We start from the raw sequence: 57,671 nt of genomic DNA on the forward strand, positions 1-57,671 counted from the left end.
AGTTTGTGTTTGTTTTTTTTTTGTGTTTTTGTTATGGTTCTGGCGGGCCGGCGGGGGGCCCCCCTCTTTTGGGGGGGGGGCGGGCGGGGGGGGGGGGGGGGGGGCCCCCCCCCCCCCCCCCGCGACGCCTTGATGCCACGTCGATGCGTGTTACGTCGTTCTGCGTTACGTCGATCGGCGTCACGTCGGTGGGCGCTACTTCGCCCACGGATCCCGCACGACGATGTCCGCCAGCGCCGAAGCGCAGCCGGAGAGCATCCGTTCGCCCTTCTCCCGGCTCGCCACCCTGGCGTCGCCCGCGACGCCGCGCTCGGTGATCCGGTCGAACGACACGGCCATGTACACCGGGTCGCTGGACTCCGCGGGCAGGGTGATCCGTGGTCCGTGCGCCTCCGTCAGGAACTCGCTGCGGATCAGGTCGGGATGGGCGGCCATCATCATGGACGTCTCCCCCTCGCAGGCGTGCATGAGACCGTCCTGGGTCTCCAGGGTCTCCCGCACCACCTCCCGTCCGGCGCCGAAGTAGCTGGCGAACGCGATCGGCGTCGACAGCTCCGCGGTCAGCTCGGTGGTCAGGGCGTTGAGGGCGGTCATGTTCCCGCCGTGCCCGTTGACGATCAGGATGCGTGAGAAACCCACCCGGATCACGGAGCGGCAGATGTCACGCAGCAGCGCGTGCAGGGTCGGCAGGCTGAGCGTGAGGGTGCCGCCGAAGGCCATGTGGTGCTCCGACAGACCCGTCGCGATCGAGGGGGTCACCACCACGCCGGTGCGCTCCGCGGCCAGCACCGCCGCCCGCCGGCACACCTCCGTCGCGAGGAAGTCGTCGACGCCGGTCGGCAGATGGGGGCCGTGCTGTTCCGTGGCCCCGATGGGCACCAGCACCACCGCGTCCCGTGCGGCCAGGGCCCGCAGCTCGGCGGCGGTCAGACGGTTCCACTGGACTTCGCTCATCTAGGACTCCTCCTGGACGTGTCCGACGCGGTGTGCGGGGCGCCGGTCGGTGGCGGGTGCGGGCTGTCAGAGGTGGTCGGCGTCGACCACGGCCTGGGCGAAGACGGTGGGCGCCTCCTGCGGCAGGTTGTGCCCGATGTTCGCGATGGTGCGGTGGTCGTAGGGACCGGTGAAGTGGGAGCGGTACGCGGAGCCGTCACCGGCCGGGGTGAAGGGGTCCAGGGCCGCGTCGAGGGTGATCGTGGGCACGCCGATGGTGGGCTGGGCCGCGAGCTGCTTCTCGTAGCGGTCGTAGCGGGGCTCACCCTCGATGAGGCCGATGCGCCAGCGGTAGTTGTAGAGCACGATGGCCGCGTAGTCGGGGTTCTTGAAGGCCTCGGCGGTGCGGTTGTAGACCGCGTCGGAGAAGTTCCAGTTGGGGGAGACGAGCGTCCACACGTAGCGGCACAGCGCGATGCGGTCCGCCTCGTTCTCCATCGCCTTCTTGCCCCGGTCGCTGGCGAAGTACCACTGGTACCACCAGTTGTGCTCGACGGCCGGGAGCGCGGGCTCCAGCTGCGCCTTGACGTTGGTGATGAGGTAACCGCTGGTGGAGACCAGGGACTTGACCCGCTCGGGCCAGAGCGCGGCGATGATGTCGGCGGTGCGGGAGCCCCAGTCGAAGCCGGCCAGCGTCGCCTTCTGGATCTTCAGGGCGTCCATGAAGGCGATGATGTCCAGCGCGATGGCGGACTGCTCGGCGGTGCGCGGGGTGTGGCGGGACAGGAAGCGGGTGCTGCCGTGGCCGCGCAGATAGGGGACGAGGACGCGGTAGCCCTGGTCGGCGAGGAGCGGGGCGACGTCGACGAAGCTGTGGATGTCGTAGGGCCAGCCGTGCAGGAGGAGGACGACCGGGCCGTGGGCGGGTCCCGCCTCGGCGTAACCGATGTCCAGGAGGCCCGCCCTGACGTGCTTGAGCGTGCTGAACTCGGTGTGGGTGCCGGGCGTGACGGTGGGCACGGTGGGTGCCGTCGAGCCGGCCGGAGTGGCCGAGGCGGTCGCGGCGGACGCGTTGGTCTGCAGGCCGGACAGCGAGACCGCGGCCGCGCCGGTGCCCAGGCCGACGGCCTTGCTGAAGGTACGCCTGTTGATCATGTGAAGCCCTCTCGTGCGTTTCCGGTGACCGGCGCGCGCCCGGGATTCCTCCCGTTCACAGCGGCGCCCCGGGATCACCGCGACTCTTGGCGCGATTGACCCTCGCGCATTATTCGTCACCAGTCAAGCAGGTGACGAAGTGCTGCGCTCGATGAAGCGGACGTGCGGTGGACCGAGGATCCGCGACCGCTCCTCCTCCGGAGCGGGCCGGCGGCACATACTCTCGTCTGTCGTCAAACCGGACACATCAGTCATCTGACGGTCGGACGCCGCCACCGACACCAGGTGTGCGGCGCACCGCATGTGCCGTTCGACGTCGCAGGTGAGCACACCGACGGCCGGACAGGAGCCGGGACCGTCCGGGTTCCTCAAAGAGGGCGCTCAGTCAATTGACTGAGCGCCCCGTCGGGAAGCACCGCGCCTAGGTGTTCTGTTCGCCTTCCAGCCTCGCCAGCGCGTCGCGCAGTGCGGCGCGTGAGGTGATGCCGAGCTTGGGGAACACCCGGTACAGGTGTGAGCTGACGGTGCGCGGCGACAGGTGCATCCGCTCGCCGATCTCCTTGTTGGTCAGCCCGATGGCCGCGAGGTCCGCGATCCGCCGCTCCTGCCAGGTCAGTTCGGCGAGATGCACGGACGGGCCGCGCGTGGCCAGACCCGACACCCGTAGTTCGGCCCGGGCCCGTTCGGCCCAGGTGGGTGCGCCGAGCCGTTCGAACGTCTCCGCGGCGAGGGTGAGGGGGAGACGGGCCGCTTTGCCGCCTTCGCTGTGGCGGAGGTGGGTGCCGTGGGCGAGGTGGATGCGGGCGAGTTCGAAGGGGAAGTGGGGGGCGGCGGGGTGGGTTTCGGCTTGGTGGTAGAGGGTTTGGGCTTCGGTGGGGTCGGTGGTGGTCATGGCGAGGGCGCCGTAGGTGGTGAGGGCGAGGCGGGGGGAGATGTCGGGGAGGTGGGCGTGGTGGGCGGCGAGGGCGTGGGTGCGGGCTTGTTCGGCGCGGCCGGTGTGGAGTGCTGCTTCGACGAGGTCGAGGAGGGTGCGGGGGGCTTGGTGGGCGTAGGGTTCGAAGGTGCCGGGGGGTGTGATGCCGATGGCGTGGAGGTAGGCGGCTTCGTAGTCGCCTTCGGCGAGGGCGGCGGTGGTGCCGACGGCGTCGGCGATCTGGGTGAGGAATCCGACGCCCCGGGGGCGGGCCCAGGCCTCGACCACGGCTTGTAGTTCGCGGGCGCGTTCGACGTCGCCCCGCATCGCGGCCAGCAACGCGACGTACGCACGCGTGTGATGAGCGAGCAACAAGTAGCCATGGGACGTCGTCAGTTCCAGGCAGCGCTGTCCGGTGCGCTCGGCCTCGTCCCACTCACCCACCGCGATCTGGTCGAGCATGATCAGATGCTGTGTGGTCATGCTGTTGCGCGCGAAGCCCGTCTCGGCCTCGCGGTCCACCGCGCGTTGCAGATGCGGCCGGTACTGGCTGAGGGTGTCCACGTGATAGGCGGCCACGCCCAGCCGGGTGACATCCCACGGATCCATCTCCGCAAGGCCGTCGAACTCGGCCTCCACTCGTGCTCCCACCCCGGCACCGTGCAGGACCACGTCGCCCCACGCGTCGCGGTAGGCCAGCGAGCGCGTGGGGACGACATCGCCCAGCGAGTCGAGCAGCGTGCGGGTCTGCGCCCACTGGGCCGGATCGGCGGCGTACTGGTCGATGGCCAGCAGGAGGTTGACGAGCCGGGTGAGCACCTCGGAGGCCCGGCCCGGCTCACGGTCGCGCAGCGTCTCGATCGCCGACGTCACCTGGCGATGCGAATGACGTACGTCCCCCTCCTCCCACAGCGCCATGTACGCCGAGGTGACCACGGAGGCCGGAGCCTCGTCCGCGCCCTCCGTCCGGTCGGAGCGGACGAGCTGTTTCGCCTGGTCGAAGAGGCCCGCGTGCCCGGCGAGGAACGCCGCGTCGCCGAGTCTGCGGGAGCGGTTCTCACGCTCCGCGCTCAACTCCGCGGCCCGGGTCAGCCAGGCCACGGCCGCCACCGCGCTGCCGCGCCGGGTCGCGGACTCGGCCGCCGCCTCCAGCACGGCCGCCACCTCCTCGTCCGGGTCGACCGTCGAGGCCGACAGATGCGTGGCCCGCCGCTCCAGGTTGTCGCGATGCACGAGGGCGAGCTCCGCATGGGCCGCGCGCCGCTGGTTGGGCGTGGCCGCCCGCACCACGCTGGAGCGGACCAGCGGGTGCCGGAAGACGAAGTCGCCGCTGACCGGGTCGGTCCTCAGCAGTCCGGCCGACACCGCCTCGTCGGCGTCGCGCATGCGGTACCGCCCCGGACCGGCCGCGGGCGCGCTCCCGGACGCCGCCCCGACGCCGTCGAGAGCGCCGCGCAGCAGCTCCTCCCGTACCCTGCCGTCCAGTTCGTCGATACGTGTGCCATAGACGTGTTGCAGCCGCCGGGGCAGCGGCAGCGCGGCGTCCTGGAGTCCCAGGGCCTCGGCGGACGCCAGTTGGGCATGCCCGAAGCGCAGATGGGCCGGCAGTTCGAGCAGCGCCAGCGGGTTGCCCTGGGCCTGCTCCAGCACCAGTCGGCGCACCGACGCGTCGAGACCCGGATGGCGCAGGTCCAGCAGCTGCCGTGCGGCGGTGTCGGAGAGTGCCTGGACCGGGAGCCGGGGCAGGGCCGCGGTGTCGAAGCCCGACGCGATGTCGGAGCGCAGCCCCACCACGAGCTTGGCCGCGACCCCGGTCAGCCGGCGCCCCGCGAAGCCGATCACCGCGACACTGGAGGCGTCCAGCCACTGTCCGTCGTCGAGCACCAGCAGCAGCGGCTGTGCCGAGGAGGCCAGGGACAGCAGGTCCAGGACGGCGACACCGAGCGACATGACCGACGGAGGTTTCCCCTCGCTCCGCCCGAAGACGGTGTCGAACACGGTGCGATGCACCAGATCCAGCCCGTCGACCGAGGGCAGCAGCGGGTGGAGCAGCTGGTGCAGGCCGGCGAACGGCAGCCCGGACTCCGCCTCGACGCCGGTGGCCCGGATCACCCGGTGTCCCGCCTCCGCCGCCAGCCGCGCGACCTGGTCGAGCAGGGCGCTCTTGCCCACCCCCGTCTCCCCGTTGAGGACCAGAGCCTGCCCCTCGGCGGCTGCCACGAGCGCGGACAGCTGCTCCCGTTCGTCGTCCCGGCCGATCATCGTGACGAGTGATTCCACGGCGCCCCGCTCCCTTTCCCCACCGGACCAGCCATGTGCGTGCGACTCCGAGCCTATGTGTGCGCGGCAAAACCTTCTCGGCGAGCGACACCGGCCTGGACGTGTGCGGGTGGGACTGCATGGGAGGCCGGAGCGTGCACTCCCAGTGGATCACATGTGACGAGGTCCTTGAGGGCGGGTCCGGCTGTCTCCCCTGGTCACGGCCGATGCCCATGACGAGGTGCGGCGACGCCGGTCGACGACCAGCTCGGTTCCCGAAGAAGGGCGCTCACCCGGATCACCCGGCCGAGTGCCCTGTGTTTTGGGACGATCGCCCTCGTCGCCCTCGTCGCCCTCGTCGCCCTCGTCGCCCTCGTCGCCGCCGTCGCGCCGGTCGCCTTCGCCGCCCCCGCTACCTGAGGCCGGCCATCAGCGCACGCATGTCGCTGATCATGGCGGCCTCGTAGGCGGACACCTCAGGAAGCCCGGGCTCCTTCGCGGCGCTGGCGGAGTCGAGATCACCCATGTAGTAGCTGGTGACGGACAGGCTCAGGGTCATGACCGCGGCCCCGTCGACCACCCTGAGCTCCGCGTGCCCGGTGTCCTTGGCGATCAGGAACGCCTCGTCACCGAGATCGTGCACCGGCCGTACCAGGTCCGACGCTACGACGCCCAGGTCCGTCAACCGACGGTCGGCGTCGAACTCGTCGCGGGGATCGGTCTTCTTGTGGAGGGCCACGGAGATACCGATGGTGGTGTTCCGCACCCAGTGCCCACCTGATGCTCCGGCCGACTCCTCCCCGGCATCCCTGAGGTAGGCGACGGAGCAGTGGACCTGGTCGAGAGCCGGGTGCTTCAACACGTCGTCATCGGTCACGTCGGGCACGCTCTTCAGCGCGAGCGCCTTCTGGAGCGAGGCCAACCGGGCCGATTTGCACGGCTCCTGGTCCAGCCGATACCCCCGCAGGTCCGTGCCCTGATCGCCCAGGCCGGCCATGAGAACCGTCACCGCCCAGAGCGCGCACGCCGTCGCCGCTCCGCCCAGCGCCCACAGCCACCGCTCCCGGCGCAGGAGGCGCACGGGAGACCGCCGCACGAGGTCGTCCATGACCTCGCGGGACTCCAGCGGGTCGAACTCCTCCGCCATCTCCGGATCGGATATCACTCTGCGCCTCCTCACAGCATGCACACGTGTGAGAGGCGATGATCGCACAGCCCGTGGTCATGGTTCGACGGTCACGAAACACCGCAGGACGATTCGACGGTCCCCCTCGTCACACCTGTCGTTCTTCGGGCGGTCGCCGCAGCGGCCCCGGTCGGGTCACCGCCGGCCCCGACCGCCCTCTGGTCGTTCGCGTTCCCGTCCAGAGGGATGGCAGCATGCACGAGAGCGCTCCTGGTGACAGATGGGACCGTGCGTACCAAAGCAGGGGGAACCGATGAACGCGCACGGCAGGTTCTCGTCCCTCGCCGCGGTCGAGAACGGACGGCCCGCACCGGCGCTCACCCCCTTCGCGCCCGGGCCAGGGCCCGGCGACCCCGGCTTTGTCGGCCGGGCCGCTGAACTGGGCGTGCTGCGGGACTTCCTGGTCGAGGCGACGGACCGGGGTGCTGCGCTGGTGGTGCCCGGGCAGGCCGGCGCGGGCAAGTCGGCGCTGCTGGAAGCCGCGGTCCGGGCGGCGAGGGCCGAGGGCATGCGAGTCCTCCGGTGCACCGGCATCCGCGGCAGCACCCCGCCCGACCTGTCCGGCCTGCTCGAGATCATCTGGCCGGTGCTGACGAACCCGGCGGACGCGGTGAACCCGGTAGTCCTGGCGCACCCGGCGCACCCGGCGCGCCCGGCGGACGCGATCGACTCAACCGGCCCGACCGGCCCGACCGGTCCGAGCGGTCCGACCGGCTCGAACGCCCCGACCGGTCCGAGCGGTCCGACCGGCTCGAACGCCCCGACCGGTCCGACCGGTCCGACCGGCCCAAACGGTCCGACCGCCCCGAGCGACTCAACCGCCCCAACCGGCCCGAGCGACTCAACCGCCCCGACCGGCCCGCATCGGTCACCAACCGCCGACGACTCGCGCGCTGCCATGGATCTCGACGCGGCGGATCTCGACGCGCTGTTCAGCGTGCTGGTCGACGGTGCCCCGGCGCCGGGCGGCGGACACTCCTGGACGGCCTTCACCGTTCTCGAGGTGCTGGCGGTGGTCAGCCGCGCCGGACAGCCCCTCCTGGTGGCCGTGGACGACTGGGACGCGTTGGACGAACCCAGCAGGCACGTCCTCACCTTCGTCGCCCGACGGGTCCAGGGCCTGCCGCTGGGCCTGCTGATGACCACACGCCCGCGAAACACCCTGCCCGACCCCACGACCGGTCTTCCCGCACCTCCCCACCCCACGACCGGCCTTTCCACCCTGCCGCTCGGCCCGCTGTCTCCTGCCGAGTCCACTCTGCTGCTGGCCTCGCGACGCCCTCATCTCGGTGCGGAGACCGCGCGTGAACTCCTGGCGATCGCGGCCGGCAACCCCCTGGCACTGCTGGAACTGCCCGTCCTCTCCGAGGACGCACGACCCCGCATGCCCGCCTCCTCCGACCGGCTGGCCGCAGCCATGGCGCCGGGTGCCGCGGCCCTGCCCGCCGGGACCAGGGACCTGCTGCTGGTCGCGGCACTGCACCCGGAGGCGGATCTGCCGCTGCTCCTGTCGGCCGCGTCCCGGCTCGGCGGGGTGGAACTGGAGGTCGCGGCACTGGACCCCGCGGAGCGCGCGGGCCTCGTGACGTTCGACGGCCCGCGGGCGCGCTTCGGTCACCCGGCGATGGCGGGGGCGGTCGTCCACGGCACCGACCCGCGCCGGTGCCGGGCCGCGCACGCGGCTCTGGCGGCCGTTCTGCCACCCGGCTCGGTACGGATGCTGTGGCACCGGTCCCAGGCGGTGGACGGACACGACCCGAAGCTGGCCGTCCGCCTGGAGGCGATCCAAGGTGACGCGCTGGAGCAGTGCGAGCCGGCGATGGCCGTACGGTTGCTGCGGCGCGCCGCCGACCTCCACCTGAGCCCCGCCGACCGGGGCCGATGCGCGCTGCGGGCCGCCCAGCTCGCCCAGCTCCTCGGGCTGGAACGCATGACCCGCACCATGGGGCACCGCGCCCTGCGCCACCCGCTGGGACCCTTGGGCACCCTGTGCGCCCAGGCCCTGACCTTCGTCGAGCACGCCGATCCCGGCCCTGGCCTCCCGGATCCCACCGACCCGGCCGGCTGGCCCACCCCCGTTGGTGCGGACGAGCAGGAGAACGCCCTGGAGCTGGCCCGCATCACGGCGCCCGTTCTCGTGGGCGACGACGAGCGATGCCAGGCGCTGCTGGCCTTCCTCGACGGGATGCCGGAGCGTGCGGACGACTCCCGGTGGCTGCACGCCATGGCGATGGTCAGCCCGCTGGACCGGGCCGGCACCGTCCTCAAGGGCATGCCCGCCGACCGGCATCTGCCCGACCTGCCCGTGTACGACATCGAGCGCCTCGGGCAGGCCGCGATGCTGACCGGCGACCCCGTCCGAGCCATGGACCTGTTCCGGCAGGCGGAGCGCCGCCGCTTCCACGCCCAGCCGGACCAACTGCCCTGGGCGCTGCTGCGGCAGGGGCTGGCGCATGTGGCCATGGGCAGCTGGGCCCAGGCCGAGCACGCCTTCCGGCAATGCGCGAAGCTGGCCGACAGCGCGTACCGCCAGGGCCACCACGCGGCGGCTGCCCGCCTTCTGCTGGACGCCGTACGGGCTCTGCGCACCGGGACCCCGGCGGGTCCGCGCGGGGCCCGTGATCTGACGGCGGCCAGGCGCTCGATGCCGACGATCGACTCCGTGCTCGCCGTCTGCACCGCCTGGGTCCTCGTGGAGGGCGGCGACAACGCATCGGCCCTTCCCGCGCTGTCGTCGCTCCTCGACGCCCCGCGTTCGCGCTCGATCGCCCTGTTCGCCCTCGTGGCCTTCGCCGAGGCCGCCAAGGCCGAACAGGCCTCCGTAGAGGCGCTCGCGACGCTCGACCGCCTTGAGAGGGAGCTGGGCGCGCAGTGTCCCCCGGCGGTCGCCCTCCGGTTCACGGTGGCCCGGGCCGTGCTCGCGGACGAGCACGACGCTCAAGAAGCGTTCAAGCGGGCCTTCGGTGAGGATCTGACCCGCCGGCCCTACCTGGAGGCGCCGCTGCGGCTGGCCGAGGGCAGGTGGCTGCGACTGCGGCGGCAGTTCGCCGACTCACAGGCCACCCTGCGCCAGGCGGCGGCCGCCTTCACCATGCTGGGGGCCGAGGCACGTGCCCCGCGGATCGCCGAGGAGCTGAGGGCTTCCGGCGAACGGGCGGAGGGCGCGGCCACCGGTTCGTCCCGGCCCGCCGCGGTGCGTGACCTGCTCACCGCCCGGGAACTGCGGATCGCCGAACTCGCCGCCCGCGGCCTGTCCAACCGGGCCATCGGCGAACAACTAGGCCTCGCGCCACGGACCATCGGCGCGTACCTCTACCGCATCTTCCCCCGTCTGGGAGTGACGTCCCGCGCACAACTGGCCGAGACGCTGAGGGACCTGGGAGACCCGAGCGACCTGGGGGACCCGAGAGATCTGGGGGACCCGCACACACCCTGACTCCTTCCTCGTCAGTCGGCCCGGAACCTCGCGGCCAACTGCGCCCGTGAGGAGACGCCCAGCTTCGGGAAGATCTGGTACAGGTGCGAGGCGACCGTACGCGGTGACAGACGCAGTTGTTCCCCGATGGCCCGGTTGGACAGACCACGGGCGGCCAGGCGGGCGATGGTGAGCTGCTGCGGCGACAGCAGCCGGGAGAGGTCGTCCACGTCGTCCTCGGCAGGCGGCTCGGCGGCTGCCCAGCCCGTCGCCCGCAGCTCCGAGGCGGCCTGTTCGGCGCGCGACGGGGCGCCCAGAGTCCGGAACAGCGACTCGGCCGCGGACAACGGCGTACGGGACACCGTGACGCGCCGCCGACGCCTGAGCCAGGCGCCGTACCCGAACTGGCTCATCCCGTGCAGCAGCGGCCACATCTCGATCCCGGGCCGCAGCACGCGGAGGTGGCGCTCCTCCGCTTCGCCGTCCGGGGCGAGCACCGCGTCCGCGTAGTCCACGATCCGCTCCAGCAGAGGGGAACACCCCGCGCGGGTCAGCCCCGCGACATGGTCGACGACGGTCCCGGCATCGGCCTGCTCACCGGCGGGCAGCGCCGCCTCCGCAAGGAACGCGAGTCCCCAGAACTGCTCGAAGGCGTACGGCGTCGTCGGGTCCGCGAACAGAGAGCGCAACCGGACGTAGGCCTCGGCGTAGCGGCCCGTGCCGGACGCGGTGAGCGCGCGGGCCAGGACGGCCAGGCTGAGCTGCCGGCTCTGGCCGAGACGCAGGGAGGACTCCTCGACCTCCGCGGCGCACTCCGACGCCCTGTCGTACTCGCCGCGCAGAGCCGCGACGATGGCCAGCATGCCTGTGGCCCGCGCCGCCCAGTCCTGCTGTGCCGTCCCCTTGGCGATCATCCGGCTCTCCTCGGCCAGCGCCAGAGCCGTGTCCCACCGGGTTCCCAGCCAGATCTGGCACATCGTCCGCGGTACGAGCATCAGCGGCAGCTGCCCGTACCGGCCTGCGGCGCGGAAGGCGCCCTCCACCTCCTTGAGGAGCGGCTCGGCCAGTTCGAAGTCGACGGTGAGGGTGGTGACTTGACTGAACAGGCTCCGCCCCTCGACCTCGGAGGGCCGGGGGACGGGCTGGGGGACCGGTGGCCGGGGCACTCGCAGGGGGTCGATCAGTGACAGCACGACGAGGTACCACCCGTCCCGGGGCCCGGACCGCAGCTCCTCCGCCGTGCGCAGGACCAAGTCGCGTTCCCTCGGCCCGACTTGCTGCCACCGGCATCTGCGGGCCGCCGCGAGCAGCAGCTTCCGGGGGAGTGCGGGATCCTGCGCGGCGACCGCGCGCGCCGCCTCGCACAGCTCGTCGATCCGTTCCCCGCCGACCGCGCTGCTGCCCGGCAGCAGATCGTGCACCCGCAGCAGCAGGGCGCGCCCGAACGTGTTCAGCTCGGTCGGATCGATCTGGCGCACCAGCCGCAGGGCCTGGTCCACCAGGCCGTGGTCACCGGCCAGTTCGGCGGCCCGCAGCAGTCGTACCGCCCGGCTTTCCGTGTCCGGCGAGAGCCGCGCGGCAGCCTCCAGCGCGGCGAGCGCCACCAATACCCCGGTGATCGAACGCGGACCGGTCGCCGGCCGTTCCAGCCGTTCCGCGAACGCCTCGTCGGGACCGGTCGTGCCCTGGGCCGCGTGCCAGGCGGCGTGGGCAGGGCTGCCGAGGCTCTGCCCGAGCGCGGCGTGCGCGGCCATACGCCGCGCGGTCGAGGCCAGTCGCAAGACGGCCGGCCGCATCAGCGGCTCATGGAAACGGACCCGAGAGCCGTCGCCTCCGACACCTTCCTCGGCTTCCGCGGCGCTTTCGTCGACGACCAGTCCGCGAGCGACGAGCTCCGCGAGGCCGGCGCGGGCAGCACGCTCGTCGCCACCGTCGCCACCGTCGCCACCGTCGCCACCGTCGCCACCGTCGCCGAGGAGGGAGCCGCTCGCGCGCAGGATGTCCCCCGTGCACGGCGAGGCGCTCAGCGCGGCGGTGAGCAGTACCTCGCGGGCGGGTGGCGACAGCGTGGCCCAGTCGTACGCGTACGTCTCGGCCAGGCGTGGTGTCGCGGGCAGCATGCCGAAACCGGCCGTGTCCCCGAGCGGGCCACCACCCAGGGAGAGCTCGGTGAGGGCGAGCGGATTGCCGCGCGCCACGGCGAGGACGAGCTGCTCCTCGCCGTATCCGGTGACCCGTCCGGTTCGGGCGACGAGCGTGCGGGCGTGCGGGTCGGGCAGCGGCCCGAGTGACACGGAGAGGCCGTGCGGACACAGCGGTGAGTCGCCGCCGGTTCGCTCGGCGACGACCATGCCGACCGGCCGCGACCCCGACCCCGACCGTGACCCCGACCTCGATGTCGGCCCGGTCGGTGTCGAGTCGCAGAGCCCTGCCAGGGCGAGCAGGGCATCACGGCTCGCGGCGTCGAGCCGCTCCAGGTCGTCCACGCACAGCAGCACCGGCTCCGGCAGCGTGGCCAGCAGCCTCAGCCCCGCCGCGGCCAGCTCCGCGGGGTCGGGCGCGGTGACGCCGGTGAACGCGGCGCGCACGACGGCACGTTCACGGTCCGGCAGGTCGCCGACATGTGCCAGAACAGGACGCAGGAGGCCGTGCAGGGCGGCATACGTCAGCTCTTCCTCGCCAGGTGCCCACGCCGTAGACAGCACACGTATGCCCTGCCCGACCGCTTCGGCCGCGGCGAAACGCAGGACGGCGGACCTGCCCGTACCGGGCGCGCCGCTCAGGTGGAGCACGCCGCCGTTCCCGGGCAGGCCGGTCAGGAAGGAGGCGACCAGCTCCTGCTCCCGCTCCCGGCCGACCAGGCCGGTGGCGTTCGAGCCGGTCTCTTCCGCCGTGCCGACGTGCGCGCTGATCACGTCTCCTCCGCTCCCCCCGCCGACCGCAGATCTGCCCGCCTGCCCGCCTGCCCGTGTGCCAGGTCGCCTCTATTGTTTCAGGCCGGACAGTCCGCGCCACGTGGTCACCCCTGCGCCTCGTCCGGTGCTTCTTCCGTGACCCCTCGGTCCTCGCCGTCGGCCGCCGCCGTCGCGTACAGGACACGGATGTCGACGGCGGCCCCGGACTTCAGACGGCTGAAGACCCAGTCGATGGGATGGCACTCCCGGGCGTCGGGCAGCACCACGACGAAAGGGGCGGTCGTGGGGTGGGTGGCCGGGGCGGGCCGCCAGGTGCCACCGATGTGCCGGATCACGATCTCGCCGAGGTAGCAGCCGAAGCCGACGAGTGATTCGCCCATCTCCTCGTCGCTCACACCCTCGGCCCGGAAGCCGTCGACGATGTCCTCCACGACATCGATGCTCTCGGGACTGTAGTCCAGCGTCGCGTCACTGATGTCGGCCGCTGCCGCCACGATGGCGGCAGCGAGCTCAGGCGGACTACCGGGGTCGAGCGGGGGGTTCAGGTGCACCTGCATACCGGTCCTCGGGCTGTTGCCGTCAATGAGGTCAAACTAGCGGCAGAACACCCGTCTACACATGTGGCAAAGGCCGACGGGAAATCGCCAGAGTTCCGGAGTGGCCGAAAGGCGCCCGAGGTGTCCCGTGCGGACGCCTTGAGGGTCACGAACCTCGCCTTCCCGGTGTGCTGAGGGCTCACATTCCCAGTGTGCTGAGGGCTCACAGCCGCTCGCACCCCGCCAACGCGCGAATGTGCCAAGGTGGTTGCCGTCCTTGGCAACGCAACAGCGACATTGCCGTCCATACTCCGACGATGTCCCGTGTGTCGAGTGAACATGCGGACACATGTGAGAAGGAACGCCACACCTGATGTGGATCACGTGTGACAGGGTGCACGGTGGCGAACAGGCCCCCACTCCCGGGCGCGCCCGCCTCACTCTGGAGCAACAGCATGCAAGGTCCGAGACGCCGACACGGCGGCAGAAGAGCGACGCTCGCCCTCGCCGCCACCGTCGCCCTCACCCTGACCTCCCCCTACACCGCCACAGCGGCCCCGGCCGCGGCGTCGGCTTCGGCCGCCACGCCCGTCTATCAGGACACCGGGTACTCCTTCGAGGAGCGGGCGGCCGACCTCGTCTCCCGGATGACGCTGGAGCAGAAGGTCCGCCAGCTCATCACCAACGACGCCCCGGCCATCCCCAGCCTCGGCGTCCAGGGCTACACCTACTGGAGCGAGGCCCTGCACGGCATCCAGTCGCTGGGCAACTCCAAGAACGCCGGGGACGACACCTCATGGCCCGTCAAGGCCACCGGATTCCCGACCTCCCTGGCCACCTCGATGGCCTGGGACCCAGCCCTCCAGTACCAGCAGGGTTCGGCGATCTCCGACGAGGCCCGCGGCTTCCTCGACAAGTCGCTGTTCGGCACCGGCCGTAACAACCTCGGCAGCTCCGCCGACAACTACGGCGCCCTCACCTACTTCGCCCCGACCGTCAACAACGACCGTGACCCCCTGTGGGGCCGCCACGACGAGTCGTACGGCGAAGACCCCTACCTCCAGGGCCAGTTGGGCACCCAGTTCGTCGACGGCTTCCAGGGCCAGAACACCGACGGCACCTCGATCAACGGCTATCTGAAGGCCGCCGCCACGGCGAAGCACTACGCCCTCAACAACGTCGAGGACTCCCGCACCGCCATCAGCTCCGACGTCAACGACTCCCAGCTGCGCGACTACTACACCAAGCAGTTCGCCACGCTGATCGGCGACGCCCATGTGGCCGGTCTGATGACGTCGTACAACGCGATCAACGGCACGCCCGCGGTCGCGAACACGTACACCAACAACACGCTCGCCAAGCGCACGTTCGGCTTCAACGGTCTCACCACCTCGGACTGCGGCGGCGTCGGCACCACGTACAAGCTGCCGAACGACGGCCACAACTGGGCGCCCGCGCCCTGGTCCACCAACGGGTCCAAGACGGACCCGCAGTGGATCAACGACGAGAGCGGCGAGACCGTCGACGCCCGCGCCGCCGGCCAGGCCTTCGCCCTGCGCTCCGGCAACGACCTCAACTGCAGCGGCGACGAGATGACCACCGCCAACGTGATGGAGGCGGTGCGCGCGGGCCTGCTCAGCGAGGACGTCCTCGACACCGCGCTGGTCCGGGTCTTCACCGTCCGTATGAAGACCGGCGAGTTCGACCCCGCCGACAGCGTCCCGTACACCTCCATCGACAAGTCGGTCATCCAGAGCGCCGCCCACGTGGACCTGGCGACCAAGGCCGCCGACGCCTCCATGGTGCTGCTGAAGAACAGCAACCTGGCCGCGACCGGCAAGCCGCTGCTGCCCCTGAAGGCGTCCGCGGTGAACAACGTCGTCGTCCTCGGCGACCTCGCCGACACCGTCAGCCTCGGCAGCTACGGCAACGCCCCCGACCAGCAGATCTCCATGCGCAAGGGCATCACCGACGCGCTGAAGGCCGCCAACCCCGCCGCCACCGTCACCTTCGACGCGGCCGGCACCAGCACCACCAACACCGCGGCCGTCACCCTCAGTTCCACCACCCAGGCCGCCGTCAAGGCCGCCGACGTGGTCGTCGTGGTCGCCGGCACCGACCAGAACACCGCTAGCGAGGGCAAGGACCGCGGCAGCCTCGCCATGCCCGGCAACTACAACTCCCTCATCGACCAGGTCGCCGCCCTCGGCAACCCGAACGTGGTGCTGGACATCCAGGCCATCGGCGCGGTCGACATCTCGGCCCGCCAGTCCAAGGCCGCCTCGATCCTCTACAGCGCCTACAACGGCCAGAGCCAGGGCACCGCCCTCGCCGACGTCCTGTTCGGCAAGCAGAACCCGCAGGGGCACCTGACCTTCACCTGGTACAAGGACGACTCCCAGCTCGCGGGGAAGAACAACTACGGCCTGACCCCCGCCGAGTCCGACGGCAAGGGCCAGACGTACCAGTACTTCACCGGCACGCCGTCCTACCCGTTCGGCTACGGCCTGAGCTACTCGACGTTCTCCTACTCGGCCGCCACCGTCGACAAGAGCAGCATCACCGCCGACGGCACCGTGAACGTCTCCTTCGACGTCACCAACACCGGCACCACGGCCGGCGCCACCGTCGCCCAGCTCTACGCCACGAACACCTTCACCGTCTCCGGCGTCACCCTGCCCAAGCAGCGCCTGGTCGGCTTCAAGAACACCGGCGTCCTCGCGCCGGGCGAGAAGCTGCACGTCACGCTGCCGGTCAAGGCGTCCGACCTGAGCGTGTGGAACCCGGCGACGAACAAGCAGACGGTCTTCCCCGGCGCCTGGGCACTGAAGGTGGCCTCCGACTCCGCCACCGCGCAGAGCACCGCCACCGTCACCGTCTCCGGCACCCTCACCCCGAAGGTCTCCACCGTCACGGTGCAGCCCGGCCAACTCGTCTTCCACGCGGGCGAAACCCTCGACCTGACGAAGAAGAACCCCTGGATCAAGGACGACACCGACCCGGCCAAGGAGCAGCGGGACACCTCCATCACGGCCGACGACATCGTCGAGGCGGTCAACAACGACCAGTCGATGGTGAACCTGGCGAACGCGTCCGTGACGTACGCCAGCAGCGACCCGGCCGTGGCCACCGTCAACTCCGCCGGTGTGGTCACCGCGGGCGCCGACGGTGTCGCCACCATCAAGGTGACCGTGGGCGGCGTGACCGGCTCCATGGTGATGGTGGTCAAGGACTCCTTGGCCGTGCACGCCCCGCAGTTCGTGACGGCGGGCCAGTCGGCGACGGTCACCACCACCCTCACCAACGGCACCGGCTCCGCGCTCGGCGGCGTGAACGTATCGATGCCGGCCCCCTCCGGCTGGACCGTCAAGGCCACCACCGCGACCTCGTTCACGACCGTCGCGGCCGGCTCCGCGGCCACCACCACGTGGCTGGTCACCCCGCCCTCCGACGTGGCCTCCGGCGACTACCCGCTGACCGCCACCGCCACCTACACCGGCGGCTCCTACACCGCCGACGCGACCCTCCTGGTGCCGTTCGCCTCGCAGAAGGCGGCCTACACCAACGTGGGTGTCACGGACGACTCCGACCGCACGCCGGGCAAGTACGACGGCGGCGGGTTCAGCTTCTCCGCACAGGCCCTGGCCGCCGAGGGCCTCGCCCCCGGCAAGACGTTCACGCACGACGGTCTGACCTACACCTGGCCGGACGTCGCAGCGGGCACGCCCGACGCCATCGACACCAAGGGGCAGGCGGTCCTGATCTCCGGCACGGGCGGCGAGCTCGGCTTCGTCGGCAGCGGCACCAGCGGCCCCGCCCAGGGCATCGGCACCATCGTCTACACCGACGGCAGCACCCAGCAGTACGGTCTGAGCTTCTCCGACTGGTGGGACAACCAGAACGTCGCCCAGGGCGGCGACCGGCTCGGCACCTACGCCTACATCAACTCCCACGACGGCAAGGTGGACCAGAAGGTCAGCCTCTTCACCACCACGGTGCCGCTCGCCCCGGGCAAGACGGTCCAAGCCGTGATCCTGCCCCGGTCGGGCGAGGCCGGCACCCCGCAGGGCCACATCTTCACCATGGCCATCGGCGGTGTCTCGCACACCCCGGCCCCGCAGCCGGACGGCCCGACCGGTCACATCACCGGCCAGGGAGACAAGTGCGTCGACCTCGCGGCCGGCCCCGCCGCCGGTGTCCAGGCGGTCCTCGCCACCTGCGACGACGACGCCTCCCAGCAGTGGACCATGGGCGCCGACAAGACCGTGTGGAACCAGGGCAAGTGCCTGGCCACCGCCGAAGGCGGCACCACCAACGGCACGGACGTCGTCCTCGACTACTGCGACGGTTCCAAGGCCCAGCAGTGGACGGTCGACTCCACCAACAGCTACCTGGTGAACGCCGCTTCGGGGCTGTGCCTGGAGAACATGAACGGCAGCACGGCGGACGGCAACCCGCTGATCATCTGGACGTGCAACAACGGCGACGTGGGCCAGAGGTGGACGGTCCCGACCGACGTGTCCGGTCCTTCGGGCCGGATCGCGGGGTACAACGGGAAGTGTGCCGAGGTGACGGGTGGTGCGACGGCTGACGGTACGGCGATCCAGCTGAACGCGTGCGGTACGGGTACGCAGCAGGTGTGGACGGCCGCGTCGGACGGCACCCTCCGTGCGTTGGGCAAGTGCCTGACGGTGGCGGGTGGTGCGACGGCGGACGGTACGCAGGCGCAGTTGTCGTCGTGCACGGGTGCGACCTCGCAGAAGTGGACCTCCGACGCCAAGGGTCAACTGGTCGGCACGCAGTCCGGCAAGTGCCTGGACGCGACCGGGCCCAGCTCGGCCAATGGCACCAAGCTCCAGATCTGGGCCTGCGCGGCTTCCGACAACCAGCTGTGGAGTGTGCCGTCCTCGCGTCCGACGGGTGTGATCAGTGGTTATGGCGGTAAGTGCGCCGAGGTGGCGGGGTCGTTGTCGGCGAACGGGACGGCGATTCAGCTGAACGCGTGCGGGACGGGCAGTGGTCAGGCCTGGACGGTCGCGTCGGACAGCACGCTGCGAGTACTCGGTAAGTGCATGACGGTCGCGGGTGGTGCAACGGCGGACGGTACGGCCGTACAGCTGTCGACCTGCACCGGTGCGACCTCGCAGAAGTGGACGTCGGACGCCAAGGGTCAGTTGGTCGGGACGGGTTCGGGCAAGTGCCTGGACGCGACCGGCCCGAGCTCGGCCAACGGGACCAAGCTCCAGATCTGGACCTGCGCGGCCAGCGCCAACCAGCTCTGGAACCTCCCCACCTGATCAGTCGCCCCTTCCCACCGCGGAACATCGTGTTGCGCAGACACACAAGGCACATAAGGCACATGAGACACATGAGACACATGACACGTAGAAGACACAGCGGCTCCGCCCCCGCACTGGGCCTGGCCGCCCTCACCACGCTCGCCGCGCTGACCGTGAGCCCACCCGCCGCGGCAGCCACCACCGCCGACACTCCCGTCGTGGTGAACGGCGGCACCGTCCTGCCCGGCCGTGTCGCCGGAAAGACCGGCGCGGTCGGCGTCACCTTCGGCTTCTCCGACATCACCATGGCCGGCGGCCCCTACGACCAGCCGGTCAACAAGAACTACAACCAGCCCATGTACCAGCCGAAGGCCGACGACCCGGCCTCCTTCTGGGACAACTACGTCGAGGAACTGGTCACCGCGGGCGTCGACTTCGTCGCCGTCGACCTGCGCGGCTTCGGCCCTGAGAACGCCGTCCCGGACGGCGCCGGAGACCCCCGCGCGCTGACGCCGCTCATCGACGCGATCAACCGGCGCGGAGTCGCCGACAAGCTCAAGATCGCCGCACTCGACGACACCCCCGCGACCCTCACCGACAAGAAGAACCGGGCCGTCCACCACACCGGTGGCTACTCCCCGCCCTTCGACATCGGCGACGCCGACGGCACCGGGGAGGGCGGCTACAAGTACTTCTGGGACTACAACCAGCGCGAGTTCTTCTCCCGCGTCCCCTCCGACATGCTCTACAAGGTCGACGGCAAGCCGCTCGTCTACGAGTGGTCGATGAACGACTTCGCCTTCAGCAACCAGGGCAACGGCAACCTCGCCAAGCTGCTCCAGTACGCCCGCAGCCACGCCAAGTCGGAGTTCGGCTTCGAGCCGTACTACGTCGTGGACAGCAGCTGGCCGGACCGGGACCCCGCCGTCATCTCGCAGATCGACGGCATCAACAACTGGTTCCAGCTGCCCACGGGCTGGTCCAACATGACGTACCAGCCCATCATCGACAACGGGCAGCTGAAGTTCGACGGCGCCTGGGACTACCAGACCTCGGACGGGGCGGGTGACTACAGGAACACCTACCAGAGCACGTCCACGGCGGGTGCCTCGGTCACCTACTCGTTCATCGGCACCGGTGTGCAGTACCTGGCCCGGACCACGAGCGGCGCGGGCAGCGTCGACGTGTCGATCGACGGTGGCACGGCCACCACGGTCTCGCTGTCCGGCACCACCCTGAAGACCCAGCAGACGGTCTTCGAGAAGAAGGACCTGACCGAGGGCACCCACACCGTCAAGGTGACCGCGAAGGGCGGCAGCCCGGTCACCGTCGACGGCTTCAAGGTCCTGTCCAGCCGTCCGACCTCGGTCAACGGCCGCACCTACGGCGTCGCGACCCCCGGCTTCCGGGTCGTCAACGACGACGTGAACATGGTGATGGATGCCGACCACGGCAACCACCTGAACCGGACGTTGGACGGCACGGTCAACGGCGGCGCGGACATCACCCTGGTCGAGGGCTTCACGGACTGGGAGGAGAACGCGATGGTCGCGCGCACGGCCGACGGCTCGTACGCGGATCGCCTCACGGACCACCCCAACCAGATGATCGACATCGTCCGGCAGTACTCCTCGGACCCGTTCCCCACGAGCCTCAAGATCGAGGCGGAGACGGCGGACGCGTACACCGGGGCCACTCCCGGCTCCACCTGGGGCGTCTACCGAGCCGGTGACATCGACGTCCAGCCCACCGGTGACACCGGCGGCGGCTGGAACGTCGGCGACATCCAGGCCGGCGAGACCCTGACCTGGAGCAGCGAGCCCATGCAGGGCACGGTGAAGCTCTCCGCCCGGGTCGCGACCCCCAACGACAACGCCCAGGTCCGCTTCGTGGTCGACGGCGTGGCCGGACCGACCGTCACCGTGCCGAACACCGGCGACTGGCAGAGGTTCGCCACCGTCGACGCGGGCACCTTCCAGTTCGCGGCGGGCACTCACCACACGGTCCGCCTGGAGTTCCCGAACGGCTCGCTGAACGCCAACTACTGGACGGCGACCACCCTCAGCCCGCCCGCCACGCCGGCTCCGGTCGGCCCGACCGGTCACATCACCGGCCAGGGCGACAAGTGTGTCGACCTCGCGGGCGGCAGCGTCGCGAACGGCACCCAGGTCGTGCTCAACACCTGCGGCACCTCGACGACCCAGCAGTGGGCGGTCGCCCCCGACAAGTCGCTCCAGGTCCTCGGCAAGTGCCTGACCACGCAGGACAAGGGCACCGACAACGGCACCAAGGTCCAGATCGCCGCCTGCGACGGCTCCAAGGCCCAGCAGTGGACGACCGACGCCACCAACGGCTATCTGGTGAACGCGCAGTCCGGTCTGTGTCTGGAGAACTCCAACGGGAGTACGGCGGACGGGAATCCGCTGATCATCTGGACCTGCAACAACGGTGACGTCGGTCAGAAGTGGAAGGTCCCGGAGGACGTCGCCACGGGCCCGACGGGACGGATCGCGGGGTACAACGGCAAGTGCGTCGAGGTGGCCACCGACGGTTCGGCGATTCAGCTGAACGCGTGCGGGACGGGCAGTGGTCAGGCCTGGACGGTCGCGTCGGACGGCACGCTGCGGGCGTTGGGCAAGTGTCTGACGGTGGCGGGTGGCGCCACAGCGGACGGTACGGCCGTACAGCTGTCGACCTGCACCGGCGCGACCTCGCAGAAGTGGACCTCCGACGCCAAGGGTCAACTGGTCGGCACGCAGTCCGGCAAGTGTCTGGACGCGACTGGGCCCAGCTCGGCCAATGGCACCAAGCTCCAGATCTGGGCCTGCGCGGCTTCCGACAATCAGCTGTGGAGCGTGCCGTCCTCGCGTCCGACGGGTGTGATCAGTGGTTATGGCGGCAAGTGCGCCGAGGTGGCGGGGTCGTTGTCGGCGAGCGGGACGGCGATTCAGCTGAACGCGTGCGGGACGGGCAGTGGTCAGGCCTGGACGGTCGCGTCGGACAGCACGCTGCGAGTGCTCGGTAAGTGCATGACGGTCGCGGGTGGTGCAACGGCGGACGGTACGGCCGTACAGCTGTCGACCTGCACCGGTGCGACCTCGCAGAAGTGGACGTCGGACGCCAAGGGTCAGTTGGTCGGGACGGGTTCGGGCAAGTGCCTGGACGCGACCGGCCCGAGCTCGGCCAACGGGACCAAGCTCCAGATCTGGACCTGCGCGGCCAGCGCCAACCAGCTCTGGAACCTCCCCAGCTGACATACGAACTCACCGGCACCGGATCGGGCGGAGACATCTTCTGCCTGGTCCGGTGCCTTTGTGTCGGTCAGGGGCCCGAGGAACTCTCCGCCACCGGGTCTTGCGGCCGACGGTGGGGAGCGCCGGTCCCGTGCAGAAACGTGTCGACGACCACGTCGGCGGCCTGTGCGGGAGCGAGGTGTGTCTGCTGGTGTGCCGCCAGGTTCACCAGTTCGGGCAGCAGCGCTCCCGCCCATCGCTCCGGCTGGTCCCGTCGTAGGAGGCCCTCCGCGGTGGCACGCTCCAGGAAGGCGTCCACCTCGGCGACGCAGACGTCCCGCCGCCGGCGGATCGCGTCGTCGGTGAGCATACGGGCGAGGTCGACGGGCCAGGTGCGGTTCACCGCGATGACGTTCTCGACGTAGCGGTGCAGGGCCACGGCGACGGGTGCCTCGCGCAGCCGGGCGTCCCTGATGCCCTCCTCGATGGCCGTGACACGCGATTCGTAGATGGCCGCGAGCAGGTCCTCGCGGCAGGCGAAGCGCCGGTAGACGGTCCGCCGGTCCACACCTGCCTCGGCGGCGATGCTCGCGATGCTCGCGCCGGGGTCGGCGGCGAGCATGCGTGCGCCGGTGGTCAGGACGGTTTCCAGATTGCGTGCTGCGTCGGCTCTCATACCTCAAGAGTACCGATGTTGTGCTCTTTGGGAAACGCTAAAGCTACAGCAGTGCGCATGTAGCGGAAAGAAGTGCTACATTAAAGTGGCAGTTGAACGGAAGCCCCAACGAGCTGCCAACGGACTGTCGACGGACTGCACCACCGCACCGGAAGAGAGAACGCACATGATCACCTACGACCGGCTTTTCATCGGGGGTTCCTGGGTCGCACCGAGCGACGCCGAGCTGCTCGACATCGCCTCGCCGCACGACCGGTCCGTGGTCGGCCGTGTCGCCCAGGCGCAGCCGGCGGACATCGACCGCGCGGTCGCCGCGGCCCGGGCGTCCTTCGACTCCGGTGCGTGGCGGCTGACCCCGCCCGCCGAGCGGATCGCGGTCCTGCGCCGGTTCAACGCCCTGCGTGAGGAGAACGCGGAGAACATCGCGCACCTGATCTCGCTGGAGAACGGCTCGGCCGGCTGGTTCACCCGCGCCGGCCAGCCCGGTCTGACCCGGCAGGCGAACGCCTACCTCAAGGCGGCCGAGGAGTTCGGCTGGGAGGAGACCCTGGTCCCCTCCGACCCCGCCTCCCCGATCCGCAGCGTGGTCCGCCGTGAGGCCGTGGGTGTGGTGGCCGCCGTGATCCCCTGGAACTCGCCGTTCTCCTCGGCCACCTCGAAGATCATCCCCGCCCTGGTCGCCGGCAACTCCGTGGTGCTCAAGGTGTCTCCGGAGAACTCCCTGAGCATGGGCTTCCTGGCCGAGCTGCTGGAGCAGGTGGGCCTGCCCGAGGGTGTCATCAGCGTGCTGCCCGCGGACCGGGAGACCAGCGAGCACCTGATCTCGCACCCGGACGTCGACAAGATCGCCTTCACCGGTTCGACGCGTGCGGGCCGGCGGATCGCCGCGATCGCCGGCGAGCAGCTCAAGCGGGTCAGCCTGGAGCTGGGCGGCAAGTCCGCGGCGATCATCCTGCCCGACGCGGACGTCGCGAAGGCCGTCGCCGGTCTGAAGTTCGGCTCCCTGCTCAACAACGGCGAGTCCTGCATCGCGCAGACCCGCATCCTCGCCCCGCGGGAGAAGTACGAGGAGGTCGTGGCGGCGCTGAAGGAGCTGGTCGAGTCGCTGAAGGTCGGCGACCCGAACGAGCCGGACACCTTCATCGGCCCGATGATCCGCCCCGACCAGCAGGAGCGGGTGCGCAATTACATCCAGCTCGGCATCGACGAGGGCGCCCGCCTGGTCACCGGCGGCCCGCACATCCCCGAGGGCCTGGAGAAGGGCAACTACGTCACGCCGACCGTCTTCGCCGACGTCGACAACTCCATGCGCATCGCGCAGGAGGAGATCTTCGGCCCGGTCCTGGTGGTCATCGCCTACGACGGTGAGGACGACGCCGTCCGGATCGCCAACGACTCCGAGTACGGCCTGTCCGGCGGTGTCTGGTCCGCCGACGAGGAGCACGCTCTCGCGGTCGCCCGCCGGGTGCGCACCGGAACCCTCACGGTCAACGGTGCTTCGCTCGCCTTCGACGGCCCGTTCGGCGGCTTCAAGGCCAGCGGCATCGGCCGCGAGTACGGCGCCGTCGGCCTCGGCACCTACACCGAGTACAAGACGATCACCGTCTGACCCTCGTACGGCACCACACCACAGGCGAACCGCCAACGGCGGCAGGCGGTCATGGACCGCCTGCCGCCGGCGTGGTGTTCGGGGGCTGTGCACAGTGCTGGGTCAGAGCACCGCGTTCTCGGCGGCTCCGGGGAAGTCCGTGCTGAAGGCCAGCTCCCGGCCGGCCTCGAACTCGGACCGCAGCAGGTCGAGCTTGACGCCGATACGGCGCTGGGCGTCGCTGCCCAGCACGACCCAGTGGGCCGGCTCCGGCGCGTTGACAGCCTGGACGATCGCCTCGGCGGCCCGCTCCGGGTCACCGGGGAACATCTCCGGCGTCAGACCGCCCATCATCGCGCGGAAGGCACCGGCCGTGGCGGCGTAGTCGTCGATGGCGTCGCCCGACACCTTCGTCCGGTTCTCGATGCCGGTACGGAAGGAACCGGGCTGGATGATCATCGCGCGCAGCCCGATGGGCTCGATCTCCTGCCACAGGGCCTCGGTGAAGCCCTCGAGGGCGAACTTGCTGGAGGAGTAGTAGCCGTTGGCGGGCAGACTCGCCAGGCCGTCCATGGAGGAGACGTTGACGACGATGCCGCTGCGCCGGGCCCGCATACCGGGCAGCACCTGCCGGGTGAGAGCGACCGCGCCGAAGAAGTTGACCTCGAAGAGCCTGCGGTAGTCGCTCTCCTCCTGCTCCTCCAGGGCGCCGACGAAGTCGATCGCGGCGTTGTTGACGAGGATGTCGATCCCGCCGAAGCGCTCCTCGGCGGCGCGCACGGCCGCCACACGGTCCTCGGCGTCGGTGACGTCGAGTTTCACCGCGAGAGCGGTCTGCGGGTAGCGCGAGGCCAGCTCGGTGGTGGCCTTCGTCGAGCTGGCCGTCGCCACCACCTGGTCGCCCTGGGCCAGGACGTGTTCGGCCAGGGCCTTGCCCAGTCCGCTGGAAGCGCCGGTGATGAGCCAGGTCTTGCGAGACATGGAGTGTTCTCCTTCAGGTTGCTCGAGAAAGGTGTCGTAGGGGAGGGGAAGTGTGTGGGGCGCCGGGCGGGCGGGGATACGGCCCGGGGCTGCCACCACGTGCGACGGCCCGAAAGCCGTTGTTACTCGCCGGCCGGGAAGTCCGCGGCGCCGCTGGCCGCGGCCCACTTGCGGGTCTCCGCGGCCCGGGCCTCGCCGGCCTCCAGCGCCATGGCCACGGCCTGGGCGCCGAGCAGGATCCGGCGCGGCGGATCGTCGTCGCGTACGACGTCGATGAGGACCTGGGCGGCGCGGACCGGGTCGCCCGGCTGGGTGCCGTTGTTCTCCGCCCGGTACGTGTTCATCGCCCCGACGGTCTCCTGGTAGTCGGGACCCACGGCGTGCAGCTCCATCGACGAGCCCTGCCAGTCCGTCCGGAAGGCGCCCGGCTCGACGATGACGACCTTCAGACCGAACGGAGCGACCTCGTTCGCCAGGACCTCCGAGAAGCCCTCGACGGCGAACTTCGCGCTCTGGTAGGCACCCATGCCCGGTGTGCCGCCCACCCGGCCGCCGAGCGAGGAGAACTGCACGAACGTCCCCGAGCGCTGTCCGCGCAGCACCGGCAGAGCCGCCCGGGTGACGTTGACGACCCCGAAGAAGTTGGCCTCGAACTGGCCGCGGAAGTCGTCCTCCGCCATCTCCTCGATGGGCGCGCTGTTGGCGTATCCGGCGTTGTTCACCACCACGTCCAGTGCGCCGAACGCGTCGACGGCGGCCTGCACCGCGCTCTGGGCGGCGGCGGTGTCCGTGACGTCCAGCGGCACCGCCCGCACCCGGTCGCCGTACCGGGAGACCAGCTCCGCCAGCTGTTCCGGCCGCCGGGCGGTGGCCACCAGCTGGTCACCGGCCGCCAGCACCGCTTCCGCCAGGGCACGCCCGAAGCCTCGGGACGTGCCGGTGATCAACCATGTCTTGGGCATGAGAGTGCCTTTCCTGTTTCTCGCCGTACCGGGGTGGAAGCCGGTGGGTTGGTCCCACTCTCCTCGGCGGACCGGCGGCCGGCCTCCGTCGATTTGCTGCCGACTGCCGTGCCGGGTGCGGGCGCGAACCGGCGACATGTAAGTCATTGGACTCATTTGGGGACTATGCCGCCCACCCTCACACGTGTGTGTCGAGCGGGTGCTCTCGGCACACTGACGCCATCGGGAAATCGCCAAAGTTCCGAAGTGGCCGAATGTTGCCGCGATGTAAAGGTGCCCGTCGGCGGCCCGGCCCGCCTCGACGTGTCCGGACGTACCGGTGGCCGGATTTCGGACAGTGATCACCGGGATGCTGACAGCGGGCCCGTTACCTGCAACGATCCCGTCGCTTGTCGTTGCTCCGACTCAGCTGTCCTGTTCGTCTCTCAGCTCCACGGGTGTCCCATCGCCGCGACACCTGTGTCACCTCCCCTCCGAGCCAGGAGAGTCATGTCCCGCTTCACACCCGCCGTGGGCGCCCCGCGCGCCGCACGGTCCGCCTCTCGCGTCAGACCACTGGGCCCGCTCGCGGTCTCCGTCGTCGTGGCACTGGGCACCGTCGTCCTGACCGCCTCGCCCGGCACCGCGGCCCCGGCCCCCGCGGGCAGCGCCCGCGACGCCTCGGGCACTCCGGCGCCGCCGCTCGTCGCCGCACATGCCAAGGCGGGCGCCAAGGCGGCGCCCCTCACCTCCACCGAGCGCGAGCGGCTGCTGGAGCGCGCCGCCGACGACCGCGCCGGCGTCAGAAAGGCGCTGCACGCCGGGAGTCACGAGAACCTGGTCGTCAAGGACGTCCTCAAGGACGCCGACGGCACGGTCCACACCCGCTACCAGCGGACCTACGAGGGTCTGCCCGTCGAGGGCGGCGGCGACCTGGTCGTGCACGACGGCGCGCGAGGCCGCAGCATCGACGACTCGCTGAACGCCCCGCTGTCGGTCCCCGCGGTGCGGGAGGCGGTGACGGCGGGAGCGGCCAGGAGCGAGGCCCTGGCCGCGGCACGGGAGCAGCACATCGCGCACGCCGCCGTCGACGGATCGGCGCGCCGCGTCGTCTGGGCCGGTTCCGGGGCTCCGCGGCTCGCCCTCGACAACGTTATCTCCGGTGTGCGGGCCGACGGCACCCCCAGCCGTCTGCACGTCGTCCTGGACGCCGCCACCGGCAGCAGGCTCGCCGCCTACGACGAGGTGACCGCGGGCGTCGGCAACAGCCAGTACAGCGGCACCGTGCAGCTCGGCACCCAGCGGGTGGGGGACACCTACCAGCTCGTCGACACCCAGCGCGGCGGCAACAGCGTCCGCGACGTCACCGACGGCGGTCTCGGTGTGCTGCTCACCGACGCCGACGACGTGTGGGGCGACGGCACCGCCGACGACCGGGCGACCGCGGCCGTCGACGCCGCCTACGGCTCCCGTACGACCTGGAACTTCTACCACGACGTGTTCGGCCGCAACGGCATAGCGGACGACGGTGTCGGAGCCGTCTCCAACGTGCATGTCGCGGGCCTGGCCAACGCGTACTGGCTCGACAGCTGCTTCTGCATGACCTACGGCGACGGCCTGGACAACCGGCATCCGCTCACCGAACTCGACATCGCCGCCCACGAGATGACCCACGGTGTCACCTCCCAGACCGCGGGCCTGCTGGAGACCGGCGAGTCCGGCGCGCTCAACGAGGCCACCAGCGACATCCTCGGCACCGCCGTCGAGTTCTTCGCGAACAACCCCGAGGACGTCCCCGACTACACCATCGGTGAACTCGCCGACGTCCGCGGCACCGGCAAGCCCCTGCGCTACCTGGACCAGCCCTCCAAGGACGCCTCCACGAAGGGCACTTCACAGGACTACTGGACCCCCGGCACCCATCTGATCGACCCGCACTTCGGCGCCGGCGTCGCCAACCACTTCTTCTACCTGATCTCCGAGGGCAGCGGTGCGAAGACCATCAACGGCGTCGACTACGACAGCCCCACCTACGACGGCCTGCCCGTCGCCGGCATCGGTCTGCGCAACGCCACCAACGTCTGGTACCGCGCGCTGACCCACTACATGACCAGCACCACCGACTACGCCGGCGCCCGCACCGCCACCCTCCAGGCCGCCGCCGACCTGTTCGGCACCACCAGCGACGCCTACGAGTCCGTCGCGAACGCCTGGGCCGCGGTCAACGTCGGTGCCCGCTACGTCAACCACATCGCCATCACGTCCCTGTCCACCCGTGACTCGGCCGTCGGTCAGCCGGTGGCCCGGACGGTGGCCGCCGTCTCCACCCGCCCCGGCGCCGTCACCTACGCCGCGACCGGCCTGCCGACCGGTCTGGCCATCGACGCCACCTCCGGTCTGGTCTCCGGCACCCCCACCGCCGCGGGCACCTACCCGACCACGGTCACCTTCACCAACTCAGCAGCCGAGAAAAGGCGGTTCACCTTCGACTGGACCGTGGTCGCCTCCGGCGGTGACTTCTTCGTCGACCCCGACCGCCACGACTACGCCGCCTGGAAGTCCGTCGAGACACCGCTGACGGTCACCGGCCGCACCGGTAACGCGCCGGCCGACCTCAAGGTCTCCGTCGACATCGTCCACACCTTCATCGGCGCCCAGGTCGTCCAGCTGATCGGCCCGGACGGCACGGTGCTGCTGGTCAAGGACTTCAAGTGGGACACCGGCACGGAACTGCACGACACGTTCACCGTGGACGCCTCCGCCCTGCCCGCGAACGGGATCTGGAAGCTCCGGGTCACCGACTACACACCGGCCGCGCCCGGGATTCCGCTGAGTGAGGGCGGCTACCTGGACCGCTGGAGCCTCACCTTCTGACCCTCGCGGACGCAGGGACGGAAGGGACCGCAGGGACCCGGTTCCGGAATTGCCGTTCCGGAACCGGGCGCTGACGTTTCACGCGCTGACGTTCCCCGGGAGAGCGCCACCACTGCGATGTCAGGGGGAGCTCTCCCGGTTCAGCGCGTCCCGCAGCGCGATCCGGGAGGCGATGCCCAGCTTCGGATAGATCTGGTACAGGTGCGCGCCGACCGTGCGATGGGAGATGAACAGCCGCTCGGCGATCTGCTTGTTGGTCAGACCGGTCGCGGCGAGCTCGGCGATCTCTCGTTCCTGGGGGGTCAGCACCTCGCCGTGCCGGTCCGCCTCATGGGGCAGGACCCGCCCGGCCGCCCGCAGTTCCTTGCGCGCCCGTTCGGCCCAGGCCGAGGAGTCCAGCTGCTCGAAGGTCTTCAGCGCGGCGGTCAGCGGGGCCTTGGAGTCCGACAGCGCCCTGGACCGGCGCAGCCACTCGCCCTGGGCCAGCCGTACCCGCGCCAGCTCGAACGGCCAGCGCTCGGCGCCCGGGGTGGACAGCGCCTCCTCGAACAGGCGGCCCGCCTCGGTGTCGTCCGCGACGAGGGCCTCGGCACCGCCGGCCAGCAGGGCGAGCCGGGGCGAGAGCCCGGCGACGTTCGTCTCGCGCAGCGCGCGCACATGCGCGACGGCCGCCGCCCGCCGGTCGGTGCGCACCGCGGACTCCACCAGCTCGAAGAACACCCATGAGGCGTGCGCGACATACGGCGGGAAACTCCCCGCGGGGCTGATGGACGTCACCCGCCCGTACGCCGCGTCGAAGTCGCCGTCGGCGATGTACGCGAGGGCGTGCACATGCTGCGCGCAGTGGACCGCCTCCCGGATACCTCGCGGCGAGGCCCAGTTGATCATCGCGTCGGCGAGCGCGTGCGCGGTCCCGGTGTCACCCCGGGAGGCGGTCACCAGCCCCTTGGTGTACTGCGAGAACCAGGTGCAGACCGAGTACCCGGACCTCGCGCACAGCGTCAGCCCCTCCTCCGACAGCTCCAGGACCTCGGTCCACGCGCCCCGGTGATAGCCGTCCAGGCACAGGTGCAGCAGGGCGCCGATGTGCCGTCGCACCGCGCCGCCCTCACGGCCCTGCCGGACCAGCCGCCATGCCGCCTCGCGCACCGCCGCCAGCCGGTCCGGGTAGAGCGCGGCGGTGCCCACCCGGACGACCCGGGCCGGGTCGGTCTCCCGCAGCGCGCCGTCGATGATCCGGTCCAGCTCCCGGAGCGTCGCCGCGTCGGCGTGGGCCGGGTCGCCCCAGGTGCGGGCGGCGACCAGCAGCAGCGGCGGGGGAGCGGGACGCAGCCGGGCGACGGCCCGGTAGTAGGGCGCCCACAGGTCCTCGGCGGCCCCGTAGTTGCACAGCAGGAGCAGGAAGTGCAGCGCGTCGACGAGCGCCGGGTCCTCGGCGTCGTAGCCGTGGTCGCCCTCCTCGATGGCGCCGACCAGCAGACGGTGGGCGGTGGCCAGGTCCCCGTCGCTGTTCAGCACGAGCTGCACCGCGGCGTTGGCCGAGTTCAGGGACGTGCCGTGCCCGGGATCCGCCCGCGAGGCGTCCTTCAGCAGCTCCGACGCGCTGTGCAGCGCGCCGATCGCCTCGGCGCCCACATAGGCGGCCTCCGACAGCCGCCGCGCACGGTCGGCGCCCCGCGGGCTGAGGTCGGCGGCCCGGGTGAGTGCCGCGATCGCGGCCACCGCGTCGCCGCGGTCGAGGATGCGCCGGGCCGTCCGCTCCAGCAGCGCGGCCACCTCCTCGTCGGGCTGGAGGGTGGCCTCGCCCAGGTGCCAGGCGCGCTGTTCCGGCTTGTCGGCCAGCACCCGTGCCAGCGCGCCGTGCGCCTCGCGGCGGGCGCTGCTGGTGGCCGCCTCGACCACGGCCGACATGATCAGCGGGTGCCGGAAGACCAGTCGGCGCGGGGACTCCTCCACCCGTACGAGCCCGTCCCGCTCGGCGGGGTCGAGGTCGCGCAGGTCGGCCTCGCCGTGCGTCTCCCGCACGGCCGCCGAGAGCACCCCGAGGTCGCCGGTGCCGTCGAGGGTGGCGAGCAGCAGCAGGGTGCGGGTCGCGGCGGGCAGGGAGTGGACCCGGGAGACGAACAGGGACTGGAGGCGCTCACCCAGCGGCAGGATCGCCGGCAGGACCTCCCGGGCCCGGCGCTGGTCCGCGCGCAACGCGTCGGGGAGCTCCAGCAGGGCCAGCGGATTGCCCTGCGCGGCGTCCAGCAGGCGCTGCCGCACCGGGTGCGCCAGGTCGGGGAAGCGCAGGTCGACGAGGCGGGCGGCGGAGTCGGTGTCCAGGGCGGGCAGCGCGTACGCCGGAAGGCCGCTGCCGTCGAAGAAGCTGGGCACACCCGTACGGGAGGCGGCGAGGAACCGGACGCGGTCGCCGGACAGCCTGCGGGCCAGGAAGCCGAAGACGGCGGCGCTCGCCCGGTCCACCCAGGGCAGGTCGTCCACGACCAGCAGAAGGGGACCGTCCTCGGCGGCGCACCGCAGCAGGGCCAGCGTGGCATTGCAGACGACCAGGCGCTCCGGCGGCGGGCCCGCGCCGAAGCCGAGGGCGACCGTCATGGCCTCCCTGCCGGGGGCGCCGAGCCGGTCGAGCAGAGGGTGCAGCGGGAGCAGGATCTGGTTCAGCGCCGAGTAGCCGATGTCCGCCTCGAACTCGACACCCGCCGCGCGCAGCACCCGGGTGCCGTCCGACGCCGCGGCCGTGGCCACGGCGTCCAGGACCGCCGACTTGCCGACGCCGGGGTCCCCGGACAGCAGCAGGGCGCCTCCGGGGCGCTGCTCGAACACCCCGAGGATGCGGTCCAGGTCCCGCTCGCGCCCCACCAGCCGGTCGGCCGCGCCGAGGTGCGGGGCGTCAGCGGCCACCACGGGCCACCACTCCTTCCGGTTCCGGTCCGGCCGGTGCGGAACGTGTCGTCCGCGCCCCTCCGTACGTGCTCGCTCAATTGTAGGAGTGCGCAGGTCCGGGCGGTGTTCGGGCCGGTCCCCGGCGGGCGGCGGCACGGCCCGCCGGAGGCGCCGGGTCGGTCAGGACGAGGACCACTTCTGGTTGGGGCTGCCGGAGCAGGACCACAGCTGCAGCCTGCTGCCGTTCGCCGTCTGGTTGTCCCGTACGTCCATGCACTTGTCGGCGAGGGAGTTCACGATGTCGTGCCGGACGTTCAGGTCGAACTGCTGGGCGGCGCCGCCGTTGCAGGAGGCGAGCTCGATGTCCGTTCCGTCGTCGGTCGAACCGCCCGCGAGCTGTACGCACATGCCGAGGGTGCGCATGGTCCCGCCCGTGTATGTCCAGTGCTGCGAGGCGGACTGGTTGCAGTCCCAGATCATCAGCTTCGCGCCCTGCACGGCCTTGCCGCCCACGACGTCGACGCAGCGCTCGGAAGCGTGGCTGTACACGCCCACTCCCGGCACCGCGGTCTGGGTGGCCGAGGACGTGCCGGCCTTGTCCTTCGCCGGTCCGGTGGCCTTCGGGTCCGGCGTCGCGGAGCTCCCGCCCGACCTGCTGCCGGAGGGCGAGGGGGACCCGGTGGGCTTCTCGTCACCGTCGGGCTTCTTCCCGGCGTCGCCGGCCGAGGCCCGTGCCGACGGGTCCGACAGGGTCCCGAGCCCGTCGATGAGGTCCGAGTCGTGGCCGTCGGAGCCCACGGACACCGACGACTCGTCGCGCTTGCTCTCGTCGTCACCGCCCACCAGGCCCAGGGTCAGCGCGACACCGCCCACCGCCAGCAGGCTCACGACGCCCACGACGCCGAGCGCGCCGCGCAGTCCCTCGCGCCTGGCCTTGTCGCCCTCGCGCCGGGCGGCCGGTTCGAGCCCTGCGGCGAGATCCGGGGCGGGTTCCGGGGTCGCGTCCCCGCGGCGCGCGAAGTTGTCTCCGGGCCGCTCCGCGGTGAAGCCTCCTGCCGGGACGTCGGCCGCGGAGCCCCGGTGGCCGGCGTTCCCCCGGAAGCCGAGCGAGGAGATCTGCGAAAGGCGGGGCACGGCGGTGCCTGACGTACGGTCACCACCGCCCGGTGCGCCCGACGTACGGTCGACGCCCGGAGTGTCCGGCCCCGTGGTGCCGTCCTGGGCCGGTTCGGGCCCGGGACGACCGGGGCTGACGGACTTTCCGCTGCCCGGGACTCTCTTGGGGAGGTCCCCCGCGGACCGGGGCGTGTGAGGAGGCTTCATGGGTTCCTTTCCGGCATGGCCGAGGCGTGGGCGGCACAGGTGCGGGGGGTGTCCGACCGGTCTTCCGAGCGGTGCGGTCCTGTCACACGTCGAGCGGATCCGCCGCCCGTTCCGGTTCACCGCTGCGACGCGTGACATGTGACTCATACCGGTCCGCGGACGCCGACTCAACGCGGCGCAGCGAACGGGCGGTTGAGTGCTGAGCTTATCCGGCTCCGCCGCCGGCGCCCGCCACGAGGAGACCGCACGGCCGGAGCGGACACACCCGCGCCGCCCCGGGTACGCCTCGGCGGTGGCCGCCCTGCACGCCTTCCTTCGGGAACTGGTCGCGGACAAGCGGCGCGCCCCCGGCGACGACCTGATGTCCGCCCTCGTCGCCGCCCGGGACGAGGACGACGGCCGCCTGTCCGAGGAGGAACTCGTCGGCACGGCGGCCCTGCTGGTCATCGCGGGCCACGAGACCACCGTCAACCTCCTGGGCAACTCCGTGCTGGCGCTGCTGTGCCACCCCGACCAGCTGAAGCTGTTGCGCGACCACCCGGACCTCCTGCCGGACGCGATCGAGGAGTTCCTGCGCCACGACACCTCCGTGGAGCGCACGACCAACCGGTACGCGGCCCGGGACCTGGAACTGGGCGGGGCGCGCATCCCGCGGGGCGGTGTCGTCGCCGTGGCCCTCGCCTCCGCGAACCGTGACGCCCCGCTGCCCGGGGGCGGCGACCCGGACGTGCTCGACATCACCCGCCCCGCCGCCCGTCACCTCTCCTTCGGCCACGGCATCCACCACTGCCTGGGCGCCCCGCTGGCCCGGCTGGAGGCCCGCGTCGCCCTGCACACCCTCCTCACCCGCGTCCCGCACCTGGAACCGGCGGTTCCCGCCGGTTCCCTGGAGTGGTTCCCCGCCGGAATGGTGCGCGGGGTGCTGTCGCTGCCGGTGCGGTACCGGCTGGGCTGAGCGCCGGCGCGGTGACGGGACCGGCTGGGCGCCGGTGCGGTACGGGACCGGGCTGGGCGCCGCTGTCATGCCTCCCGGCCCGTCGCCCGCCGAGACACGTGTGACATTCGCCCCGTGCCCTGCCGACACCTGGTCCCAGCCGGTGAGATTCGTGTGCCGGGTGGTCGTACAGTTCCTACGTGTCGTCAAACCTCAACTAGTCTGTCACCGGGGGCGGCCCAGTGAGCGCCGAAGCAATCGAGTGGGGTGTCGGCAGGAGCCGGGCACGAGACAGGTTTCCGCCGCACGATCGCCTACGTGTACACAGGGGCCACCACCCGGCGACCAAGGCTCCCGGCAGGAGGGTCGCCGCCGTGCAAGGCACTCCCGGTCCACGGTCGTGGGGGTGTCCGTCTGAGGAGGAACCACGCGTGTCTCGCCAGGTACTCACCGTCGGCCCGGACAGCGCCGACGGCTTGTCAACGATCGGGGAAGCACTGGCCAGAGCGCGCAGTGGTGCGGTCGTCAGCGTCCTGCCCGGCAGCTACCCGGAGAACCTGACGATCACCACGCCGGTCACCATCGTCGCCGCGCAGGCACGCGGCACCGTGGAGATAGCTCCGCGCCGGGGCACCGCCCTGACGCTGAAGACGGATGCCGTCATGCTCACCGACCTGGTGCTGCGCGGCCGGGACGAGGAACTCCCGGCCGTCGACGCGCCCCGCGGCCAGGTGGCGATGGACGGCTGTGAGATATCGGCCGCCTCCTGGACCGCGCTGCTCGCCCGCAACAGCGGCTCGCTGGCACTGCGGGACTGCCGGGTGACCAACGGCGCGGGCGCCGGAGTCGTCGTCACCTCGCCCGCCGACAGCTCGGTGGAGTCCACCACGATCGAACACCTCGGCACGACCGGTGTGGTGATCGGCGAACAGGGACGTGTCACCGTACGGGGCTGCACGATCCGCGACGCCCGCGGCAACGGCGTCCTGGCCAACGGCGAGGCCCAGGGGTCCGTCGAGGAGTGCGACATCTCCTCCACCGACAAACCCGCGGTGGCCCTGGAGGGCCGCAGCACCACCCGGGTGCTGCGCACGGTGGTGCACGACACGAGCACGGGCCTGCACATCACGAGCGAGTGCCGGGTCCATCTGGAGGACGTGCGGGTGACGAACACCTCCGGTGTCGGCATCGCGGTCGGCGCGGGCAGCGACCCGTTGCTGCGCCGCTGCCGGGTGGCCCGGACCAAGGAGCACGGGGTCCTCGTCGCCGACCGCTCACGGGGCACGTTCGAGGACTGCTGGGCGGACTCCTGCGAGGCGCCCGCGGTCCGGGTGACCGGATCGTCCTCACCGGTCTTCGTCGGGCTGACGGTGCGGGACTGCGCCGGCGCCGGGCTCCTGCTGGAGGAGGAGTCCGCGGTGGAGATGGACCGGTTGGAGATCGTGGACGCCAAGGGCGCCGGCATCTCCGTCCGTACCGGCTCCAACCCCCTCATCCGCAGGGCACGGGTCATCTCTCCCGCGGGACACGGCGTGGAGGTGACCAAGGACGGCCGGGGCCGGCTGGAGGACTGCCTGATCCAGCGGCCCGGCGGCGCCGGGGTGCGCGTGGAGGACGACGGGAACGTCTACGTCGGCGGCGGAACGGTGGAGGCACCCGAGGGAGCGGGGCTCTCGGTCGGCGGTGACGGCGTCATGACCGTACGGGACTGCGCGATCGACAAGGCGGCGCAGCACGGTGTCCTGGTCGAGAAGGACGGCGACCTGACCGCGACCCGTACGACGTGCCGCGAGAGCGCCGAGCACGGGGTGCTGATCGCCGACGGCGGGCGGGCGTCCCTGAACTCCTGCGAGATCAGCGGCAGCGGCAAGGACGGCGTACGGATCGAGTCCGACTCCCCGGTGTCGGTGGTGAACTGCGCGGTGCGGGACAACGAGGGCGGTGGCCTGATCCAGGCCAAGGCCGGTGACCGGGTCGCCGTCGAGGGCCTGACCAGCACGGGCAACGGCAAGCGGGACGCGTGGGGCGTCGGCGACGCCGAGGACACCGACCCGGCCGCCTCCCCCGCTACTCGGGAGCAGGCCGACGGCCCGGGCGACGACACGTCACTGGCCGCGCTGGACGCGCTGATCGGCCTCGACAACGTGAAGCAGCAGGTCCGCACGCTGGTCAACCTGACCCAGCTGGCGCAGCGGCGGGCCAGCCTCGGCATGTCGGCGCCGCCGATGAGCCGCCACCTCGTCTTCGCGGGCCCTCCGGGCACCGGCAAGACCACCGTCGCACGGCTCTACGGCAGCATCCTCGCCGGGCTCGGCACGCTGCGGTCGGGACACCTGGTCGAGGTCTCCCGGGCGGACCTGGTCGCCCAGATCGTCGGCGGCACCGCGATCAAGACCACCGAGGCCTTCAACCGGGCGCTCGGCGGTGTCCTGTTCATCGACGAGGCGTACACCCTGCTGTCCGACGGCCAGGGCTCCGGCGCCAACTTCGGCCGGGAGGCCGTCGACACGCTGCTGAAGCTGATGGAGGACCACCGCGAGGACGTGGTCGTGGTCGCCGCGGGCTACTCGTCCCAGATGGACGACTTCCTGGCGTCCAACCCGGGCCTCGCCTCGCGTTTCTCCCGGACCGTCGAGTTCGAGAACTACGCCGTGCCCGAGCTGGTCTCCATCGTCGAGAAGATGTGCCAGTCCCACCAGTACCGGCTGGACGAGACGACCCACCAGGCGCTGGCCGTGCATTTCGAACGTATGCCGAAGGACGCCACGTTCGGCAACGGCCGTGAGGCGCGCCGGGTGTTCGAGGAGATGGTGGACCGCCAGGCGACCCGGCTGGCCACCCTCCCCGACATCTCCGAGAGCGACCTGCAACTGCTGCTGCCCGACGACGTCGGCGCGGACGCGGCGGCCGCGGCCGCCGGCGAGGCCGCGTCGGACGAGACCAACCCGCTGGCCAGGCTGGGCGACCTGGTGGGCCTGGCGGCCGTCAAGCGCGATGTCACCGACCTGGTCAACCTGCTGTCCACGGCACGGCAGCGGGAGGCCGCGGGGCTGCCCGCGCCGCGCATCAGCCACCACCTGGTCTTCACCGGCCCGCCCGGCACCGGAAAGACCACCGTGGCACGGCTCTACGGCGAGCTGCTCGCCTCGCTCGGGGTGCTGCCCCGGGGCCAGATCGTCGAGGTGTCCCGGGCCGATCTGGTGGCCCGGTACATAGGTCACACCGCGCAGTTGACCCGCGAGGTGTTCGAACGGGCCATCGGCGGCGTGCTGTTCGTCGACGAGGCGTACACCCTCACCCCTGAGGGCGCCTCGGCCTCCGACTTCGGCCGCGAGGCGGTCGACACGCTGCTGAAGCTGATGGAGGACCACCGCGACCAGGTCGTCGTGATCGTCGCCGGGTACACCGCGGAGATCGAGGGCTTCCTGGCCTCCAACCCGGGTCTGTCCTCGCGGTTCTCCCGCCGGGTCGAGTTCGCCGACTACTCGTCCGACGAACTGGTCACGATCGTACGGGCGCACGCGGCGGCGTCGGGCTACGAGTGCGGGCCCGGCACCGGGCAGCTGCTGCGCGAGTATTTCGACTCGCTGCCGCGCGACCGGTCCTTCGGCAACGCGCGGCTCGCCCGCCAGGTCTTGGAGGGCATGATGACCCGCCAGGCCGGACGGCTCAGCGCGATGTCGGCGCCCGGCTTCGAGGACCTGAGGCTCCTGCTGCCGCAGGACGCTCCGCAGCGACAGGGGCAGACGGCATGACGCGCGGGCCGCGACACTCGGTGCGGCGCCGGACGGCCGTACGTTCCCTGGGCTCGGTCCTGCTGCCGTCGGCACTGACGGCGACGGTCGTCCTGGGCCTGCCCTCGCCGGTCTTCGCCGCCGGCCAGGCCACCGTCAAACTGCCCGTCATGGCGGCGGAGTTGGCGGACGGCGCCGGCTGCACGAAGGCGTCCACGAGCACCACGAAGAACATCCCCTGGGAGCACCAGAGCCTGGAACTGGCCCAGGCCGCGAGGATCTCCCAGGGCGCGGGTGTGAAGGTCGGCGTGGTCGACACGGGTGTCTCCACCGGGGCGCCCACCCTGAAGGGGCGGGTCGAGGCCGTCGGTGACGCGGGGGACGACTGCGTGGGTCACGGGACGTTCGTGGCCGGACTGATCGCCGCGGCACCGGCCAAGGGCGTCGCGTTCCACGGGATCGCCCCGCGGGCCACCGTCGTCGCGGCCCGCGGCACCACCGAACGCGGGGTCGCGTCCGCGGACCGCGTCGCGACCGGGATCCGCGCCGCGGTGGACGCGGGCGCCCAGGTCGTCGAGGTGTCGGCGGCGTTCGCCACCAGGTCGGACCAACTGGACGCGGCGGTCGTGTACGCCGTCGAGCACGACGTCCTCGTCGTGGCCGCCGCCGTACCCGATCCGCCGGGCTCCGACGCCGCCGCCACGACCACACCGGCGCCGCGCGACTACTGGCCCGCCGCCTCCCCGGGTGTGCTGAGCGTGCTGGACGTGGACGTCCAGGGCAGCCGTCCGGACACCGCGCTGCTCGCCGTGGACGCCGACCTGGCCGCGCCCGGGGACGGTGTCGTCGGCATCGGGCCGCGCGGGAGCGGGCACTTCGTCGGCTCCGGAGCCTCGTTCGCCGCCGCGTACACCGCGGGCGTCGCCGCCCTGGTCCGCTCGGCCTACCCGGACCTCTCCGCGGCCGAGGTGGGGCGCCGGCTGACGGCCACGGCCTATCCCGACGTCGTACCCCGGCTCGACGCCTACGCTGCGGTCGCCTCGGTGTCGGACGCCACGGAGCCGAACTCCCGGGCTTCCGCGCACGACGCCGCCGTACGGTTGCCGGACCGCGGCCACGGGGAACGGGCCACCCGGACCGCCCTGCTGGTCACCGCCGGCGGCACGGCGGTCGTCCTCGTCGTCGGCTGGGCGGCGCTGGTCGTACCGCGTGGCCGCAGCCGGGGCTGGCGCCCGCCGCGCCGCGGCTGACCGCCGTACCCACCCGAAGGGGGGCGGGGACCGGGCCGAAGCCGGCTCGGTCCCCGCCCCCCTTGCTGTCGCGCGGGCCGGGCGGACCCTAGACCGTCTCCTCCACCAGGGCGGTCTGCATCAGGGTCGCCTTGTTGCGGGCGATGTACAGGGCGCGGCCCGGCGGCAGGGTGCGGCCCTTGATGTTGCCGAAGACATACCCCTCGGCGGGCGGGCAGGACAGCTGCAGACCCGGGGTGTTGACCTCGCTCAGCCGGCGCAGCAGCTGGTCGCTGAGGCCCCGGCCGGCGCCCGTGGCGGAGCGGGCGGCGATGACGTGCAGGCCGAGTTCGTGGCCGAGTGCCAGGAAGTCGAAAAGCGGAGCGAAGGAGTGGTCGAAGGAGTTGCTGCCGCCCAGCATGTCGTAGTCGTCGATGAGGACGAACAGCCGCGGCCCGGCCCACCAGTCCGCCTTCCGCATCCGGGCGGGACTGATGTCCTGCCCCGGCAGACGCGTCGTCAGCGCCCGCTGGGCGGCGCTGAGCAGCTCCCCGAGCGCGGTGAGGGACACCGCGTGACCCAGCCGGTGCGCCTCGGGGATCGACTCCACCAGCTCCCTGCGGTAGTCGACCACCAGGATCTGCGCCTCCTGCGGGGTGTACCGGGAAGTGATCGCGGAGGTCACCAGCTTCAGGAAGTTGGTCTTGCCGCTCTCGGTGTCGCCGATGGCCATCAGATGCGGGGTGCGGCTGAAGTCGTGCCAGACGGGGGAGAGCGTCTCCTCGTCGAGGCCCAGCGGCATCCGCAGCCCCTCGACGGCCTCGGCCGCGGGCAGTTCGGCGGCGGGCAGCCGGTGCGGCAGCATGCGCACCGGCGGCGCGGCGGGCCCGCTCCAGCCCTGCGTGATCCGCTCGACGAGGTCGGCGACACCGTCGGTCAGGTCGTCGGCGCCGCTGCCGGCGTCGATGCGGGGGAGGGCCGACAGGAAGTGCAGCTTGCCGTCCACGGTGAGTCCGCGGCCGGGGATACGCGGCACCAGTGCCGCCCGGCGCACGTCGATCACCGAGTCCATGTGGTCGCCGAGCTTGAGTTCCAGCCGGGTGGCGATCTGGTCGCGGACCTGCGTGGACATCTCCATCCAGCGGGAGGAGGCGACGATCAGGTGGACGCCGTAGTTGAGGCCGCGCACGGCGAACTGGTTGATCGTCGAGACATGGCTGTCGAAGTCCTGGCGCAGGGTTCCCCAGCCGTCCACCACGAGGAAGACGTCACCGTGTGCCTCCTCGGCGAACTCACCGGCCGCCCGCCGCCGCCGGTAGGTCGCCATCGAGTCGATGTTGTGGTCCAGGAAGAACTGCTCCCGGTGGTTGAGCACCGCCGTGACCTCGGCCACGGTCCGGTTGATGCGCTCGCTGTCCAGCCGGGAGGCGACCCCGCCCACGTGGGGCAGCCCGGTCAGGCCGGTCAGTGTGCCGCCGCCGAAGTCCAGGCAGTAGAACTGCACTTCGCGCGGGGTGTGGGTGAGCGCCAGCGAAGTGATGAGGGTACGCAGCAGCGTGGACTTGCCGCTCTGCGAACCACCGGCGATGCCGACGTGGCCCTCCGCGCCGGACAGGTCCACCACGAGGGGGTCGCGGCGCTGGTCGAAGGGCTTGTCCACCAGGCCGACCGGCACCTTCAGACGACCGGCCGACGGCCACCGCGTGGCGGTGAAGCCGCGTTCCGGGTCGAGCGCGAGACCGGGCAGCAGCTCGTCGAGCGAGGAGGGCTCGTCCAGCGGGGGCAGCCACACCTCGTGCGCGGCCGGCCCGGCGTCGCGCAGCCGGTCCAGCGCCACCGACAGCAGGGTGTCGCCGGACTCCTTCTCCTCCTCGGCCGGTTCCGGCACGGCGGGCTGCGCGATCGCACGCGGCACCACGTAGGACGACGTCCAGGGCACCACCTGACTGGCGACCCGGGCCTGGACGACCGTCCCGCCCCGCTTGCGGTACTCACCGGAGACGTAGGCGGCCCGGAACCGGGTCAGCGCCTCCACACCGCTCTTGAGGTAGCCGCTGCCGGGCTGCGAGGGCAGCTGGTAGGCGTCCGGGACGCCCAGCACACCGCGGCTCTCCATCGCCGAGAAGGTGCGCAGGCCGATCCGGTACGACAGATGGCTCTCCAACTGGTGCATGCGGCCCTCGTCGAGGCGCTGCGAGGCCAGCAGGAGATGGACGCCCAGGGACCGCCCGAGGCGGCCGATCATGACGAACAGCTCCATGAACTCACGGTGGGCGGACAGGAGTTCGCTGAACTCGTCGACGACCACGAACAGGCTCGGCAGGGGGGCCAGCGGGGTGCCCGAGGCGCGGGCCTTCTCGTACTCCAGGGCGGAGGAGTAGTTGCCGGCCGCCCGGAGCAGCTCCTGGCGGCGGATCAGCTCGCCGTGCAGGGCGTCCTGCATACGGGCGACGAGCGCCACCTCGTCGGAGAGGTTGGTGATCACCGCGGAGGTGTGGGGCAGTTCGTCCAGGCCCAGGAAGGTCGCGCCGCCCTTGAAGTCCACGAGGACGAAGTTGAGGGTCTCGGAGGAGTTGGTCAGGGCCAGGCCCAGGACGAGGGTGCGCAGCAGCTCGCTCTTGCCGGAGCCGGTGGCACCGATGAGCATGCCGTGCGGTCCCGTACCGCCCTGCGCGGACTCCTTGATGTCCAGCTCGACCGGCAGTCCGTCGCTGCCCATCGCGATGGGCACCCGCAGCCGCGAGGCGCCGTCGGCCCGCTGCCACAGCGCCTTCGGCTCGTGCCGGTGGAGGTCGGGGATGCCGAGCAGGGTGGTGAGCTCGGTGTCCGCGGCCAGCGGTTCGGCGGCGGAGGCCGCCAGCCGCATACGGTACGGCGCGATCGTCCGGGCCAGGGACTCGGCCTCGACCGGGCCCATGGCGTCCGGCCTGCCGAGGGGCGTCGTCTGCTCCTTGCGGGCGCGGTCGGTGCGCACCAGGCTGACCTGGTCGGGCCGGATGTCGAGGCGCAGGGTGCTGCGTCCGGGCCGCCACTGGAGGGTGTCGGCCAGGTCGACGACGACCGTGTTGCGGTAGCCCTGGGCGTCCATGCGGTGCCCGGACGGCACGGTCACACCGTCCAGGACGACGATCGTGTACGGCTCCTCGCGGCCGGGCGGCACCTCCGGGTCGAAGGCGGGCCGTTCGCCGAACTCGGCGCCCAGCAGGTCCTCCAGGTCACTGAAGGCGGACGTCACCCTCCGGGCCGGGCCGGCCCCGTCCTCCTCCTGCGGATGCTGGCTGTGCGGCAGCCACTTCACCCACTCCCAGCCCGCCCGGTGCTCGTCGGCGACACACACGACGATCCACAGCTCCTCCGGGGCGTGGAACACGGCGAGTTGCGCCACCATCGCCCGGACCAGATCACGGCGTGCGGCCTCGTCGCCGCGTATCAGCAGCTTCGCCCAGGACCGCAGATAGACGGCGACCGGCTGGTCGGGCACCGTGCTGTAGGCACGGATGAACCGGCGCAGCGCATGCGCGGAGAGCGGGTCGAGGTCCTCCACCGGCTTGGTGGACAGGGCCGTCAGCTTCGTGGCCAGCTGCTGGTCGCCGACGGCTATCCGGACCTCGCCGAAGTCCTCGTCCTTCACCCGGCGTTCCCACAGCCGCGTGGTGCGCACCATCGAGGGCAGCGCCGTCGGCTCCGGATGCCGCCAGGCCAGCGCCAACTGCTGCTCCACCACCGAGCGTTGCACCTGCTTGCGGATCTGTCCGAGATACCGCAGGTAGTCGCGCCGTTCCCCCCGCAGCCGCTGCTTGCGCTCACCGGCGCGACGCATGAACTGGCCGATGATCATGGCGGCCGAGGCCATCAGCATCAGGCCCAGCGACAGATAGATGAAGACACCGTTCGAGCCACCCGGCCGCAGGAAGATCAGCATCATCGAGACGGACATCATCGCCATCGGCATGTATGTCCACACCGCGGAGTTGTCCGGCACCGTCTCCGCGAGAACCGGGGGTTCCTGAAGACTCAACTCCCCCTGAGGCATGTCCGGTCCACGGCGACGCGCGGGACGACGGAAAAGCACGGAACTCAACGGATCGGCTCCTTCGGGCGGCAGCCAGGCAGGTGTCACCGCGGCCCCCCGACGAGAGGGAGGGGTGTGAAGCCGGCGCGTCAGACACAGGTACTCTGCACATGATAGACGGATGGACACCTCTCCGGATCACACACACGTGTTGTCATGTGTGTCCTTGCCGCATCCGATCGACCCAGCTGATCATTCTCCGCGAAAGCGAATGTGCCGACCATGAGCGACACCTCGGTGGCCAGCCTGTGCCGCCTCACCGTCCGGGCACCAGCCAGAACCATCGACCTGGCCGTCCCCGTGGACGTCCCGGTGGCCGACCTCCTGCCCACCCTGCTCAGATACTGCGTGGAGGGCATCGAGGAGGAAGGGCTCGACCACGGCGGCTGGATACTCCAGCGTCTCGGCGGCCCCGTCTTCGCCGGTGAACTCACCCTGGAGGCACTCGACCTCCACGACGGAGAGGTCCTCCACCTGCGGCCCCACGCCGAAGCGATGCCGGAGGTCCGCCTCGACGACCTCGTCGAGGGCATCGCGGACGTCACCCGCGAGCGGCTGCACGCCTGGACCCCCGAGCGCAGCAGGCAACTGCTGCGCGGCTTCGTCGTCTGCGTACTCGTGATCGCCCTGGGCGTCCTGGCCTGGCCGGGCGGCGCGGTCGTGCCCCGCGTGGTCACCGCGGGCGTCGCCGGCCTGCTGCTGCTCGCCGGAGCCGGCACGGCCGCCCGTGCCGTCGGTGACGCGGCCACCGGCGGTGTCCTGGGCGTCATGGCGGTGCCCGCGCTGACACTGGCGGGCTGGTTGCTGCCCGACGGCGAGATCACCGGACCGAACGCCTACCACGTCCTGGGAGCACGCCTGTTGGCCGCGGGTGCCGCCGGAGCGGGCGCCGCCGTCCTCGCACTCGCCGCCGTCGCCGTCTACGCCCCGCTGTTCCTGTCCGCGGCCGTGGTCTGCGTGGCCGCGGCCGTCTCCGGGGCGATGATGAGCGTCTTCGACGTGCCCGTGGACAAGGCCGCGTGCGTGGTCGCGGCCTGCCTGGTGGTCATCGGCGGTTTCGTCCCCGCCATCGCCTTCCGGCTGGCCGGGCTGCGGATGCCGCCCCTGCCGGGCAACCCCCGCCAGCTCCAGGAGGGCATCGACCCCTACCACGGGGCGGACGTGGCCACCCGCACGGAGCTGGCCAGCGGCTGGATGATCGCGCTGTACGGCTCGATCGGCCTGGTGTGCGCGGGCTGCCTGGCCCCGCTGGTGCGCCGGCCCAACCTTCCGGAAGCCCTGATCGCCGTCGTCCTGTCCCTGATCCTCCTCCTGCACGGCCGCGGCATGGTCAACGTCTGGCAGCGGCTGGTCCTGGTGGTTCCCGGCGCCATGGGAGCGGCCCTGGTCCTCGTCGGGACCGGCGCCCACCTCGCCGCCGACGAACGGCCCGTGTTCGTCGCGGGGCTGCTCGCGCTGACCGCCGTGCTCGCCGTCGTCACCTGGACCGTTCCCGGGCGCCGGATGCTGCCCTACTGGGGCCGCGCCGCCGAGCTGCTGCAGTCCACGCTGGCCGTCAGCCTGCTGCCGCTCACCCTCTGGGCCATCGGTGTGTTCGGCGATCTGCGGGCCATCTCGGGCTGACCGCGACCATGCCGATTCCGAAGAAAGCCGCGAGGTAGGCCACCATGCAGTCAAAGCGCGACCAGGTACAGGCACACAGTTTCGTCATGGGCCGGCTGACCGCCGGCATGCTCCTCGCGGAGCCCGACGCCCCCGACACCCCGCTGAGCCGCACCACACGCGGCGTGTTCATAGGTGTGCTCATCGCGGTCCTGATATCCGCCGGCGCGGTGGTCTTCGGACTGATCTCACCCGGCAACAAGACCTCGTGGAAGACACCCGGAACGCTGGTCATCAACAAGGAGACCGGCGCCCGCTACCTGTACCTCGGCGGCCGGCTCAGGCCGCTGCGCAACTACGCCTCCGCCCTCCTGATCGGCGGCAACGACATCGCCACCTCCACCGTGGCCACCGCCTCCCTGCGGGACACCCCCGTGGGCCGGCCCGTCGGCATCCCGGGCGCGCCCGAATCCGTGCCGTCGGCGGCGGACCTGGACCGGAACGCCTGGCTGGTCTGCGCCACCGGCGCCGCGGGAACGGCCGCACGGACCGCACTGGTGGCCGGGGCACCCGTGGAGAGCACCGGCCTCGGGGCGGAACAGGCGTTCGTCGTCGAGGGCCCCGACCGCACGGGCTACCTGGTCTGGCAGGGCAGCCGGCTCCGCCTGGACAAGAAGTCCGGCGCCGCCGTGTCGCTGGGCTACGGCTCCGTGACCCCCCGGCCGGTCTCCGCCGCCTTCCTCGACGCCCTGGTCGCCGGGCCCGACCTGGTGGCGGCCGACGTCCCCGGCCGCGGTACGGCGGGCCCCTCCCTGGACGGGACCGCCGCCACCGTCGGCCAGGTCTTCCAGGCCGAGGTCCCCGGCTCCGACGAACACCCCTACTACCTGCTGCGCCAGGAGGGCCTGGTGCCGCTGACCGCTACCCAAGCCGCCCTCGTCCTCGGCGACCACCAGACCCGTGACAAGGCTTACGGAGGCCAGGCGCCGCGCGCGCTGCCCCTGGGCGCCGACGGGCTGAAGCAGCATCTGGCACCCGGTGCGGAGGGCCGGTCCCCGGCCGCCGAGGGCCTGCCTGTCACTCCGCCGAAGGCGGCGACCGTGGCCACGGGCATGTCCGCGTGCGTGGGGGTCGAACCGGACGGCGCCGGTACGAAGGTCACCACCCTGCTCGCGCCCACGAACGCGCTCGCCCCGGTCACCCAGCCCCCCGCCGAGACCGCCCGCGCCTGCCTCACCGCGGACGCCGTGGTGGTACGACCCGGCCACGCGGTCCTGGTGCGCGCTCTGGGAGCCGGCGGCTCACCCATGGGCACCACGACCTACCTGGTCGCCGACACCGGCGCCAAGTACCGCGTTCCGACGGCCAAGGCGCTGACCGCGCTGGGGTACAGCGAAGGGCAGGTGACGTCCCTGCCGTCCTCCCTGGTGTCGATGCTGCCGACCGGGCCGGACCTGGACCCGGAGGCGGCCTCGGGGGCGGTGTCCCCGGTCACCACACCCGCCCGGTGCGGGCGGGCGGGATGACGGAACCCGGTGGAGTGTGATCACCCACAGGGGAAAGGTGTGTTCGCAACACATGTGAGCGGTACCGTATGTTCCGGGTCCAGTGTTGTCGCCCGCTCTCGCGGACACCACGCACGTATCTACAGCCGCCGAGCGGCGACCCATCCAAGAGGCAAGGGAAAGGCTGAGCATGGCAGGCAATCTGCGTTCCGGGGACGAACAGGCCACACGTAACGGCATCCAGGCCCTGGAGTCCGCCTTCAACGGTGTCCTGAGGTCCCGTCAGGACGTCGAGGCGATGCGCCACAACCTGAGTTCCGGGTTCAAGGGAGGCGACGGTGGCGCGTTCCAGGGGCTCGTCGCCGAGTGGGAGGGCCACGCCAACAGCATCCTCCGCGGCATGCGGGACATGATCAACAGCCTCAACGACACCTTGAAGGCGATGAACGAGAACCAGGGTTCGTCGAACGAAGCCATCAACCAGGCCTACAAGGAGTCGAACGACCTCTTCAACACGCTGACGGGCAAGTCCTGAGCCCTCGCACGTGCTTCCCGCGGACACTGACGCACACCAAGACATCAAGGGGTCATCATCATGAGTTTCACCGACGGTGAGATCTACGTCTCGTACGACCACATGCAGAACGCGGCCGACGACATGGTCTCCCAGACGAAGGCCATCCACCAGACGCTCGTCGACCTCGACGCCGAACTCCAGGCACTCAGGGACACCTGGAGCGGTATCGACAAGGACGCCTACTCGGACAAGCAGTCGCAGTGGAACTCGGCGGTGGAGGCGATGAACAACCTCCTCGTCAAGAACGCCAAACTCCTCACCGAGGTGTCCGGCAACTACCAGTACACCGAGCGCAAGCTCAACGAGGTGTGGAGCGGCGTGAAGGTCATCGGCTGACCCGTACCGGCCGCACCGGCCGCCGTGGGGCGGGCGGGCGTGGCCCGCGCCCGCCCGCCCCGCCATCTCTGGAGGTCTCATGGGAAAACTGACGCATCTCGACGGCAAGTCACTGTCCTCGTTCATCGAGACGGAACTCAAGGACTTCGTGGAGCAGACGAAGAACATCCGTCAGGACAAGACCGATTCAGGGGACGCCCGACCGCCGGGAAGGGCCCTCAAGAGCCTGGTGGACGGCACCACCACGCCTGAGACCCTGCAACAGAACCAGTTCCTGGCGCTCGGGCCGATGGTCTCGGACGGTCTCACACACGGGAAGAACCTCATCGAGGCGACCACCAAGTCGGCCAAGTCCATCGACGGGATCCTGGAGGCGCAGGAGCGGCTCTTCAGGGACATCGACAGGGACTTCAGGCAGACCCTGAAGCTCATGGGCAACACCCAGAGCGACAACATCGCCGAGATCAACGCCGAGAAGTTCCTCGACATCTTCGAGGACGTCGACAACGACCTGAGCCCGACCTCGACCAGCAGCAGCACCGACATCTGACACCTCGTAGAGGCGGAGTTCCCCCATGGCAAGCCAGGCCGATGCCGACGACTACTGGGCGCAGGTCGTCAGTCTGTACACCGGCTACCCGATGCCGAGCCGCAAGGTCCTCTTCGACAAGCTGAAGAGCAAGGACGGCATCCCGCTCATGCGGGTGCATCTCGTCGAGCACCAGGGGCGGGCCGTCAAGCCGGAGGACTACTCCGCCGTCGCCGGCTGGCACGCCTCGCACGGCGAGGACTACCGGCTCGCCTTCTACACCCATCACGGTCAGGACGACGTCCGCCTCTTCACGGCGGACATCACCTTCATCAGGCCGGTCACGGGCGACGACGGTCAGAGTCATCTGCTGGACGGGGGAGCGACCCGCGACGGCGGTACGGCCAAGGGGAAGGACGGTGAGGACTGGGACGACAACGACCTGTGGCGTTACATCTCCGCACCGAAGTACGCCTTCAACGAGCTGGTCCAGAACCACAAGACCACGCACTTCTCCCATGCGGGCGTGACCGTGGCGGACGTCGACGCCGTCGACCTGGAGTCCTTCGACCGAACGGCCATTTCCTTCGACCGGGCGGCCAAGTTCTTCAACGACCAGTCGAAGATCCTGGCTCAGTGGAACGACGACATGGGGGGTGACAATGCCGCCTGGAAAGGTGAGTCGGCCGACGTGGTACGGAATCTCATTCAGACCCTCCACAAGAACTACGAGAACTACGTCGATCAGATGGGCGGGGCCGAATTCAAGTCGGGCCACACCATGCTTGCCGGTCATGTGCCGACCACGAGCTACTCCGAGACGCTGTTCCAGGCGCAGTGGGATCTGCACTTCGAAGCGAAGGTCATGGAGTCCGCATGGCTGAACTGGGCCAATTCCGGAGAGCACGACCCGTACCGGGCCCTGCTGGAGGAACTGGACGAACTGAGCCGGTGGATCCTGCAGAACAACGTGCCCCACGTCGTCACCGACATCGAGTACACCTACGACAACTACAACGAGACCGCGGACACGAACGAAGACCTCAGTGTCACCACCAGCTACACCTTCGACACCGTATCCCCGTTCACCGACAACCCCGGATTCGGCGCACTCGACGACATCAAAGCCTGGGCGGTAGTCGGTCAGCGGGCCGTGGACCGCTGGAACAGAAACGTCGAAGGCTATCTCATCCCGGCCGCGAAGAAGTCCCTCTCCGACATCGGAAAAGGCTGGAGCACCTCCTCCGAGACTCTTTCGGAAGAGGTCACCACGAAGCATGAGACAAGCCTCTCCCAGAATTACCAGAAGCAAGAGACGAAGAAGACCAAGGAGGACAGCGAGAAGGCTCTCGATGACGCGACCAAGAAGACCAACGAAGGTTTCCAGAAGCTCAACGACAACCTCGCCGCGGCCAACGACAACAACAAGGGCCTCTTCGACGGGCTCAACAACAACCTCACCCAGTCCGCCAACAGCCAACGGCAGCTCAACGACAGTCTGAGCGGACTCGGGGACAGTCTCGGCGACGGACTCAACAACGGTCTCAGCAACCTGGGCAACAGCTTCACGCAGAGCCTCAACCCGGACCCGCTGGGCCTCGACGGCGGCGGGAACACCACGACGTCACCGCTGAACACGGGCCTGGGCGACCTGCTGGGCAACTCCGACGGCACAAGCAGCGGCACCACCCTGCCGCTCAACCCCGGCTCCCTGCTCACCAATTCGAGCACGGGCATCACGTCCCCGCTGAACCCGAACGCCGGATCGCTCCTCTCCGGCAACCCACGTCTCGACGACGACGGGAACCTGGTGCAGACCTACCCGGACGGCACCACCACGGTGTACGACCCGGACACCGGCCAGCTGGTGACGACCGGACCCGACGGGCACACCACCACCACACAGCTCAACCCGGGCGACTCGATACCGACCCCCGACGGCGGCAGCATCGAGCTGAACCCGGACGGCACCCTCACCACACACCACCCCGACGGCACCACGACGGTGTTCGACCCGTCCGACGGCACCCTGCAGACCACCAACCCGGACGGCACTCACACCACGACCCAGCTGAACACCCCGATCGACACCTCCGGGCTGGGGGGCGACACCAACCTGTCGTACGGTGGGACCTCGCCACTGAACAACGGCGCACTCGGCGACGCCGGCGGATACCCGGACCTCGACGCGGACGCCGACTACCTCGACTACGACAGCACACCTTTCACAGGAGGTACGCTGGGCGGAGGTGTGGGGGCATATGACACCGCCGCGGCCAACACGTCCACGTCGCCCACCAGCGGCACACCTCTCAATCCCGGTTTCGGCTCGGGAGCCGGCGGTGCGGGTGCGGGGGCGGGCGGTGCGAACGGGGAACGTGTGCGAAGTGTGCTGAACGACCCGAGCAGCCTCTCCGCGCTGCGCCGGACCGGCTCGGTGGCACCGAGCATCGACAACGAGGCCATGCCCTTCCGGAACGGCAGCCAGACCAGCAGCACCCCCATGGGAGGCGGTGCCCCGATGGGCGGCGCACAGGGCGGCCAGTCCACCGAGAGCGGGGAACGACAGCGCACCAACTGGGTGGAGGAGGACGAGGACGTGTGGGGAACTGAGGAAGGCGGAACACCGGCGGTGCTCGGATGAACGGCATGGACAAGAACGGCGCGACACATACGCGGCCCGACGCGCCCGACGCGACCGTCGCGGCCAACCCCTTCACGGAATCCCTCAGCCGGCGCCTCGCCGAGACCCTGGCCGAACTCGACACCGTGACCACCGGCTTGGCCAAGGCCAAGGAGGAACTGCGCGCGGCGACCCACGTGGTGCGCTCCCGCGACCGGGCGGTGGAGGCCACCGTGGGTTCCCAGGGTCAGCTGATCGGGGTGAGGTTCCTCGACAACAAGCACCGCACCATGAGTTCGACCGAGCTCGCCGCGTCCGTGCTGGACGCGGTGACGCAGGCACGCGACGCGATGTCACGACACGTGATGCGCACGATGCAGCCCTTCACCCAACCCCGCCTGGGAATGCCGCACATGGAGGGTTTCGACGTCGACTGGGCCGACGTCTTCGGCCCGGGTGTGCTGGAGGACCCGGTGGAGTCGGCGGTGCGCAAGGGCCGTGGCTCGCTGCGGGACGAGATCCACGAGGACGGGGAGGAGTAGGACCATGGGGAACGTCTTCTCCGCGAGCCCCGGAGACATCCAGCGGGCGGCCAGGATCCAGGCCGAGATCCTGGACATCGTGGGCAACAGCGTGCGGCTGTTCCACGACGACGCGACCAGGACCGCCGGCTGGGTGGGCAGGGACGACTCGATGGCACGGGAACTCGGCCCGCGCGACGAGAAGGAACGTCACGGCACCGAGGAGACCGGCGAGGCGCTGATGGAAGCCGGCGACACCATGGCCCGGGTGCTCAGCATGAACGGCAATGTCATCCAGGGTGCCCAGAACGACGCCTACGAGGCCATCGACGACGCCTCCAAGAGCGGGAGGCACTGACCCCGCATGGCTATCCAGGTCCCTGACTGGCTGAACGACTTGTTCTACGCCCTCATGGGCGAGCGCTTGCCGCAGGCCAACGAGGACCTCGCCTACATGAGCCATGAGGCGTACAAGAACTTCTCGGGCCGGATCCGTCAACTGGGCGACCTGCTCAACGAGTCGATCCACTACGCCGCCAAGGTGCTGCCTCCCGACAACGCCGAGTCCTACGTGCGCGGCGTGCGCGTCCTCACCGACGACGGCGGCAAGAACCATGTCACCGAGTTCGCCGACCAGCTGGACGACATCTCGGAGGGCCGGGTCAAGACCTCCATCGACATCGCCGAGTCGAAGATCAGTCTGCTGATCGAGCTGGCGATCCTGGCGGCGGAGCTGCTGTTCCTGGCCGTCATGTCGTTCTTCACCGGTGGTGCCACGGCCGGCGAGGCGGTGGAGGCCAAGCTGCGCACGCGCGCCCGGATCCTGGTGATCCTGGAGATCTTCGCCAAGCGCTTCCATCTGCTGCCGACCCTGAGCGAGGCGCTGGAAGAGGCCTTCACCACGCTCGCCGCGCGGCTCGCGCTGATCCTTTCGGCGGCGCCCGACCGCAAGCCGCACGGCATCGACTTGAAGGACGTCATCCTCAGCGGTGTCACCGGCGGTCTGACCTCGGTCTTCGACCACCTGTTCCACGGCGGAAAGAACCTCTTCAAGAATCTTTTCAAGGACAAGGCCGACCTCGGGCCGGGCTTCGACAAGAAGTTCGACAGCAAGCCGGACACGCCGGATGTCCACACGAACACCCTGAGCGGAGACACCAAGCACGGGGCGAAGAACCTGACCTCGGACCCACCCCTGTCCACCGGTGGAAAGTTTGCCTCCGACACCGGCGGCCGGACATTCGACGCACTGGGCGAGGGCGCGGCCGAGACGTTCGCCGAGGCCGCGGTCTACGGCCAGGGCCTGAGTTTCTCGACCTTCCACGGTGCCGTCGTCAGCAGCATCAACACCGGGCTGATATTCGAGGGTGTGCAGAAGGCCGGTCTCGGACTGCACGACTTCGTCCTCCCGAAGAACCTCTCCATCACCCCCAACACCGTCTCGGCCGGACTCACCACGGACCCGGCCAAGGGCACCGGCACACCTGTCGTCTCCGACCACCCGGCCCAGGACACCCAGGTCCCCACCGTGGGCGCGGGCCAGTCCGGTCCGGCCACCTACCAGCCCGACGACACCGCCGGGACCGGCCCGTCACCCATCCCCACCACCTCGCAGACCCCCAGCGTGGACACCCCGCACGTCTCCACCGACGCCACGGGCGCGGGCGCGGGCCACGGCGCCGGTCCGGCCACCACGTCCGGGGGCGGCGGGAGCGCACCGGGCGGCGGGAGCACGCCGGTCAAGGGCGCGGGGCAGACGCAGGCGCCCGACGCCCCGGCGACGTCCACCGGCGACGAGACCGGCACCCGTCCGCCGGCCGAGGAGGACACCGGAACGCCGACGGTCCCCGGCCACGGCACCACCACTTCTCCGAGTGGCACCCCGACGGCACCGGCCGCGAGCCCGGCCGGTCCGGCGCAGAACGGGACGCAGAACGGCGCGCAGAACGGCGCGCAGCCGGCCGCCCAGACCTCCGCCGCGGACGACGAAGGCATGGCGCACGACGCGTCCTCCGACGCCTCCTCCGACCCGTACTCCGACGTGTCGCCCGCGACGACCGACGCCGAGACCGCCACCGGCCCGGGGCAGGAGCAGGTGCCGGGACAGGCCGAGTTCGCGGCGCCGGGGCCGGTCACGGTCACCGGACCGCCGGCAGCCACCCCGGCGCCCGGAACGGTCCAGACCCCCGGAACGGTCCAGCCTCCCCGTACGACACAGACTCCCGCGGTTACGCAGGACGGCGGCGCCCCGGGAGCGGTGGGGGACACCGACCGGGCCACCACCCCGAACAGCCCGGCCACCTCGGTCACCTCCGCCGACCAGGACGCCACCGCGACCACGGGCACCGCTTCGAAGGACACCGACTCGCACGACGCCACCCGGCAGGAGGACCCCACCGCGGACGGGGACGCCGAGGTCGGGGACACCGCTCCGACCGCCATGGCCACCGTCTCCTCGCCCGCTCCGCACGTCGTGCTGCCCGGTGCGCCCGCGGAGCGTGAGAAGGACCGGAAGAAGACCGGCCCGGTCACCGAGTCGGACCCGCGTCCCGGCGAGCCCGAGGACACGGCCTCGCCCGCCGCGCCGGACGACGATCTCGCCGCACCCGTCCCGATGGCCACGGTGTCGCACGCCGATGCCGCGGACGTCGACGACTTCGCTTTCGACGACCTCGAAACGGTCTTCGACTCGGAGTCGGAATCCGGCGACACGCTCGTCGATTTCGACCCCGTCCCCGACCCCGAATCGGATTCCGACTCCGCTCCCGACGTCGACAAGAAGGCGGCGAGGGTCGCGGAGGCCGGGCGGCTGCCCCGGTCGCGGGAGGAGATCTCCCGCTGGCTCGCCGACCTCGCCCACGCGGACCGGGACTTGGCCGATCCGGCATCCGCCGACGGCAAGGCGCTGCTCGCCGACATGTCTCCCACCATGACGAGCGCCCCCTTCATCGGCATGGCGCTCACCCAGGACGACAGCACCGACGCGCTGAACCAACGGCTCATCGCGGAGAACGCGGACGCCGTGCGCAGGGGACAGACGGCGCGCGCCGGTACCCGGCAGACGCCTGCCGGGGACGCGGACGCCACGGTGCCGGTCCGGCGCCCCGAGCGCCGGGTGCGGATCGCCCCGCCCGCACTGGACCTCTCGGCACCCAGCCGCCGCGACTCCCGCGCCCCGGTGGGCTCCCGGACCTCCGCCGGCCTGCGCAGCCCGAGGACGCCGGGCACCGCGACCTCGGCGAGCACCCCGCGTACCGCCGGGCGCCGACCGCGCCCGCAGCCGGTCCGAACGACCGGCACCTCGGCCTCCGGGCCGTCCCGTACGACCGACACCTCCACTGCCGGGCCGTCCCGTACGACCGACACCTCCACTGCCGGGCCGTCCCGTACGACCGACACCTCCACCGCCGGGTCGTCCCGTACGACCGACGCCTCCGCGCCTGCCAGGACACCGCGACGAGCCGACGCGCCCGCGCCCGCCTCCGCCAGAACACCCCGCACGGCCAGGACGCCGAGGAGCGCCCGGGCGCCCAGGACGCCGGGCCCCCTGCGGACTCCTCGAACGCCGCAGAGCGCTGGGCCCAGCAGATATCCGCGTACGCCCATTAGCCCGGGGCATGTACGGACCTCCACCGTCGCGGCTCTGCGCAAGGACCCCCGGCAGTTCCTTGAGCACAACGTCATCTCCCTGGACATGGCGGCCGGCCTCAAGCTGTACGCGCCCCGGCTGACGTCCGAGCAGGCCGTGAAGGCCGTCGCGGCACTCAACGACACCTCGATGCGGCGCCATTGGTTCGTGCTGGTCGAGGTCGAACGGGACACCTCCGGCAGGCCGGCGTACGTGCTGGCACCGGCCATCGAGAAGTACGCGCAGCTCTATCCGGACACCGCCGCGTTCAGTGAGATCCCGGCGGGCCGGCTGCCGGCGACGCGGAAGGACGCCGCCTACCTCCAGGCCGGTTTCATCCCCTACCTCACGGGTGCCACGAGCGACCTGGACAACGCCCTCGGCCACACCGAGGTGGTCCGCGACCCGAGCGACACGGAGTTCAGCCCGGACTTCGTGGTCACCCCGACCATGAACGGATGCGCGCTCGCGGTCACGGCCGGATCCGTGGACGGCCGCTTCACCGCCTGGCATTTCCAGTCCCCAGGGTCCCTCTCGAACGTGCCGAACGCCGAGCGCTTCCGCCAGATCAAGCGGCCCACGGACTGGTACGGCGACGGCGAGTACTACGACGTCGCTCCGGCCGGCCAGACGGGGGCCGTCGCCCCGATGTTCGAGACCACCAACATGCTGTGGCGCGGTCCGGACGGCTGGGAGGTGCTCAGCCAGGAGAGCCGTACCGGACACATGAGCAAGTCCGTCACACTCCACCGGTTCCAGCACCGTCCCCTCCGGCTCACCGAGGGCGGGGAGCTCCGGCACCTCACCAGCGTCTACCAGGCGCTGGCCCGGGCCGAGGCGTTCGAGGACAACGACATCCAACAGCGCTACCGGAACGCCATGCTGACGAAGCCTCAGCGGGGTGAGGAGGAGAAGTACCGGAGGATCGAGACGGTCTACCAGCTCATCAAGTCGCATGTCGCGAGCGAGATGGAGCAGATCGACAAGGCCGAGGACTTCCAGTCGCTCCAGCGCCTGGCGGCCGACTTCCGCCTGGAACGCGCCGCTTACATGCCCGGCTTCGTGCACGCCCTCCCCGAGCTGCGGGACGACATCCCCATGCCGCTCTTCAACAAGACCGAGCGGAACCGGCTGACGTCACGGGTGCGGAACGTCCGGGAGCTCGTCCAGGTGTTCATGGACAACAGCCACCGCAACTGGATCAGCCGTCTGGAGAACGAGGCGGGTGCCTACGCGGACCGTCCCACCTGGGACTGGCTCCCCGCGGCCGACCGCCTGGAGATCAACCGTCTGGTGGCCGAACAGACCGGCCGGGAGGCCGACGACGACCTCGCCCAGCGGGTCGAGGACGCCTACCGTGAGCTGTCCGACTCCTGGTACTCGCAGCCCCTCACCCGCCGCGCGGACCTCATCGGCAACAAGATCGCCACCGGCGCGTTCTTCCCGGGCACGGGCGGCTCCGCCTCCCGGCCGCCCCACGGATGGGACCAGCCCGTCGCCCCCGACGAGATCGCCCCGTCGACGTCCACCGCGACGACCTCGGCCTCGGCGCCCATGCTCGCCCCCGCCCTCCCGCGTCCGAGCGCCGCCGTCAGCAGCGGCTTCGGGACCGACTGGGGTGGCTGGCGGCCCCCCGAGGCGCTGCCCGCCCGGGGTATCGGCGGCATCTCCGCGGGCAACTCCGAGCGGCTGCGCCGGCTCAGCCGTGAGCTGGGGCTGGTCATCGTCGCCCGAGCGGTCAACGAGCACGCGGCGAGGCGCCTCGAAGAAGGCGCGCTCCCCAAGCCGCTCGACATCAAGACGAAGTCCCTCAACGCCTACGACCTCTTCCTCGCCTACGCGACGACCAGCGGTTCCCGCGGCAGACGCGTCCGCCACCGGTACAACGAACTCGACCTGGCCAAGGTCGTGTTCTTCGACCCCAGGCTGCCGTCCGACCTGTCGGGCTACGAGCCCGCGATGCGCGAGCGCATCCGTGAGCGCTACCGGCACCGCAAGGAGGAGTACCGCACCTACCGGGACGAGATGGAGCGGCAGAAGGACCGTTACCCCGTCGTCGACGGCGTCGTCCACGGATATGACGAGGACGGCGTACTGCGGCCCATCGCCAGCGACATCGACCTGTTCGACCTCTTCACCCCGACCCACGGATCGGAACTCACACCGCGTCGCTACGAGCACGCGGTGGACGAGATCATGCGCCAGGTGGGGCCGGTCGTGCACGGCGCCGCGACCTACTGGCGTCCGACGAAGCCCGAGGACCAGGAGATCTTCCGGAACATCACCAGGCCGGTGCACGACGGCTCGGAACAGGTCATCATCTTCCGCCCCGGTCAGGTGCCCACGTTCGAGGGCGGGTTCTCCCGGCAGAACTCCCTGGTGCCCGCCCCGGACGAGGGCACGATCGCAGAGGAGCCGGCCGAGGAGACGGCGGTCACCGGGCCCGCGCCATGGCCCGGCGGCGACACGGTCTCGGCCGCCTTCGCCTTCCACGACCCTTTCAAGGCACCCGGAGACGGACCAGGCGGGCCCAGCCGACTCCGTACGGTGTTCAGCGCCGACAGCCTGCCGGACGGGCCGCCTGACTCGCCGGAACCCACGGCACCCCCCGCCGAGGCTCCGGGCGAGTCCCTGACACGGGAGGTCGCCGCCGCCGAGCGACGGCTGGAGAAGACCGGGGCCGGGGCAGCCGAGGCGGCACACCGCCAGGCGTCCCACATCGTCAGCGCCGGACACACCACGTTGCTGGGCGGGGCGAGCGACGAGGCGCAGGCCGCGCACGGCCGGCTGGTCGAGCAGATCGTCACCCTCGTGGCGGACCGGTACCACACGCACGGCGAGGAGGCCGCGCGTGACCTCTCCCGTGACCTGGGAGAGCGCCTCGGTACGACCAGACGTTCCGGGCTGGTCGCGGGGACGAGGGCACTGGACGCGGTCCTCGACGAGCTGGCGGCGGCGCCGCCCGACCGGCGGTACTGGACGGAACTGACCCGCCGCTGGGTCGACGACGTCGAACGGGGCGCGGTGTCACCGCGGCCGGACCAGGTGGGGCCGCTCGCCGCCCACGGGGTCCGCCTCCCTCCCGCCTCCCGCACGGCTCCCGCCGGACACCAGGGCTGGGGACAGCCGACGTATCTCCCGGGACAACCCCGGTACCTTCCCGGGCCGCCCCAGTACGGTCCGGCCCCCGGCGTGGCCGGATCCTCGCGCGGCCCCGGCACGGCCGGACACGGTCGTTCCGCCGCGCCCATGGGCCGACCTTGGGCCGGGCCCGTCCTTCCCTCGTAC

At 71.1% G+C, this 57,671-nt stretch carries 29 protein-coding genes (1 of these 29 only partly in view); 17 read left to right on the forward strand and 12 right to left on the reverse strand.

Translation table 11 applies throughout. The features are described from left to right. Nucleotides 1-195: 195 nt before the first annotated feature. From ACIPSE_RS39445 to ACIPSE_RS39460, 4 genes are all read right to left on the reverse strand, one after another. Complete coding sequence (locus ACIPSE_RS39445; protein ID WP_401672906.1) at nt 196-954, reverse strand: creatininase family protein; 759 nt, start codon at nt 952-954, stop codon at nt 196-198. 66 nt (nt 955-1,020) lie between these two features. Beyond that, on the reverse strand, nt 1,021-2,088 hold the full coding sequence (locus ACIPSE_RS39450; protein WP_401672908.1) for an alpha/beta fold hydrolase: 1,068 nt from the start codon (nt 2,086-2,088) through the stop codon (nt 1,021-1,023). A 421-nt stretch (nt 2,089-2,509) separates the two neighbouring features. Then, nucleotides 2,510-5,263: an AAA family ATPase gene (locus tag ACIPSE_RS39455; RefSeq protein ID WP_401673032.1), complete on the reverse strand. Its 2,754-nt coding sequence runs from the start codon at nt 5,261-5,263 to the stop codon at nt 2,510-2,512. 409 nt (nt 5,264-5,672) lie between these two features. Continuing rightward, a complete protein-coding gene (locus tag ACIPSE_RS39460; RefSeq protein ID WP_401672910.1) occupies nt 5,673-6,425 on the reverse strand; it encodes a hypothetical protein in 753 nt (250 codons plus the stop codon). A gap of 274 nt (nt 6,426-6,699) precedes the next feature. On the opposite strand from ACIPSE_RS39460, the gene ACIPSE_RS39465 reads away from it, so the two are divergent. Beyond that, entirely contained in the window at nt 6,700-9,882 is a 3,183-nt protein-coding gene (locus ACIPSE_RS39465; protein WP_401672913.1) for a LuxR C-terminal-related transcriptional regulator, read from the forward strand. A gap of 11 nt (nt 9,883-9,893) precedes the next feature. Here ACIPSE_RS39465 and ACIPSE_RS39470 read toward each other — a convergent pair whose 3' ends face one another. Beyond that, nucleotides 9,894-12,776 carry an AAA family ATPase gene (locus ACIPSE_RS39470; RefSeq protein ID WP_401672915.1) on the reverse strand — a complete coding sequence of 961 codons (2,883 nt, stop codon included), beginning with the start codon at nt 12,774-12,776 and terminating at the stop codon, nt 9,894-9,896. 104 nt (nt 12,777-12,880) lie between these two features. Beyond that, nucleotides 12,881-13,333 carry a hypothetical protein gene (locus tag ACIPSE_RS39475; protein ID WP_401672918.1) on the reverse strand — a complete coding sequence of 151 codons (453 nt, stop codon included), beginning with the start codon at nt 13,331-13,333 and terminating at the stop codon, nt 12,881-12,883. 434 nt (nt 13,334-13,767) lie between these two features. Between ACIPSE_RS39475 and ACIPSE_RS39480 the strand changes: the two genes are divergently transcribed. Then, nucleotides 13,768-18,609 (forward strand): ricin-type beta-trefoil lectin domain protein, encoded by a 4,842-nt coding sequence (locus ACIPSE_RS39480; RefSeq protein ID WP_401672920.1) that lies wholly within the window; start codon nt 13,768-13,770, stop codon nt 18,607-18,609. Nucleotides 18,610-18,689: 80 nt separating this feature from the next. Then, a complete protein-coding gene (locus tag ACIPSE_RS39485; protein WP_401672923.1) occupies nt 18,690-21,845 on the forward strand; it encodes a DUF5010 domain-containing protein in 3,156 nt (1,051 codons plus the stop codon). A gap of 67 nt (nt 21,846-21,912) precedes the next feature. Here ACIPSE_RS39485 and ACIPSE_RS39490 read toward each other — a convergent pair whose 3' ends face one another. Then, entirely contained in the window at nt 21,913-22,446 is a 534-nt protein-coding gene (locus ACIPSE_RS39490) for a TetR family transcriptional regulator (RefSeq protein ID WP_401673035.1), read from the reverse strand. 220 nt (nt 22,447-22,666) lie between these two features. Between ACIPSE_RS39490 and ACIPSE_RS39495 the strand changes: the two genes are divergently transcribed. Next, nucleotides 22,667-24,109 (forward strand): aldehyde dehydrogenase, encoded by a 1,443-nt coding sequence (locus tag ACIPSE_RS39495; protein WP_401672925.1) that lies wholly within the window; start codon nt 22,667-22,669, stop codon nt 24,107-24,109. A 102-nt stretch (nt 24,110-24,211) separates the two neighbouring features. Here the strand turns inward: ACIPSE_RS39495 and ACIPSE_RS39500 are convergent, their stop codons facing one another. Together ACIPSE_RS39500 and ACIPSE_RS39505 are read right to left on the reverse strand one after the other, a co-directional pair. Then, a complete protein-coding gene (locus tag ACIPSE_RS39500; RefSeq protein WP_401672927.1) occupies nt 24,212-25,069 on the reverse strand; it encodes an oxidoreductase in 858 nt (285 codons plus the stop codon). Nucleotides 25,070-25,191: 122 nt separating this feature from the next. Further along, complete coding sequence (locus tag ACIPSE_RS39505) at nt 25,192-26,031, reverse strand: oxidoreductase (protein ID WP_401672929.1); 840 nt, start codon at nt 26,029-26,031, stop codon at nt 25,192-25,194. 489 nt (nt 26,032-26,520) lie between these two features. Here ACIPSE_RS39505 and ACIPSE_RS39510 point away from each other — a divergent pair, with 489 nt between their 5' ends. After that, on the forward strand, nt 26,521-28,884 hold the full coding sequence (locus ACIPSE_RS39510; protein WP_401672932.1) for a M4 family metallopeptidase: 2,364 nt from the start codon (nt 26,521-26,523) through the stop codon (nt 28,882-28,884). Between the two features lie 120 nt (nt 28,885-29,004). On the opposite strand, the gene ACIPSE_RS39515 is transcribed toward ACIPSE_RS39510, so the two are convergent. Beyond that, nucleotides 29,005-31,791 carry an ATP-binding protein gene (locus ACIPSE_RS39515; RefSeq protein ID WP_401672934.1) on the reverse strand — a complete coding sequence of 929 codons (2,787 nt, stop codon included), beginning with the start codon at nt 31,789-31,791 and terminating at the stop codon, nt 29,005-29,007. A gap of 159 nt (nt 31,792-31,950) precedes the next feature. After that, entirely contained in the window at nt 31,951-32,904 is a 954-nt protein-coding gene (locus ACIPSE_RS39520) for a ricin-type beta-trefoil lectin domain protein (RefSeq protein WP_401672937.1), read from the reverse strand. A 385-nt stretch (nt 32,905-33,289) separates the two neighbouring features. Here ACIPSE_RS39520 and ACIPSE_RS39525 point away from each other — a divergent pair, with 385 nt between their 5' ends. From ACIPSE_RS39525 to ACIPSE_RS39535, 3 genes are all read left to right on the forward strand, one after another. After that, nucleotides 33,290-34,048 carry a cytochrome P450 gene (locus ACIPSE_RS39525; protein WP_401672939.1) on the forward strand — a complete coding sequence of 253 codons (759 nt, stop codon included), beginning with the start codon at nt 33,290-33,292 and terminating at the stop codon, nt 34,046-34,048. A 410-nt stretch (nt 34,049-34,458) separates the two neighbouring features. Further along, nucleotides 34,459-37,782, forward strand: a complete 3,324-nt coding sequence (locus ACIPSE_RS39530) for a right-handed parallel beta-helix repeat-containing protein (protein WP_401672941.1) — start codon at nt 34,459-34,461, stop codon at nt 37,780-37,782. Further along, nucleotides 37,779-39,011, forward strand: coding sequence for a S8 family serine peptidase (locus tag ACIPSE_RS39535; RefSeq protein ID WP_401672944.1), 1,233 nt, complete (start codon nt 37,779-37,781; stop codon nt 39,009-39,011). The genes ACIPSE_RS39530 and ACIPSE_RS39535 overlap by 4 nt, the downstream gene beginning before the upstream one ends. Before the next feature lie 88 nt (nt 39,012-39,099). Here ACIPSE_RS39535 and eccCa read toward each other — a convergent pair whose 3' ends face one another. Continuing rightward, the gene (eccCa, locus tag ACIPSE_RS39540; RefSeq protein ID WP_401672947.1) at nt 39,100-43,023 is read right to left on the reverse strand and encodes a type VII secretion protein EccCa; all 3,924 of its coding nucleotides are present in this window, start codon (nt 43,021-43,023) and stop codon (nt 39,100-39,102) included. Between the two features lie 261 nt (nt 43,024-43,284). Between eccCa and eccD the strand changes: the two genes are divergently transcribed. The 9 genes from eccD to ACIPSE_RS39585 all read left to right on the forward strand — a co-directional run. Beyond that, the gene (eccD, locus tag ACIPSE_RS39545; protein WP_401672950.1) at nt 43,285-44,685 is read left to right on the forward strand and encodes a type VII secretion integral membrane protein EccD; all 1,401 of its coding nucleotides are present in this window, start codon (nt 43,285-43,287) and stop codon (nt 44,683-44,685) included. A gap of 44 nt (nt 44,686-44,729) precedes the next feature. After that, nucleotides 44,730-46,190: a type VII secretion protein EccB gene (gene eccB / locus ACIPSE_RS39550; RefSeq protein WP_401672953.1), complete on the forward strand. Its 1,461-nt coding sequence runs from the start codon at nt 44,730-44,732 to the stop codon at nt 46,188-46,190. Nucleotides 46,191-46,359: 169 nt separating this feature from the next. Further along, a complete protein-coding gene (locus tag ACIPSE_RS39555; RefSeq protein WP_401672956.1) occupies nt 46,360-46,704 on the forward strand; it encodes a hypothetical protein in 345 nt (114 codons plus the stop codon). A gap of 60 nt (nt 46,705-46,764) precedes the next feature. Next, entirely contained in the window at nt 46,765-47,082 is a 318-nt protein-coding gene (locus ACIPSE_RS39560; RefSeq protein WP_401672958.1) for a WXG100 family type VII secretion target, read from the forward strand. A gap of 79 nt (nt 47,083-47,161) precedes the next feature. Beyond that, nucleotides 47,162-47,632 (forward strand): type VII secretion system-associated protein, encoded by a 471-nt coding sequence (locus ACIPSE_RS39565; protein ID WP_401672961.1) that lies wholly within the window; start codon nt 47,162-47,164, stop codon nt 47,630-47,632. A gap of 25 nt (nt 47,633-47,657) precedes the next feature. Further along, nucleotides 47,658-50,255 (forward strand): AAWKG family protein, encoded by a 2,598-nt coding sequence (locus ACIPSE_RS39570; RefSeq protein ID WP_401672964.1) that lies wholly within the window; start codon nt 47,658-47,660, stop codon nt 50,253-50,255. 5 nt (nt 50,256-50,260) lie between these two features. After that, nucleotides 50,261-50,776 (forward strand): YbaB/EbfC family nucleoid-associated protein, encoded by a 516-nt coding sequence (locus ACIPSE_RS39575; protein WP_401672966.1) that lies wholly within the window; start codon nt 50,261-50,263, stop codon nt 50,774-50,776. Nucleotides 50,777-50,780: 4 nt separating this feature from the next. Next, nucleotides 50,781-51,113 carry a hypothetical protein gene (locus ACIPSE_RS39580; RefSeq protein ID WP_401672968.1) on the forward strand — a complete coding sequence of 111 codons (333 nt, stop codon included), beginning with the start codon at nt 50,781-50,783 and terminating at the stop codon, nt 51,111-51,113. Between the two features lie 6 nt (nt 51,114-51,119). Then, nucleotides 51,120-57,671, forward strand: the 5' portion of a protein-coding gene (locus ACIPSE_RS39585; RefSeq protein WP_401672970.1) for a hypothetical protein. The gene runs 20,109 nt beyond the window's last position; 6,552 of the gene's 26,661 nt are visible here — the first part of the coding sequence; the start codon lies at nt 51,120-51,122; its stop codon lies beyond the right edge, outside the window.

Source organism: Streptomyces sp. NPDC090106 (assembly GCF_044747265.1).
GTDB lineage: Bacteria > Actinomycetota > Actinomycetes > Streptomycetales > Streptomycetaceae > Streptomyces.

Bases quoted from the DNA above. Each gene is read 5' to 3' on its own strand.
- ACIPSE_RS39495 (WP_401672925.1), top strand. From the start codon at position 22,667: ATGATCACCTACGACCGGCTTTTCATCGGGGGTTCCTGGGTCGCACCG.
- ACIPSE_RS39465 (WP_401672913.1), top strand. From the start codon at position 6,700: ATGAACGCGCACGGCAGGTTCTCGTCCCTCGCCGCGGTCGAGAACGGA.
- ACIPSE_RS39580 (WP_401672968.1), top strand. From the start codon at position 50,781: ATGGGGAACGTCTTCTCCGCGAGCCCCGGAGACATCCAGCGGGCGGCC.
- ACIPSE_RS39505 (WP_401672929.1), bottom strand. From the start codon at position 26,031: ATGCCCAAGACATGGTTGATCACCGGCACGTCCCGAGGCTTCGGGCGT.
- ACIPSE_RS39575 (WP_401672966.1), top strand. From the start codon at position 50,261: ATGGACAAGAACGGCGCGACACATACGCGGCCCGACGCGCCCGACGCG.
- ACIPSE_RS39555 (WP_401672956.1), top strand. From the start codon at position 46,360: ATGGCAGGCAATCTGCGTTCCGGGGACGAACAGGCCACACGTAACGGC.
- ACIPSE_RS39480 (WP_401672920.1), top strand. From the start codon at position 13,768: ATGCAAGGTCCGAGACGCCGACACGGCGGCAGAAGAGCGACGCTCGCC.
- ACIPSE_RS39445 (WP_401672906.1), bottom strand. From the start codon at position 954: ATGAGCGAAGTCCAGTGGAACCGTCTGACCGCCGCCGAGCTGCGGGCC.
- ACIPSE_RS39450 (WP_401672908.1), bottom strand. From the start codon at position 2,088: ATGATCAACAGGCGTACCTTCAGCAAGGCCGTCGGCCTGGGCACCGGC.
- ACIPSE_RS39560 (WP_401672958.1), top strand. From the start codon at position 46,765: ATGAGTTTCACCGACGGTGAGATCTACGTCTCGTACGACCACATGCAG.
- ACIPSE_RS39510 (WP_401672932.1), top strand. From the start codon at position 26,521: ATGTCCCGCTTCACACCCGCCGTGGGCGCCCCGCGCGCCGCACGGTCC.
- eccD (WP_401672950.1), top strand. From the start codon at position 43,285: ATGAGCGACACCTCGGTGGCCAGCCTGTGCCGCCTCACCGTCCGGGCA.
- ACIPSE_RS39455 (WP_401673032.1), bottom strand. From the start codon at position 5,263: ATGATCGGCCGGGACGACGAACGGGAGCAGCTGTCCGCGCTCGTGGCA.
- ACIPSE_RS39490 (WP_401673035.1), bottom strand. From the start codon at position 22,446: ATGCTCGCCGCCGACCCCGGCGCGAGCATCGCGAGCATCGCCGCCGAG.
- ACIPSE_RS39535 (WP_401672944.1), top strand. From the start codon at position 37,779: ATGACGCGCGGGCCGCGACACTCGGTGCGGCGCCGGACGGCCGTACGT.
- ACIPSE_RS39485 (WP_401672923.1), top strand. From the start codon at position 18,690: ATGACACGTAGAAGACACAGCGGCTCCGCCCCCGCACTGGGCCTGGCC.
- ACIPSE_RS39565 (WP_401672961.1), top strand. From the start codon at position 47,162: ATGGGAAAACTGACGCATCTCGACGGCAAGTCACTGTCCTCGTTCATC.
- ACIPSE_RS39570 (WP_401672964.1), top strand. From the start codon at position 47,658: ATGGCAAGCCAGGCCGATGCCGACGACTACTGGGCGCAGGTCGTCAGT.
- eccB (WP_401672953.1), top strand. From the start codon at position 44,730: ATGCAGTCAAAGCGCGACCAGGTACAGGCACACAGTTTCGTCATGGGC.
- ACIPSE_RS39500 (WP_401672927.1), bottom strand. From the start codon at position 25,069: ATGTCTCGCAAGACCTGGCTCATCACCGGCGCTTCCAGCGGACTGGGC.
- eccCa (WP_401672947.1), bottom strand. From the start codon at position 43,023: ATGCCTCAGGGGGAGTTGAGTCTTCAGGAACCCCCGGTTCTCGCGGAG.
- ACIPSE_RS39475 (WP_401672918.1), bottom strand. From the start codon at position 13,333: ATGCAGGTGCACCTGAACCCCCCGCTCGACCCCGGTAGTCCGCCTGAG.